Annotated in this window: 38 protein-coding genes (2 of these 38 cut by a window edge); 14 read left to right on the top strand and 24 right to left on the bottom strand. The window is 72.2% G+C overall.

What is annotated here, in order from left to right:
* On the bottom strand, nt 1-4,317 hold the 5' portion of the coding sequence (locus FDA94_RS17250; protein ID WP_137248090.1) for an RHS repeat-associated core domain-containing protein. It extends 1,782 nt beyond the left edge of the window; 4,317 of the gene's 6,099 nt are visible here — the first part of the coding sequence; the start codon lies at nt 4,315-4,317; its stop codon lies off the left edge, out of view.
* Entirely contained in the window at nt 4,314-6,929 is a 2,616-nt protein-coding gene (locus FDA94_RS17245; RefSeq protein WP_137248089.1) for a LamG domain-containing protein, read from the bottom strand. Before FDA94_RS17245 ends, FDA94_RS17250 begins: the two co-directional genes overlap by 4 nt.
* A 264-nt stretch (nt 6,930-7,193) precedes the next feature.
* On the opposite strand from FDA94_RS17245, the gene FDA94_RS17240 reads away from it, so the two are divergent.
* Nucleotides 7,194-10,238: an AfsR/SARP family transcriptional regulator gene (locus FDA94_RS17240; protein ID WP_137248088.1), complete on the top strand. Its 3,045-nt coding sequence runs from the start codon at nt 7,194-7,196 to the stop codon at nt 10,236-10,238.
* A gap of 48 nt (nt 10,239-10,286) precedes the next feature.
* On the opposite strand, the gene FDA94_RS39250 is transcribed toward FDA94_RS17240, so the two are convergent.
* The 4 genes from FDA94_RS39250 to FDA94_RS17225 all read right to left on the bottom strand — a co-directional run bounded on the left by FDA94_RS39250 (nt 10,287) and on the right by FDA94_RS17225 (nt 11,785).
* Nucleotides 10,287-10,442, bottom strand: coding sequence for a hypothetical protein (locus tag FDA94_RS39250; protein WP_170990989.1), 156 nt, complete (start codon nt 10,440-10,442; stop codon nt 10,287-10,289).
* Nucleotides 10,443-10,486: 44 nt separating this feature from the next.
* Nucleotides 10,487-10,684 (bottom strand): hypothetical protein, encoded by a 198-nt coding sequence (locus FDA94_RS17235; RefSeq protein ID WP_137248087.1) that lies wholly within the window; start codon nt 10,682-10,684, stop codon nt 10,487-10,489.
* Nucleotides 10,681-10,917 (bottom strand): hypothetical protein, encoded by a 237-nt coding sequence (locus tag FDA94_RS17230; protein WP_137248086.1) that lies wholly within the window; start codon nt 10,915-10,917, stop codon nt 10,681-10,683. The genes FDA94_RS17235 and FDA94_RS17230 overlap by 4 nt, the downstream gene beginning before the upstream one ends.
* Before the next feature lie 67 nt (nt 10,918-10,984).
* A complete protein-coding gene (locus FDA94_RS17225; protein ID WP_137248085.1) occupies nt 10,985-11,785 on the bottom strand; it encodes a DUF6119 family protein in 801 nt (266 codons plus the stop codon).
* Nucleotides 11,786-11,899: 114 nt separating this feature from the next.
* Here FDA94_RS17225 and FDA94_RS17220 point away from each other — a divergent pair, with 114 nt between their 5' ends.
* The 4 genes from FDA94_RS17220 to FDA94_RS17205 are packed head-to-tail and all read left to right on the top strand — an operon-like array spanning nt 11,900 to nt 16,474.
* Entirely contained in the window at nt 11,900-12,649 is a 750-nt protein-coding gene (locus FDA94_RS17220; RefSeq protein WP_246059980.1) for a hypothetical protein, read from the top strand.
* Nucleotides 12,646-13,731, top strand: a complete 1,086-nt coding sequence (locus FDA94_RS17215; RefSeq protein ID WP_137248083.1) for a hypothetical protein — start codon at nt 12,646-12,648, stop codon at nt 13,729-13,731. The genes FDA94_RS17220 and FDA94_RS17215 overlap by 4 nt, the downstream gene beginning before the upstream one ends.
* On the top strand, nt 13,728-15,185 hold the full coding sequence (locus tag FDA94_RS17210; RefSeq protein ID WP_137248082.1) for a hypothetical protein: 1,458 nt from the start codon (nt 13,728-13,730) through the stop codon (nt 15,183-15,185). Before FDA94_RS17215 ends, FDA94_RS17210 begins: the two co-directional genes overlap by 4 nt.
* Nucleotides 15,182-16,474, top strand: a complete 1,293-nt coding sequence (locus tag FDA94_RS17205; protein ID WP_137248081.1) for an AAA domain-containing protein — start codon at nt 15,182-15,184, stop codon at nt 16,472-16,474. Before FDA94_RS17210 ends, FDA94_RS17205 begins: the two co-directional genes overlap by 4 nt.
* Here the strand turns inward: FDA94_RS17205 and FDA94_RS17200 are convergent.
* Genes FDA94_RS17200 through FDA94_RS17190 form a run of 3 tightly spaced genes read right to left on the bottom strand, consistent with a single transcriptional unit; the run spans nt 16,462 to nt 20,523 of the window.
* Nucleotides 16,462-17,337, bottom strand: a complete 876-nt coding sequence (locus tag FDA94_RS17200) for an FAD binding domain-containing protein (RefSeq protein ID WP_137248080.1) — start codon at nt 17,335-17,337, stop codon at nt 16,462-16,464. The genes FDA94_RS17205 and FDA94_RS17200 overlap by 13 nt on opposite strands.
* Nucleotides 17,334-19,904: a molybdopterin-dependent oxidoreductase gene (locus FDA94_RS17195; RefSeq protein WP_137248079.1), complete on the bottom strand. Its 2,571-nt coding sequence runs from the start codon at nt 19,902-19,904 to the stop codon at nt 17,334-17,336. The genes FDA94_RS17200 and FDA94_RS17195 overlap by 4 nt, the downstream gene beginning before the upstream one ends.
* 37 nt (nt 19,905-19,941) lie before the next feature.
* The gene (locus FDA94_RS17190; RefSeq protein WP_137248078.1) at nt 19,942-20,523 is read right to left on the bottom strand and encodes a TetR/AcrR family transcriptional regulator; all 582 of its coding nucleotides are present in this window, start codon (nt 20,521-20,523) and stop codon (nt 19,942-19,944) included.
* Between the two features lie 29 nt (nt 20,524-20,552).
* Here FDA94_RS17190 and nfi point away from each other — a divergent pair, with 29 nt between their 5' ends.
* Nucleotides 20,553-21,197 carry a deoxyribonuclease V gene (nfi, locus tag FDA94_RS17185; RefSeq protein ID WP_137248143.1) on the top strand — a complete coding sequence of 215 codons (645 nt, stop codon included), beginning with the start codon at nt 20,553-20,555 and terminating at the stop codon, nt 21,195-21,197.
* On the opposite strand, the gene FDA94_RS17180 is transcribed toward nfi, so the two are convergent.
* Both FDA94_RS17180 and FDA94_RS17175 read right to left on the bottom strand, forming a co-directional pair.
* On the bottom strand, nt 21,166-21,597 hold the full coding sequence (locus FDA94_RS17180) for a hypothetical protein (protein WP_137248077.1): 432 nt from the start codon (nt 21,595-21,597) through the stop codon (nt 21,166-21,168). The two genes, nfi and FDA94_RS17180, sit on opposite strands and share 32 nt — an antisense overlap.
* Nucleotides 21,585-22,466: an SDR family NAD(P)-dependent oxidoreductase gene (locus tag FDA94_RS17175; RefSeq protein ID WP_137248076.1), complete on the bottom strand. Its 882-nt coding sequence runs from the start codon at nt 22,464-22,466 to the stop codon at nt 21,585-21,587. Before FDA94_RS17175 ends, FDA94_RS17180 begins: the two co-directional genes overlap by 13 nt.
* A gap of 87 nt (nt 22,467-22,553) precedes the next feature.
* Between FDA94_RS17175 and FDA94_RS17170 the strand changes: the two genes are divergently transcribed.
* Entirely contained in the window at nt 22,554-23,183 is a 630-nt protein-coding gene (locus FDA94_RS17170; RefSeq protein ID WP_137248075.1) for a TetR/AcrR family transcriptional regulator, read from the top strand.
* On the opposite strand, the gene FDA94_RS17165 is transcribed toward FDA94_RS17170, so the two are convergent.
* Nucleotides 23,156-23,884 (bottom strand): aminoglycoside 3'-phosphotransferase, encoded by a 729-nt coding sequence (locus tag FDA94_RS17165; protein WP_137248074.1) that lies wholly within the window; start codon nt 23,882-23,884, stop codon nt 23,156-23,158. The genes FDA94_RS17170 and FDA94_RS17165 overlap by 28 nt on opposite strands.
* Nucleotides 23,885-23,995: 111 nt before the next feature.
* On the opposite strand from FDA94_RS17165, the gene FDA94_RS17160 reads away from it, so the two are divergent.
* Nucleotides 23,996-25,876, top strand: a complete 1,881-nt coding sequence (locus FDA94_RS17160; protein ID WP_137248073.1) for a S41 family peptidase — start codon at nt 23,996-23,998, stop codon at nt 25,874-25,876.
* On the opposite strand, the gene FDA94_RS17155 is transcribed toward FDA94_RS17160, so the two are convergent.
* From FDA94_RS17155 to FDA94_RS17145, 3 genes are read right to left on the bottom strand one after another with little or no spacing between them, the layout of a single operon-like run.
* Entirely contained in the window at nt 25,873-27,102 is a 1,230-nt protein-coding gene (locus tag FDA94_RS17155) for an adenylosuccinate synthetase (protein WP_137248072.1), read from the bottom strand. The two genes, FDA94_RS17160 and FDA94_RS17155, sit on opposite strands and share 4 nt — an antisense overlap.
* A gap of 17 nt (nt 27,103-27,119) precedes the next feature.
* Nucleotides 27,120-27,950, bottom strand: coding sequence for a hypothetical protein (locus FDA94_RS17150; protein WP_137248071.1), 831 nt, complete (start codon nt 27,948-27,950; stop codon nt 27,120-27,122).
* Nucleotides 27,951-27,992: 42 nt separating this feature from the next.
* Nucleotides 27,993-28,745: an NUDIX hydrolase gene (locus tag FDA94_RS17145; RefSeq protein ID WP_137248070.1), complete on the bottom strand. Its 753-nt coding sequence runs from the start codon at nt 28,743-28,745 to the stop codon at nt 27,993-27,995.
* A gap of 210 nt (nt 28,746-28,955) precedes the next feature.
* Between FDA94_RS17145 and FDA94_RS17140 the strand changes: the two genes are divergently transcribed.
* The 3 genes from FDA94_RS17140 (at nt 28,956) to FDA94_RS17130 (ending at nt 34,272) form a co-directional block, all read left to right on the top strand.
* Nucleotides 28,956-32,018: a glycoside hydrolase family 48 protein gene (locus tag FDA94_RS17140; protein WP_137248069.1), complete on the top strand. Its 3,063-nt coding sequence runs from the start codon at nt 28,956-28,958 to the stop codon at nt 32,016-32,018.
* A 115-nt stretch (nt 32,019-32,133) separates the two neighbouring features.
* Nucleotides 32,134-33,483: a condensation domain-containing protein gene (locus FDA94_RS17135; RefSeq protein WP_137248068.1), complete on the top strand. Its 1,350-nt coding sequence runs from the start codon at nt 32,134-32,136 to the stop codon at nt 33,481-33,483.
* Nucleotides 33,484-33,651: 168 nt separating this feature from the next.
* Complete coding sequence (locus FDA94_RS17130; protein WP_170990988.1) at nt 33,652-34,272, top strand: HNH endonuclease family protein; 621 nt, start codon at nt 33,652-33,654, stop codon at nt 34,270-34,272.
* Here the strand turns inward: FDA94_RS17130 and FDA94_RS17125 are convergent.
* Entirely contained in the window at nt 34,263-39,596 is a 5,334-nt protein-coding gene (locus FDA94_RS17125; RefSeq protein ID WP_137248066.1) for a non-ribosomal peptide synthetase/MFS transporter, read from the bottom strand. The two genes, FDA94_RS17130 and FDA94_RS17125, sit on opposite strands and share 10 nt — an antisense overlap.
* Nucleotides 39,593-45,988, bottom strand: a complete 6,396-nt coding sequence (locus tag FDA94_RS17120) for a non-ribosomal peptide synthetase (RefSeq protein ID WP_137248065.1) — start codon at nt 45,986-45,988, stop codon at nt 39,593-39,595. The genes FDA94_RS17125 and FDA94_RS17120 overlap by 4 nt, the downstream gene beginning before the upstream one ends.
* Nucleotides 45,989-46,005: 17 nt before the next feature.
* Between FDA94_RS17120 and FDA94_RS17115 the strand changes: the two genes are divergently transcribed.
* Nucleotides 46,006-47,382, top strand: coding sequence for a condensation domain-containing protein (locus FDA94_RS17115; RefSeq protein WP_137248064.1), 1,377 nt, complete (start codon nt 46,006-46,008; stop codon nt 47,380-47,382).
* Nucleotides 47,383-47,628: 246 nt separating this feature from the next.
* On the opposite strand, the gene gndA is transcribed toward FDA94_RS17115, so the two are convergent.
* Together gndA and FDA94_RS17105 are read right to left on the bottom strand one after the other, a co-directional pair.
* Nucleotides 47,629-49,068 carry an NADP-dependent phosphogluconate dehydrogenase gene (gene gndA, locus FDA94_RS17110; RefSeq protein WP_137248063.1) on the bottom strand — a complete coding sequence of 480 codons (1,440 nt, stop codon included), beginning with the start codon at nt 49,066-49,068 and terminating at the stop codon, nt 47,629-47,631.
* A gap of 26 nt (nt 49,069-49,094) precedes the next feature.
* Entirely contained in the window at nt 49,095-50,315 is a 1,221-nt protein-coding gene (locus FDA94_RS17105) for a TIGR03118 family protein (protein ID WP_137248062.1), read from the bottom strand.
* A 211-nt stretch (nt 50,316-50,526) separates the two neighbouring features.
* On the opposite strand from FDA94_RS17105, the gene FDA94_RS17100 reads away from it, so the two are divergent.
* Nucleotides 50,527-51,423 (top strand): glycoside hydrolase family protein, encoded by an 897-nt coding sequence (locus FDA94_RS17100; protein WP_246059979.1) that lies wholly within the window; start codon nt 50,527-50,529, stop codon nt 51,421-51,423.
* 117 nt (nt 51,424-51,540) lie between these two features.
* On the opposite strand, the gene FDA94_RS17095 is transcribed toward FDA94_RS17100, so the two are convergent.
* Nucleotides 51,541-52,494 (bottom strand): sulfotransferase family protein, encoded by a 954-nt coding sequence (locus tag FDA94_RS17095; RefSeq protein WP_137248060.1) that lies wholly within the window; start codon nt 52,492-52,494, stop codon nt 51,541-51,543.
* 196 nt (nt 52,495-52,690) lie between these two features.
* Here FDA94_RS17095 and FDA94_RS17090 point away from each other — a divergent pair, with 196 nt between their 5' ends.
* A complete protein-coding gene (locus FDA94_RS17090; protein ID WP_137248059.1) occupies nt 52,691-53,263 on the top strand; it encodes an SH3 domain-containing protein in 573 nt (190 codons plus the stop codon).
* Here the strand turns inward: FDA94_RS17090 and FDA94_RS17085 are convergent.
* The 4 genes from FDA94_RS17085 to FDA94_RS17070 form a co-directional block, all read right to left on the bottom strand.
* Nucleotides 53,260-54,387, bottom strand: coding sequence for a YibE/F family protein (locus FDA94_RS17085; protein ID WP_137248058.1), 1,128 nt, complete (start codon nt 54,385-54,387; stop codon nt 53,260-53,262). The two genes, FDA94_RS17090 and FDA94_RS17085, sit on opposite strands and share 4 nt — an antisense overlap.
* Before the next feature lie 16 nt (nt 54,388-54,403).
* A complete protein-coding gene (locus FDA94_RS17080; RefSeq protein WP_137248057.1) occupies nt 54,404-55,522 on the bottom strand; it encodes a monooxygenase in 1,119 nt (372 codons plus the stop codon).
* 314 nt (nt 55,523-55,836) lie between these two features.
* On the bottom strand, nt 55,837-56,679 hold the full coding sequence (locus FDA94_RS17075) for a hypothetical protein (RefSeq protein ID WP_137248056.1): 843 nt from the start codon (nt 56,677-56,679) through the stop codon (nt 55,837-55,839).
* Between the two features lie 89 nt (nt 56,680-56,768).
* Nucleotides 56,769-57,671 carry the 3' portion of an MDR family MFS transporter gene (locus FDA94_RS17070; RefSeq protein WP_137248055.1) on the bottom strand. Its footprint extends 678 nt past the window's final position, so 903 of the gene's 1,581 nt are visible here — the last part of the coding sequence; its start codon lies off the right edge, out of view — the gene reads right to left on this strand; the stop codon is at nt 56,769-56,771.

The raw sequence follows: 57,671 nt of genomic DNA, 5'->3' as shown, positions 1-57,671 counted from the left end.
CTGCCAGACCCGCTTGTCGTCCTGACCGAGGATGCGCTGGATGCGCCCGCCGATCTGGTTGTAGACGGTGTCGTTGACGTAGATCTGCACGCCGCTCTTGATGTACGACTGCTTGCCGACCGCGTTGTAGCCGTACTCGAGCTTCTCCTCGGGCAGGTTGCCGACGGCCGGCAGGGTCAGCGAGGCGGGCTGGCCGTCCTGCTTGTAGGTGGTCTTGTACTCGTACGTCCGGGCCAGCGCGCCCGTCTCGGAGGGCAGGGTGACCGTCATGCCGGTGGCGTAGCCGCCGGTGTCGTAGCCGCTGATCAGGGTCGAGTACTTGGCGGCGCCGTTGTACCTGATCGAGCCGGCGGGCTTGCCGAGGCCGCCGGGGGCGGTGTCGTACAGCCACTCGGAGCGCAGCGGGCCGGTCGCCGAGTCCTCCCGCAGCGCGGTCTTGCGGCCCAGCGGGTCGTAGGTGTACGCGAGGACCTCTCCCCGCGCGTCCTTGACGCTGGTGAGCTGCCCGGTCGTGTCGAAGGTCTGCTCGCTGACGCCCTTGTCGGGGTCCTCCAGCTTGATCTTGTTGCCGCGCACGTCGTAGGTGTTGCGCCAGACGTTCCCGGCCTGGTCGGTGATGGTCGCCAGGTCGCCCTTGTCGGTGTAGGTGTACAGGGTCCGGTCGTAGGTGGCCGCCGTGAACGAGTGGAACTGGCGCAGTTCGACGGTCCGGCCCCTGGCGTCCTGGACGGTCTCGGTCTTGGTCCCGCCGATCGGCGGGGTGACGACCGTGCCCGTCCCGGTGTACGCCGTCGTGGTCGCCCACTTGGTCACGCCGTAGGCCTTGAACTCGGCCTTGGTGACCCGGCCCGCGCCGTCGTAGGTGTTGGCGGTGACCGAGGGGATCGCCTTGGTCGGCACCGCGATGGCCTCACCCGGCCCGGCGGTGTCGTGGTAGTAGGGCTCGGAGGTCCACTCGACCAGGCCGCGCGAGTCGTAGACGGTGTCGGCGATGACCCGGCCGCCGCCGACCGCCTGGCTCTGCGCCTGACGCTGGCGCAGCAGCGCGTCGAACAGCACGGTCGAGGTCTGGTAGCGCCCGGTGCCGTCGGGGAGCAGCTTCTTCGTGGTGGTGACCGACGGCGCGGTGTTGCGCACCTTGTAGGCGTACAGGAGGTTGGCGTCCTGGCTCCTGGTGCGGCCCGGCAGCCACACCTTGGTCAGCCGGCCCGCGCCGTCGTACTCGAGCTCGGTCTTGCGCCCGCCCGCGTCGGTGATGGTGGTCGGCACCTGCCAGGCCGCCTCCATCAGCGAGGAGGCCGTGTGGTCGAGCGCGTTGGTCGTCTTCACCTCGGTGACCGGACCGGCCTTGTCCGGGATGTACTGGGTCTTGGTCGTCCGGTTCAGGGAGTCGGTGGCCGAGGTCGCGCGCCCGTTGGCGTCGTAGGTGGTGGTGGTGACCGCGAACCACTGCGGGGTGGCGCCGCTCCAGCCCTTGAGCTCCTCCTCCTTGACCACCAGGCCGCGGGTCGGCGCGGTGCCGAGCGGCTTGGTCGCGTCGTCGTAGTAGTTGCGCTCCTGCATGATCACGTCGCCGGGGACGGCGGGGGTGACGGAGCAGGCGACGCCGTACTGGTCGGTCTGGAGCACCTTGTCCTTGATCCACAGGGTGCCGTTGTGGACGTAGGACGTCTTGGTGCACTGGTCGTCGGCCGCCGTGGACTCGTCGCCGAGGTCGCTGACCTCGGTCGGCAGGTTCTCGGCGTTGACCTTGGTCAGCACCTTCGACCACTGGGTCCGGCCGTCGGCGAGCCGGGTGCGGGTCAGCTGCACCGGCGTGTGCACCATGTACGCCTTGAGCGCCCCCGACGCGCCGGTCTGGGTGAAGCCGGGCTCGGTGAGCTTGCCGCTGATCCACTGGCCGCCGACGCCGTCGAAGGTGGTCTGCTCGCGCAGCTGGCCCTGGTAGGCGTCGTGGTCCTCGATGCGCTTGGAGTGGGCGTCGCCGGTGCCGTCGAGGCTGTCCTTCACCCAGACGTCGCGGACCTTGTCGTCGGGCTGCTTGTCGCCGTCCATGCCGCGGAAGTAGCGGTACTCGGTGACCGACTGCGGCCCGGTCTCCAGGCCGACCCTGACCCGGACGTGGCCGTAGCCGCGCCACTGGCCCCAGGTGCGCTTCTTCTCCTCGACGAGCTCGCTGTCGTCGTACTTCCACATCGGGGTGTCGAGGTAGTCGTAGTTGGTCTGCTCGTGGGTGAAGCCGCCGCCGTTGTCGTACAGGTCGATGCGCTTGACCACGTACTTGTTGAACCAGTCGAGGGTCGGATCGGTGCCGTCCTGCGTCGCCCACTGCGGGAAGCAGCGCTTGCCGTTGGAGTGGACCGAGGGCAGGGAGCTGCGGGTGCAGTCGCTCGGCAGGTAGGTGACGCCGATCTGGGCGCCGGTCTCGGTGGTGATCGAGACGATCCGGAAGCGGTTGAGCGCGGTCCGGCCGTCGTCGGCGCCGTCGACCCGGTTGGGGAACGGGTCGGCGCCGGGCGAGAACGTGACGGCGGGGTCGGTGACCGTCGCGCCGCCCTTGATGCCCGAACCCGCGTGGGTGATCGAGTCGAGCCACATGGGCACGCCCTCGTTCTGGCTGACCCCCGCGTTGAGCCACGAGTGCTTCAGCGTCCACGACTCCACGGTGCGGAAGCCGCTGCCGTCGCGCACCTGGGCGCGCACCACGGCCAGCCGCTTCTGCGTCCAGAACGTGGGCGACATCTGCTCGGTGCACTTGTCGCGGCAGTACTGGTCCCACGGCACGTCCGGCCACGACGCCGCGACCGCCTTGCCGCCCGAGTCGAAGCAGGTCGCGCCGGCCAGGCAGCGGTCGGCCACCTCGAACGCGATCCGCGAGGAGGCGGTCGACTGGTCGGTGCGGGTGCCGTAGTCGATCGTGGTCAGGTAGCCGCCGCGATCGTAGGTCTGGCGCTTGTCGGCGTCGAACTCGCGGCCGTAGGCGCCGGTCTCCTTGCCGTAGTTCAGCGTCATCGTGTTGCCGTGCGGGTCGACCACGTAGTCGAGGTTCCAGCGCCAGGCCTGGGTCTCGCGGCTGCCGGCGAAGTCGCCGGACTCGTAGCCGGGGTCGCCGGGGTGGTTGCCGTACACCTGGGTGGTCCAGGCCGAGTCGGTGCGGCGCCCGAAGAAGTACTGGGTGCCGTCGATCGTGGTGACCTTCCAGTGCTCACCGTTGTAGACGCCGTTGGAGGCGTCCGGGAGCAGCTCGACGCGGGAGCCGTCGTCGCCGGTGCCCTTCCACTTGCCGCCGCCCAGGTCGATCAGCTCCGTCGAGCTGCCGTTCAGGCTCATGGTGGCGTTGGGCTTCCACCAGCACTGGTCGCCGGTCTTCTTGTCCTTGTTGTTCGGGTCCTTGCCGCCGACCGCCTTGGTGTCGTCGAGACAGCTCTTGTACGTCCGCTCGATGAAGCCGGTCCACATGTCCCAGCCGTCGCCGACCCACGACCCCTGCCCGTTCTGGCCCGAGGTCTTGCCGTCGACCGCCTGCGACGAGTACGAGAAGGCCAGCGAGGGCGACGGGCCCCCGACGGCGGGCGGGCTCTTGATCGGGTACTTCCACGAGAACGCGCCGGTCTGCTGCGACACCTGCCACGTCGAGGCCGGGGTCAGCGACGTCGCCTTGTAGTCGCCGTTCGGCCCCGCCGGGGCGGCCGCGGCCGCCAGCAGCTGGGGCGCGCCGCCGGCCGGGAGGGCGACGTCGGCCGTGAGGGTCTGCGTCGCGGCGTCGTTCCTGGCGTCCACGGGGACGGCGGCGTCCAGGCCGCAGCCCTTCGCGCCGGGGGTGGTCAGAGCGCAGGCCGGGAGCTGGACGAGCCGCAGGCGGCTGGCCCAGTCGCCGCCGTAGGCGCCGGCGAATTGGGAGTAGTCGAGGTTGACGCCGACCGTGCCGGTCGACTTCTGGCCGTCGCTGCGGGCCACCGACATCATGACGCCGCTGATCCCGGCGGTCTCGGCGGCGGCGCGGCCGTACACCCGGACCCCGACCCGCCCCACCGAGGAGGCCGCGGCGACCGTGACCGCCTGGCCCGAGACGGCCCGCGCGCCGGGGGTGATCTGGGCGGCGGTGTCGGCCGGCCAGACGATGGTCGAGGGTCCCTTGACCCGGGGCGGCTGGGCCGTCTCGGCGACGGTGCGCCGCGTGTTGTCCTCGACGGGGACGGGGGTGACGTCGACCGGGACCGGGGGCTCCCAGTCGGCGAGGGCGTTGGCCGTCCCCCCGCTGACGATTCCGGCCCCCGACAGTACGAGGGCGATCAGTAACGCGGCCGGTTTCCTCATCCCTTGGCTCCGTCCGTGACGATCTCACTCTGGGTCAGTGCCTTCTGGTAGGCGCCCACCCTGTCGACGGCGCCGGTCCAGTACTGCGTGAGGGCGCCGGCGTCCTTGGCGCGGCCGACCGACCAGCCCTGGGTCGCCGACCACGTCGAGGTGAAGGGCACCTGGTCGGCCTCCTCCCAGTTCAGGCCGTTGACGTAGATCCGCAGGCGGGTGCCGTCGTAGACGCCGGCCAGGTGGGTCCAGCCGGTGCCGACCGACTCGGTGGAGCAGGCCTTGGTCTCGGCGCCGCCGTCGGCGGCGTACATGGAGAAGCACCAGCCCTCGGAGCGGTAGCCGAGGCGGAAGCCCGAGCCGGTCGCGCCGTGGGAGGAGACGGCCGTGATCGGGCCGCTCACGGTGGTGGAGTTCAGCTTCACCAGGGCGGTCACGGTGAAGGGCGTCTTGGTGTCGACGACCGGCTGGGTGGACGCCCACGCCGACGCGCCGTCGAGATTGAGGGCGTAGCCGCCGCTCCTGCCGGCGGTGCGGGCGGCCGGACCGGCCTTGCTGTCGAGCGTGGTCCCGGCGGGGTCGGAGGCGGCGGTGGTGCCGGACGCCTCGTTGAATCCCCACCCGATGGCCTTGGCCGGGACCGGGCGGACCAGGAACTCGTAGGTGAACGGGCTGCCCGCGACGTTGCCGGCCGCGTCGGCGGCGCGGGCGGTGAGCAGGTTGACGCCGTCGCGGTCGGGGGTCAGCGAGCCGGTCCAGACGTCGCCGGTGGTGTTCACCCAGCCCTTGTTCACGCCGTTGAGGGTCAGCTCGAAGCGGTTGGCCCCGGACGCGCCGATCGCGAACGTGCCCGCCTGGCCGGCGGCGCCGTTCCAGGTGCCGTCGCTCGCGGGCGGGTACTCCGCCGAGGTCACGCTCACGTTGGTGGGCGCGGTGGTGTCGACGGTGAAGTCGAACCAGCCGCCCCAGCCGCCGCAGACGTAGGCGTCACAGCCCCGGACCCGCCAGGAGTAGGCCCCTTCGGGCAGCGCCGGGGTGACCTTCCACGGCGCGGCCTGACCCGAGGTGCGGTTGGAGACGGCCGAGCCCGAGGCGGCCTTGCGGCTGCTGCGGGCGCGGTCGTACACCTCGAACTCGACCCGGGACAGGGTGCCGCCGTTGGGGTCGGCGGCGACCGCCGACAGCGTGGGCGTGCCCGAGCGGACCCAGGCGCAGGAGATGCCGCAGTCGGTGGTGATCTTCAGCGAGGTCGGCGTCGTCGGGGTGTGGTTGTACGTGATGATCAGCGCCACCGAGCCGGGGATGAAGTTGCTCCACCCCATGTGGTCGCCCTCGTCCGAGGAGATGAGCGCGAAGGTGGTCTGCGAGGCGCGGGCGTTGGCCTGGCTCTGCATCCGGCCTTCCAGCACCCTGGCGCTGCCGTCGTCGTACACCTTCTTCTGGTCGCCCGAGGGGCAGCTCGACTCGTTGGCGTCGAACTTCTCGGTGCCGATGGTCTGCACGTTGCCGCTGCTGGTGCTGTTCCAGGTCGCGGTGTTCATCGCGGAGATGTTGTTGCGGAACAGCAGGTTGGTGTTGGCGCCCGCGCAGTTGGCGACGTGGTCGGCGGTCACCGCGAACTCGGCGGCCTGGATCGTCGCGCCGGCCAGCTGGGCGGTGTCGAACCGCATGTAGGCCCGCCACTTGCACGAGGTGTTCCACTGGCGGCCGACCCGCAGCTCGCTGCGGTAGCTGGTGTAGAAGCTGGTGCCGGGCGAGCAGCTGTTGGTGTGGGTCCAGTTGCCGCCCATGCTGGGCTTGCTGAACGCCGGGTCGATGTAGATCGGGAAGGTCGCGCCGGGGTCGGTCAGCAGGGCCTGGTCGGGCACCACGACGAGCTCGTGCGCGCTCACCTCGACGTCCATCTCGGCGGTGCGGCCGGGCGCGCTGTCGGCGCCCTCGTCTCCGGCGCCGTCGGCGTCCCACATGAGCGCCGAGCCCGACGCGAAGAGAACGTTCCCGGCCGCGTCGACGACCTCCAGGGCCGACTCGTTCTCCCGGATCGACGCCCCGCCGGACGCCTCCACCGGGAACCCGATCCGGGCGAGTTCGGAGTTGGCGGCCGCCTCAGGCGTGTTCACCACGAGGAACTGCGAGAAGCCGTCGGGTTCGGCCCGCAACTGCAGGTCGACCCCGGGCAGCACATCGGCGTAGGTCGCGGTGTCCCCGTTGAGCGTGGGCGCGGGAAGGTTCCACGGCGACTTGATCCGGACGGAGGCGGCGCCCTCGGTGAGGGTCACCATCGGGTCGGCGCCGCCGGTGGAGAAGCGCACGTCGGCGGAGGTCGCGACCGGGGTCACCCCGCCGACCAGGCGCAGGTTGGTGTCGACGTCGGTCCAGACGCCGTTCTTGACGACCTGGGTCGGGAAGAGGGAGGTGACGGCCTCCATCGTGCCGTCGGGCTGGGCGAAGACCTGGCTGGTCTCGGTGCGCTCCGAGAGCACCTCGACCTCGGTGCCGCACTGGGCGGCCATCCCGGCGGCTCCGTCGGGGTTGTCGGCGGCCGAGACGCACGTCGGTGCGGTGGGGATCGGAACGGGGACGGCCGACGCCGGGGCGGGCGTGGCCACGAGGGTCGTCACTACGGCGGAAAGGGAGAGAAGGACGGCTAACGAGGCCGTCCGCGATCGGGACACCACGATGTCTCCTCAGGTATGGCTGGGGCTGAGGCACACCATGAGGCACGGGCGTATTTTTGCCGTATAGGCGACGTGAGAGGCGTATATACCCTTGTGGAGTTTCGTGGGATATAGGGCTCTTGACCCGATCCGATAATGGATAAGGCACATATAACGATCGACCGGTAAGGTGCATCTCACTCCCGGAGATCACCCCCGAAGGTGGCGATGAGGCTTCGCGTTCTCGGTCCCCTCGACATCACGATCGACGGCGCGCAGGTGCCGCTGCGGTCGGAGAAGCAACGGCTGCTGCTGGCCGTGCTGATCGGCAACGCCAACGCTCCCACGGCGGGTTCCCGCCTGATCGGGGCGCTGTGGGAGGAACCGCCGGCCTCGGCGCACGAGAACCTCCGCCTGTACGTCTACCACCTGCGCAAGGCCCTGGGAGACCGCGACCGGGTGGTCCGCCACCCCTCCGGCTACGCCCTGGCGGTCGGCCCCGGCGAGCTCGACGCGGCCGACTTCGAGGCCCTCACGGCCGAGGGCGCGCGGGCGATGAACGGGGGCGACCCCGCCACCGGGCGGCGGCTGCTGGCCAGGGCCCTGGAGATGTGGCGCGGACCGGCGTACGGCAACCTCGCCGACCACCCCGCGATCTGGCCCGCCGCAACCCGCCTGGAAGAGGCGCGGTTACGGGCGGCCGAATTGCGGATCACCGCCGACCTGGCGCTGGGCCGCCACGAGGACCTCATCGGCGAACTCACCGGCCTGGTCGCCGAGCACCCGACCCGCGAACGGCTGCGCGCCCACCTGATGCTCGCCCTCCACCGGGCCGGGCGGCGAGCCGAGGCGCTGGAGACCTTCCGCGAGGGACGGCGCGTCCTCATCGGCGAGCTCGGGCTCGAACCCGGCGCCGAACTGCGGGCGCTGCACGAGGAGATCCTGCGCGGCGACTCCGGCGTGCCCGCGCCGCGCCCGGCCGAGCCCAAGACCGGGCCGACCCTGTTCCCCACGCCCGCGCAGCTCCCCCACGACGTCGCCGACTTCGTCGGCCGGGCCGAGGAGCTCGGCGAGCTCGACCGGCTGCTCGACCTGCGGCAGAGCCAGGGCGTGCCGGCCTTCCTCGGGCTCACCGGCATGGGCGGCGTCGGCAAGACGGGCCTTGCGGTCCACTGGGCCCACCGGGTCTCCGGCCGCTTCGCCGACGGCCAGCTCTACGTCGACCTGCGCGGCTACGCCGAGGACGCCGAACCGCTGGCGCCCCGGCAGGTGGTCGACCGGTTCCTGCGGGCGCTCGGCGTGCCGGGCAGCCGGATCCCCGACGACGTCGACGAGCGGGCCGGGCTGCTGCGCAGCGTGCTGTCGCGGCGGCGGGTGCTGCTCGTGCTCGACAACGCCCGCGACGCCGGCCAGGTCAGGCCGCTGCTGCCCGGCTCCCCCGGGTGCGCGGTCATGGTGACCAGCCGCGACGGGCTCGACGGGCTGGTGGCGCAGGAACGCGCCGACATCCTCCAGGTCGGCACCCTCGGCGACCTGGAGGGCGTGGCCGTGCTCGCGGGCCTCGCCGGTGGCGCGGTCGACCGGGCCGACCCCGAACTGGCCCGGCTGAGCGAGCTGTGCGGCGGGCTGCCGCTGGCGCTGCGCATCGCCGGGGCCCGGCTGGCCGGGCGCAGCCGCCTCACCGCGGGCGTCCTGGCCGGGCACCTGGCCGACGAGCGGAACCGGCTCAGCGAGCTCAGCCACGGCGGGGTGCGGGTGCGGGCCAACTTCGGGCTCAGCTACCGCGACCTCGACCCGGCGGCGGCGACGCTGTTCCGGCGGCTGAGCCTGCTCGGCGTGCCCGACTTCGGCGAATGGGCCGGCGGACCGCTGCTCGGCATCGGCCGCGAGCCCCTCGGGGAGCTGTTCGAGCAGCTCGTCGCGGCGCAGCTGCTCGAAGTGGTGGCGCAGGAGGGCGCGGGCGGGGTGCGTTACCGCTTCCACGACCTGGTCCGCCTGTTCGCCCGCGAACGCGCGCTGGAGGAGGACGACGACGCCGCCCGCGCCGCCGCGATGGGCCGCTCGCTCAACCTCTGGCTGTCGCTGGCGCAGGAGGCCCACCGGCGCGAGTACGGCGGCGACTTCGCCGTGCTGCGCGGGAGCACGCCGCGCCGGGCGCCCGATCCGGCGCTGGCCGACGCGCTGCTGGGCGAGCCGATCGAGTGGCTGGCCGCCGAGCGGGCCGGCCTCGTGTCGGCCGTCTCGCAGGCCGCCGACCTGGGGCTGGCCTCGCTCGCCTGGGAGCTCGCGATGACGTGCGTGACGCTGTTCGAGGCGCGCAGCCTGTTCGACGACTGGCGGTCCACCCACGAGGTCGCGCTCGCCGCCGCCCGCGCCGCGGGCGACGCGCTCGGAGAGGCCGCGATGGTGTACGGACTGGGCAGCCTGGCCCTGTTCCGGCAGGAGTACGCGACGGCGGCCGAACTGCTCGAAGACTCCTCGGCCCGGTTCGAGGCGCTCGGCGCCGACCACGGCGTGGGGCTGGCGCTGCGCAACCTGGCCCTGCTCGACCGCATCACCGGCACCCCCGAGCGGGCCCACCACCGCTACAAGGAGGCGGCCGACCTGCTCAGCGAGGCCGGCGACCGGGCGGCCCAGGCCCACTCGGGCATCGGGATGGCCCAGATCCGGCTGGAGGAGGGCGTCTTCGCCGAGGCCGAGACGCTGCTGCGCGACGCGCTGCGCACCTTCGAGGACATCGGCAACCGGCGCGGCCAGGCGCAGGCGCTGTTCCGGCTCGGCGACGCCTACCTCCGGCAGGAGCGCCCCGAACCGGCGCGCGACGCGTTCGCGGCGGCGCTGCCGCTGGTGCGCGCCATCGGCGACCTCGTCGGCGAGGCCTACCTGCTGCGCGGCCTCGGGCAGGCGCAGCTCGCCTCCGGCGAACGGCGCGCGGCCGAGACCTCGATGAAGGCCGCCGTCGCCGCCGCGCAACGGGTCGGCGACCAGTTCGCCGAGGCCAGCGCGTCTCTCGGACTCGGCTCCCTCTTCGAGTCCGGCGATGACCTCGGCGCCGCGGTGCCCCCTCTCGAACGAGCGGTGACGTTGTTCGCCGAGATGGACAACACGACCTGGCGGGCCCGCGCAATGGACGCCCTCGCCGTCACCCTCCGCAGGATGGGTGACGAGGAGGCCGCGCGGGCCCTGTGGGAGACGGCCCACTCCCTGCTGCTCGGCCTCGACTCCCCCGAGGCCGCGAAGCTGGCGGCGAGGCTCACGCCCCGCCCCGAGTAGGCCGTCTCTCCCGGTGGCCACCCACCGTCCGGTGGCCGCCGGAGACCTCTAGGCGCACTCGCCGTTGCCCCAGTGCATGTTCTCCGGGCACAGGTCGACGATGACCTCGTTCCACGGCACCGCCGCGGCCGGCCCGGCGAGGCCGACGAGTGCGCCGATGGCCAGCGTGACGACGATCAGTCCGGCTTTCACACTCTTCTTCATGGTGATCCCCCGTCAGGATGGGACACCGTCCCGCGCACGCCGAGTCAGTCGCTGGGACGTTCGTTGCCCCAGTGCATGTTCGGGTCCGGCGGGACGACGCAGTCGTCGGAGTCGACAGCGTAGTCGCACGTCGGAGGCGGCAGCGGCCCCGGCGCCGCGAGGGCCGGCGCCCCGAACACCCCGAGCGCGCCCGCGGCCAGCGCGGCGACGACCACGGCCTTCTGACTGGTCTTCAGGTTCACTCGGCGCCCCCATGAGAGGTCTCGTCGATGTCGTTGCCGCAGTCGGGGTTGCCCCAGTGCATGTTGTCCCCGCACACAATGGGGTCGTAGTGGTACTTGGTCGGGTCGGTGGTGATCCCGACGATGATGATCCCGCCGACCGGCGTTTCCGCGGCGGCGGGCGCGCTGAGTGCCCCGAGAGCCCCGACCGTCAGCGCGACGGCGGTCAGGCCCGCTTTTGCTCTTTCTCTCATCTGGTCCCCCGTCAGAGGTGGGAGGCCAGACTGGCACGCCCGCGTATAGCAGGCGTATATCCGCTGCTTACGGACGGTGGATGACGACCTCGACGCCCACCCCCAGATCGCCGAGCGTCCGGGCGGCGTCCGCGAGCGACAGCCGGACCAGCGGGAACAGCCGCTCCGGCGGCACCGGGGTGACCGACAGGACGACGAAGACCACCCGCAAGGGGCGCGTCCCGCCCGCGAACCGGCTCCGGGCGGCCGTCGCGACGGCGGTCGCGACGTGGCCGAGGCCGGCGACGGTGGTCACGTACATCAGGTCGCCGCGCGCGGTGAGGAGGTCGCCGAGTTCGCCGCCGGGCAGGGCGAGCAGGTCGGGGCGGAGGTTCCCGGCGTTGGCCGCGTAGACGCGGGGCGACTCGCCCGGATGCCAGGCGGGCAGGCCGGGGTCGGCGCCGAAGAGGGGGCGGATCCGGGCCAGGGCGCCGGCCAACCGGTCGGGGTCGAGCTCGCGCCATTCGCCGTCGACCAGGGCCCAGCGGTCGTCCATGACCGCCTGCAGCCAGGCCGGCACGCGGGCTCCGCCGATGTCCTTGGATCCGGCGTACATGCGGATGATCCCGGACCGGAGCGCGGCCACCCTCTCGCCGGCGGGCTGGAGGAGGGCGCGCTGCAGCACGTAGGCGACGTCGACCGTGTCGCGGTAGCCCGACACGCTGCCGACCTTGACGCGGAAGCGGTCGGCCCGCGCGTGGGCGGCGCGGCAGGCGGACGGCACGACCACCGACCACCTCACGGCGTCGCCGTCGATCCGGGCGTCGATGCGGGCGTCGAGCCGGGCGTCGAGTTCGGCCCGGGGTAACAGGGGGCGGCAGCGGCTCATGGGTCGTCTCTCTTCTCGCGGGTGTCTTCAGTTGTGGAAATGTAATGCTGGAAATTACTGGAAGCAACTGGAATAGCTTGGCTTTCCATGGGGCCGCTGTTAAGGTGCGGAAACGTGGATCTGGACGGGCTGGAAGCACAGATGGGGAAGCTGAGGAAAGCCATCCGGCAGGCGACGTCGGCCGGGCGGCACGCCGAGGCGCGGGCGCTGCGGGCCCGGTTGCGGGAGACCGAGCGTCAGTGGGACGCCGAGGTCGAGCAGCCCGCCACCCAGCCTCCGCTGGTTCCGGTACGCGAACAGGTCCACCGGGCGCTGACCCTGCTCGGCGCCCCGACCGCCGCGAGGATGATCGTGGCGGTCGACGAGTCGTTCTTCGGCGGCCAGATGGCCAACACCCAGCTCACCAGCCTCCGGCGGGACGAAGAGAAGTCCTACCGGTCGGCGCCCGGCGCCCGGCCCTACTACCTGTGCGCCGCGCTCACCTCCGAACTGCTGTCACCGGCCCGGGGTTTACTGGCGCTCAGCACGTGGGGGCTGCCGCAGCGGATCATCGGGCCGCTGAGCCCGCGCACCGACTTCCTGACCTCGGCCGTCCGGCTCGCCCAGCACCTGATGCGGCTCGACGACGCCTCGCCGGGCGCGTTCCGGCTGCTGGGGCAGCTGGCGCAGAACATCCCGGGGGCCGGCGACGGCTTCGGACCGGCCGATCCGGCCAAGGTGATCGCCGCGGCGGGGGCGGAGCTGGCCGTACACCAGGAGAGGGATCAGATGGACAGGCGGGAGGCGGCCGCGCGGGCGGCAGATCGGCTGGGGCCGGTCGAGCAGCTCTTCGGGTCGGGCCTGAAGACGGTGAGGTCGGCGTGACCCGCCCAGAAAGCCGACTCGACGCCATCCGGGGGAACACCCCGGGGCAGGACCACAACGCCCGCAGCATCGCGGCCCTGGCGGCGAACCCGGCGTGCGACCGGCGGGCGATCCTCGACGCGGCGGCGATCGACAAGCCCCGGCTGATGCGGCGGCTGCGGTTCGACGACCGGTGGGGCCAGTCGCCGTTCGCGATCCAGCGCAACCAGCAGTTCACCGACCTGGTGAAGGCCAACGGCGCGGCCCACCTGCTGCGGCTGCTGCGCACGCTGCTCGACCTGCCGATCGAGGAGGCGGGCTACGTCAACCTCGAAGACGCCGGAGGCAACGAGGGCCACGCCGCGCGGCACGGGCACACCCGCCGGATCATCCGGCAGACCGCCGAGGGGCGGGGCCGGGCCACGATCCTCGACCGGCCGCTGCTGCGGCTCGACGTCGCGGGCGCCCAGGTCTACCTGGAGCCCGACGTCATCGCCTTCCAGCTCGGCGGGATGTTCCACATCGTGGCGATCAAGTCGTTCGCGATCGTCGACGACCAGGCCGACACCCCGAAGGTGTCGGCGGCGGCGCGCGAGGCGGCGGTCTACGTCCACGCGCTGCGCGACCTCGTCGGCCGCGACCTGGTCTCCCACGACGTGATCCTGGTCTGCCCGCGCGACTTCACCAACGAGCCGACGGCGACCACGGTCGACGTCCGCCACCAGCTCGTCACGCTCGCCCGTCAGCTCTCCCGGCTGACGAGGATCGACGCGATCCTCGACCGGCTGCCCGAGAACCTGAGCCTCGACCTCGACGCGCTGTCGCCGGCCCAGATCGAGGCCGCCGTGGCCGCCATCCCGGCGCGCTACGCGCCGCAGTGCCTGTCGGCCTGCGAGCTGTCGCACCTGTGCCGCCGGGAGGCCCACGACCTGGGCCATCTCGACGCGCTGGGCCGCGTCGTGCGCGACGACCTGGGCGGCATCGAGTCGGTGCAGACCGCGCTGCGGGTGGCGACGCCGGGCGAGCCGGTGGCCGACGACCAGGCCGAGATCGCCGAGCGGCTGCGCCACGTCGCGCGTCTCTACGACGAGGCGGTCGCGTGAGCCTGCTCCACTCCTACGTGAAGGTGCGGGCGCGGGAGCGGGGGCGGGCGCTGCCGCGCGCCACCGTGCGCCACGTCCACCTGGCCGAGGCGCCGATGGTGTTCGTGCCGCTCCGGCTGGCCGGCGAGGCCGCCGCGCCGCTGGGCGCGATGGTCGGCACCGACCCCGCCCGCCCGACGCTGCTCGTGGTGCCGCAGCCGCGCAACCGCGACCTGCGGTTCCAGTTCCTCGCCGACCTGGGCGCGGTGCTGCTGCCCTACGTCGACCGGATCTCCCGGCAGGTCGAGACGGTCGAGGCCAAGACGCCGTTCGAGCGGTGCCTCGACGCGCCGCAGATCGTCGTGCCGAGCCCCGGCGGGGTCGAGTTCACCGCCAAGCTCGGGCGTTCGTCGCGGTTCCGGCGGACGACCGGGCCCTACGCGGTCGACCCGGCGGTGCCGATGCTGGGCCGGTGGCTGACGTTCCTGGCCGAGCAGAGCGAGTTCGCCGGGTCGTCGCTGATGGTGGCGATGACCGACCTGCTGACCGCCCACTGGGTGACCGGGCAGAGCGCGGCCGAAGACGGCGACCTGGCCGCGCTGCTCGGCTGGATCGACCCGCCCGAGGGCCTGACCGGCCCCGAGGCGGCGGCGCTGGCCGACGACCCGCTGAACCCGCCCGCCGGGCCCGACACCCATCCCGAGTTCGACCGGCAGGAGCTCCAGAAGGCGATCGAGCACTACGACGCGACCGGTTCGACCGGACAGGTCGAGGAGGCGCTGCACGGTCAGCTCCGCCCGACGTGGGACCGCATGTGGCAGGCGATCGGGCTGCTCGCGGCGCTGAAGGAGTCGCCCGGCGCGACCGCGCGCTGGGAGCGCGACCGCGTCCACGTCGCCCTGCACCGCGCCTGGATCGACGGCGGCGGCCTGCCGCAGGGCAAGCGCGACAGCGCGGTCGCGGCGGCCAAGCGGCTGGCCCGGCTGGAGGCGGCGCAGCAGTCGTTCGAGGCGACCCGCGCCTTCGACGACCCCCTCGTGATGGCCGAATACCGGGCCGACGGGGTGGCGTTCGCGGGCGAGGTGGTGGCCGTCGACCTGACCCGGCGCATCGTGCCGCCGGGCGGCAAGCGCGAGGTCCCGCGTCCCCTGGTGACGATCGAGACCTCCGATCCGGTACGCCTGTCCAAGGGCAAGAAGGTGCGCTCGCCCTCCCGTCCGCGCCAGTCGGCGACGATCACGTCCCTGTCCGACCGGACGGTCACCGTGCAGATCGACGACGGCATGGGCCGGGGCGCGCAGCCCGCCGAAGGCAGCGTGCCCGGGGTCGGGACCGTGATCTGCTACACCGAGCTCGACCCCGGCGAGTCGCGCCGCGCGCCCCTGCCGCCGCGCGAGGAGACGCCGTGGACCCACGGCGGCCCGCCGCCCGAATACGTGCCGACCGACGACGACGCAGCGGAGCCCTGGGCATGACCCCCGCCGAGGCCGCCCGCGCGGCCACCGAGACGATCCTGGCCGACTACACCAGCGCCGCCTCCCCCGGCCTGGTGGTCGACTCGCCCCCCGGCGCCGGGAAGACCACGCTGGTCGTCGAGACCACCGCCGCCATCGCCGCCAAGGGCGAGCGGCTGATGATCGTGGCCCAGACCAACGAGCAGGTCGACGACCTGGTCGACCGGCTCGCGCGGCGCTCGCCCGAGCTGACGATCGGACGGCTGCACGCCGAGGGCTTCGACCCGCCCGAGCGGGTCCGCCGCCACGCCGCCGTCACCACCGGCAGCAAGATCGCCCAGGTGGACGCCTGCCAGGTCGTCACCGCCACCGCCGACAAGTGGGCCTACGTGGCCGACCGGAGCTGGAAGTGGGCGATCGTCGACGAGGCCTACCAGATGCGCTCCGACAAGCTCCTCGGGGTGGCGCGGCTGTTCGCCGACGGGCACGCCCTGTTCGTCGGCGACCCGGGCCAGCTCGACCCGTTCAGCGTGGTCGACAGCGAGCGGTGGACCGGCCTGAAGTGGGACCCGCTGCAGAGCGCCGTCGCGGTGACCCAGCGGCTCAACGGGCTGCGCACCCACCGGCTGCCGGTGTCGTGGCGGCTGCCCGCCAGCGCCGCGCCGATGGTGGCCGAGGCCTTCTACCCGGCGGGCGGCTTCACCGCCGGCACCGAGGAGGGGACCCGGCGGCTGGAGCTGACCGTGCCGGGGATGCGCTCGTCGTTCGACCGTACGGTCGAGATGGCCGCCGCCACCGGCTGGGCGCTCTACGAGCTGCCGAACCGGCACACCGTCCGCACCGACCCTGAGGCCGCGCAGGCCTGCGCCGAGATCGCCCGGCGGCTGGTCCAGCGCGGCGCGGTCGCCCACGACGAGCACGGCTCCCACCCCGTGACCCCCGACCGGATCGCGATCGGCTGCGCCCACAACGACCAGGTCGCCGCGGTGAAGCTGGCCGAGCCGCCCGAGGGCGTCACCGTCGACACGGCCAACCGGCTCCAGGGCCGTGAGTACGACGTCACGATCGTGCTCCACCCCCTGTCGGGGCGGCGCGACGCGACGGCGTTCCACCTGGAGTCGGGGCGGCTGTGCGTGCTGACCTCGCGGCACCGGCACGCCTGCGTCGTGGTGGCCCGCGCGGGCATCGCCGACCTGCTCGACCACCATCCGATGAGCCCACGGGTGCAGCTGAACGTGCCGATCAAGTTCCCCGACGGGTGGGCCGCGAACCATGCGGTTTTGGCCCACCTGGAGAACTACAGGGCCTGAGCCAGCACGTCGCCGATCAGCGTCGCGGTCAGCCCGATCTTGTACGCCGTCTCGGGGAACGCCGGCGTCCAGTCGAGGCGGGCCGCCCGCGCGAACAGCTCCTCCGACGGCGCGTTCCCGGTGAGCGCCGCCTCGACCTCGGGCAGCCGCAGCGGCACCGCCGCCACTCCCCCGACGGCCACCCCGGCCCGGACGACGACGCCGTCGCGCACCGTCAGGTGCGCGACCGCCTCGGCCAGCGGCCACTCGGCCGAGGCCCGACCGGCGGCGCGCTTGTATCCGGCGCGCTCGCCCTCGACCGGCGGCGGCAGGGTGACCGCCGTGAGCAGGTCGGACGCGTCGAGCAGGTGGTCGCGGGCGCCGTCGCCGTAGAGGCCGGCCACCGGCTTCGACGGCCGGTCTTCGATCTCGGCGACGGCGTCGTAGGTGAGCAGCGCCATCGCCACCGACGACGGGTGCGGCGCGACGCACGGCCCGAGGTCGAGCACGACGGCGCGCTCGCCCGGGTTGCCGCGCGCCGGGCAGCCCTCGCCGCCGGTCTTCAGGCACTCGTAGTGCTCGTTGCGGTAGTAGCGGCAGCGGGTGCGCTGGAGCAGCACCCCGCCGAGCGTGGCCGCGCGCCTGATCTGCGGCGTCGCCAGCGCCCCGGCCGTCAGCGCGAGCGCGGGATAGGCGGCGGTCAGGGCGGGGTCGGTCGCCAGGGTGTCGACGGTGACCATCGCCCCGATGCGGAAGCCGCCCTCCTCGGTGGTCTCGATCGACCGGAGGCCCCGGTCGTACAGATCGATGATCGGGCCGGTCGAGCGGCCCGACGCGCGGCGTTCCATCAAGTCGGTGCCGCCCGCGCGGTATTCGGCGGTCATCGGGACATCCCTTCGAGCAGCCGGTCGGGGCGGATGGGCAGGTCGAGCGCGCGGAAGCCGGTCGCGTTGAAGATCGCGTTGCCCACCGAGGCGGCGACCGAGACGGTGCACACCTCGCCGAGCCCGATGCCGCCGCCCGGGACGTGGTCCCAGCCGTCCTCGTGGAAGTGGATGGTCATCTCGGGGGTGTCCTTGACGCCCGGCAGGCGGTAGTCCTCCAGGTTCGCCGACAGGACCACGCCGGTGCGCGGGTCGGTGACCCGCTCCTCGTAGAGGGCGTAGCCGATGCCCTGCACGATGCCGCCCTCGCACTGGTTGCGCGCGGCCGCCCGGTTGTAGATCGCGCCGACGGCGACGCCGCCCCACACCCGTGTGACCCGCGTGTGGCCGAGCAGGGTGTCGACCTCGACTTCGGTGATGTGCACGGCCCCCGCCAGCCCCCGGCCGATCCGCAGATGGTCCATGGACACCGGGACCGCCGAACCGCGCCGGTCTTTGGGCCGTTCGCCGAGGACGGTCACGCCCTCGGCCTCGCCGACGGGCTTGCCGTCGAGGCGCGCGGCGAGTTTCCCGGCCGCGTCGCGGGCGGCCGGGCCGACCGAGGCGGTCGACCGGCTGCCACCGGCGACGGGACCGTGCGGCGCGTGGGAGTGGCCGACCTCGACGTCGATGGCGGCGTCCGGGAAGACCTCCCTGACGGCGTTGCGGATGACGGTTCTGACGCCGGTGCCGATGTCCTGGGTGGCGGTCCGGGCGACGATCCGGCCCTCGCGCACCGTGAGCTCGACCTTGGTGTCGAGGTCGGCGGTGTAGATCCAGTTGGCCGCGGCCGCCCCGACGCCGCGCCGGTAGCGGCCGGTCTGGGGCGTGGCGGGCCGGTCGCGCCACAGCGGGAGCTCTGCGGCGATCTCGTAGAGGGCGCGGCGGCGGCGGTTGCCGTCCCAGGTGCGCCGGAGTCTGAGCGGGTCGGCGCCGAGCCGGTGGGCGATCTCGTCGACGCCCTGTTCGACCGCCCACGCGAAGGGCGGTCCGCCCGGTCCGCGGAACGGGCTGGCCGGGGGCGCGTTGCCGACGACGTCGCGGTCGCGGAAGTGGCGGGGGCCCCGGCCGTACATGAGCAGGCCCAGGGTGGCGACCATGGAGCCGGTCGAGACCCCGCCGTGGCCCGAGACGTCGAGCGAGATCGCGGCCAGCCCGCCCGTCGGGGTGCCGAGCATCCGCAGCTCCGAGCGGGTGCCGGGGCGGTAGCCGGTGTCGGTGAGTTCCTCGGCGCGGGACATCGCGACCCTGACCGGGCGGCCGAGCTTCCGGGAGAGCTCGACGGCCGCGACGGCGTCGGCGCCGAGGCCGAGCTTCGACCCGAACCCGCCGCCGACGTGATGGGCGACGATGTCGACCTTCGGCGGGTTCCAGCGCTTGGCGGCGGCGGCCTTGAGGTGCGGGAGCGCCTGGGTGGAGGTGTAGAGCGTCAGCCCGTCGGCCCGCCAGTCGGCGACGGAGGCGTGCGGTTCGAGCGCGGTGTGCGACTGACCTGCGGTGGTGAACGTGGCGGCGAAGTAGCCGGGCGCGTTCCGCTCCTCGGCGGCGTCGAGCCGACGCCGGGCGGTGCGCCCCCGCCAGGCCGAGGCGTAGCCCGACCGGACGTTGCCCCGCCACCGGCCCGGGAACCCGGCGCCTTCGGCGCTGGAGGGCGCGTTCTTCTGGGCGGCGGCGTCGGGGAAGATCGCCGGGGCGTCGTCGCGCCGTGCCTCCTCGGGGTCGACGACGGAGGGCAGCGGTTCGTAGGAGACCGTGACGCTCTCGGCGAGTTCCCTTGCCTGGGCGGGCGTCTCGGCGGCCACCGCCGCGATCGGCTGACCGGCGTAACGGACGACGTCGCCGTCGAGAAGGCGGACGAAACCCTCGTGCGGCGTCTCCTCGGCCGGGTCCGATCGGAGGCTTTGCCCGCTCATTTCGGGAAACGTCACCGTGACGCGCGCATGGGGCAGCCGGGATCGCACGATCACGCCGTGGAGCATGCCCGGGAGGGTCACGTCGACCGTGTATTCGGCCGTTCCGGTGACCTTGGCGGGGGCCTCGACCCGGGCGGGCACCGGCTCGCGGTCGTCGAACTCGCCCGCGCAGGCCTTCTGGACGGCGGTGAGGATGTTCTCGTAGGCCCCGCACCGGCACAGGTGCCCGGTCAGCGCGTCGGCGACCTCCTCGCGGGAGGGCGTCCCCTCGCGGTCTTTGCGCCACCGGTCGTGGAAGACGACCGCCTCGGTCACGAAGCCCGGGGTGCAGAACCCGCACTGGAGCGCGTCGCACTCGACGAAGGCCCGCTGGACGGGATGGTCACCACCGACCCCCTCGACGGTGGTGACCTCGGTCCCGTCGAGATGGGCGGCCGGCAGCAGGCAGGACACCTTCGGCTCGCCGTCGACGAGGATCGTGCAGGCCCCGCACACCCCGGCGCCGCAGGAGACCTTGGTGCCGGTGGCCCCGAACGCCGTCCTGATCACGTCGGCGGCGGTGTCGTCGGGGCCGGGGTCGTGCTCGCGCGGACCGCCGTTGAACGTCAGGCGCATCGGGGGCTTCCCTTCGGCTCTTTTCCGGAGTGAATGTTCACTCCGCTTGCGATCGTATGTCAAGCAGCGCCCACGTGGCCGCCTGAGCCGCCGCCAGATCGTCGTCGGTCAGCCGCAGCCCCCCGCGGCGCGCCTTGATCAGCCCGACGAGCGCGCCGTAGACGAGCGCGACCAGCATGTGCGGGTCGCCGGACCTGATCTCCCCCGCCTTCTGCCCCTCGGTGACGAATTGGACCGCCGTCTCGTCGATGGACGTCGAGGCGGTCCGGCTGTCGACGTCGAGGTAGCTCTCGTGCTGCTGGAGTTCGAGGAAGGCGAACGCCGCCGGGTGTTCGGCCGCGAACCCGACGAAGGTCCGGAACATGGCCGCGAACGTGCTCGCGTAGGACGCCCCGGCCGACCGCTCGGCCGCGAGCCGCTCGCCCAGCCGCTGCTTCCAGAGCCGGTAGACGGCGTTCCCCAGCGCCTCCTTGCTGGGGAAGTACCGATAGAGGGTGCCCACCGACACCCCCGCCCGCTCGGCCACCACGGCCACCGGGGTGTCGCCATAGGTACGCTCGTCGAACACCGCGAGCGCTGCGTCGAGCAGCGCCGCACGCGTACCTCCCGCTCGTGTCATTCCGGCAGTCTACGGTGGGCTTCGTGGGGATGACCTGGGACGAACCGGCTACCGTCGCCGAAGCGGAGGCGATCCAGTCGCGGCTGCGCCCGCTGGCCGATCTGAGCTCCGAAGGACCTGCGGAGATCGGCCTCACGGCCGGCCTTGACGTGGGCTACGCGGAGGACGGCACGGTGACCGGAGCCGTCGTGGTGCTCGACGCCTCGCTGAACGTCGTCGACCGGGCGGTGGCCCGGGAGCGGGCCAGGTTCCCCTACGTGCCGGGCCTGTTCGCGTTCCGCGAGATCCCGCCCCTGCTGACGGCGCTCTCCCGCCTGTCGGTCACCCCTGGCCTGCTGGTCTGCGACGGCTACGGGGTGGCGCACCCCCGCCGCTTCGGGCTGGCGTGCCATCTGGGCGTGCTGACCGGGCTGCCGGCGATCGGGGTGGCGAAGACGGCGTTCGTCGGGACGCACGAGACCCCCGCCGACGAGCGCGGCTCGTGGACGCCGATCGTCCTCGACGGCGAGACGGTGGGCCGGGCCCTGCGCACCCGCACCGGCGTGAAGCCGGTGTACGTGTCGCAGGGACACCGGATGAGCCTGGACAACGCGTGCGCCCAGGTGCTGCGGCTGGCCCCGGAGTTCCGGCTGCCCGAGCCGATCAGGCTGGCCGACCGGCTCTCTCGTACCTGACCGACAGGTCGGGCTTCCAGACGCCCTCCTCCTGCGCGAGCTCCCACCCGCCGTCGATGACGTCGCCCTCGACGGTGGCGGTGAAGCGCTGGGCGAAGCCCGGCTGGTCGCGCCACATCCTCCAGACGCCGTCGCCGAAGACGCACTGGTAGACCCGGTGGACGCCCCGGCCGTCGGAGTAGAGCTGAGTGAACCGCCCGGTGTCGTCGTCGGGGCCGTAGACGCAGACGGCGGGGAACAGCTCGGGCATGCCCTGGTCGCCGGGGAAGACGTCGGTGCGCTGGACGACGAACCGGTCGTCGAGCCACGTGAACGTCGACCTGACCCGGCCGAGGACCCGGCCGTCGGGGAGCGCGGTCGTGACGGCCCACTCACCGATGAGAGGCTTCAATCGCTGCATGCCGCATGCGTAGCAGAAAACTCCAGCCATGGGGGCGCGGGCACGGCCTTCTCGGCGGCACGGCTGACCTCCTCCCAGGCCGCCCAGGTCTCCATCTTCTGCCGGGAGACGTCGAAGGCGAGGTCGTAGACGGCGCTGCCCAGCAGCAGGCGCAGCGGCGGGTCGTCGCTGTCGACGAGCCTCATGACGGCTTCGGCCGCGAGTTCCGGCAGGCTGTCGACGGACCCTTCGGCGAACCGCTTCTCCAGTTCGGCCCGCAGCGGCGCGTACACGTCGAGAGGCTCGGTCATGACCAGCCCGCTGGTGTAGAGGTCGGTCCAGTAGCCGCCGGGCTCGACGATGGTGACCCTGACGCCGAAGCTCTCGGCCTCGGCGGCCAGCGCCTCGCTCATCCCTTCGAGTGCGAACTTGCTCGCGCTGTACATCCCCGTGAGGGGGAAGCCGCCCAGCGCGCCGATGCTGGAGATCTGCAGGATGTGGCCGCTTCCCTGGGCGCGCAGGTGCGGGAGCACGGCCTGGCCGACCCAGAGGGGGCCGAAGAAGTTCGTCTCCATCTGGGCGCGGGCCTCGGCCTCGCCGAACTCCTCCAGCATGCCCATGGCGAGGTAGCCGGCGTTGTTGACGACGACGTCGAGGCGGCCCATCCGCCGCACCGCCTCGTCGACGGCGGCCCTGACGGCCGCGCGGTCGGTGACGTCCAGGGGAAGGGCGAGAAAGCGGTCGCCGTGCTCGGCGGCGAGCTCCTCCAGCGCGGCGAGGGTGCGGGCCGCCCCGACGACGCGGTCGCCCGCGGCGAGCGCGGCCTGCGCGAAGGCCCGGCCGAGGCCCCGGCTCGCTCCGGTGACGAACCACACGCGATCAACGGTCATTACGGTCTCCTGTCGTCTGCCGAGACGAACCGTCTCGGCTTGCCAAGACCGTACTACGAGACGGTCCGTCTCGTCTATGCTTCTGTCATGACGACGCAGCGAAAGGCGCCCGACGCGGCCCGGCGCAACGAGGCCGCCCGCCGGGCGATCCTCACCGCCGCACTCGACCTGGCCGGCGAGGTCGGCTACGCCCGGCTGAGCATCGAGGCCATCGCCACCAGAGCCGGGGCGGGCAAGCAGACGATCTACCGTTGGTGGCCGTCGAAGGGCGCGGTGCTGTTCGACGCCCTGCTGATGCTTTCCGAAGGGCAGGACGACCAGCCCGCCGACCTGCCCGACACCGGCGATCTCGAAGCCGACCTGAAGACCGTGCTCCGCGCCACCGTCGACGAGCTGAACGACCCGCGCTACAGCGAGCCGATGCGCGCCCTGGCGATCGAGATCCTCCTCGACCCGGCCCTGGCCGCCGACTTCGCCGAGCGCCTCGACGAACCGATGCGCGAACTCAAGCGCCGCCGCCTGCGCCGGGCCCAGCAGGCCGGGGACCTCGGTCCCGGCGTCGACCTCGACGTGGCCGTCGACCTGCTCTGGGGGCCGCTGAAGAACCGGTGGCTCCACCGCGAGGGCCCGCTGACGACCGAGTTCGCCGACACCGTGGTCGAGACCGCCCTCAACGGGCTGCGCCCGGGTCAGAGCAGCTCGTCCACCAGCCGGTAGTAGTGCAGCAGCTCCTCGTCGATGCGGTCGGCGAGGCCGTAGGCCGCGAGGAAGCTCTCCCACGCCACGCGGTCCCCGTCGAGTTCCCGGTGGACGAGCGCCAGGTCGCGGTGCCGGTCGGCCACGCCCAGCGCCGGGACGTCGATGACGACGGGCTCCCCCGGCGCGGGCAGCAGCACGTTGGCGGGGGTGACGTCGCCGTGCGCCACGACCAGGTCCTCCTCACGCGGCCGCCGGGCCAGCAGCCGGTCGAGAACCGCCTCCGGGGTCAGGCCGAGGTGGTCGTCGTCGAAGTCGTCCGGGTCGACCAGCCCGCCGCACACGTTCGCGGCGGCGCGGTCGAGCACGACCGGCAACCGGCCGTCGAACGGGCACCCGGCGACGGGCAGCTCGTGCAGCAGGCGCAGTGTCCGGCCCAGCACGGCGCCGACATCGGCGGGCGCGGCGGCCTCCAGCGACGGGGCGCCCACGTCGGCGAGCACGAGAACGGGGTCGTCGAAGGCGACCACCTCCGGCACGGCGACGCGTCCGCGCAGCCAGCGCAGCCGCAGGTGTTCGGCGCCCGCGAGCGGGCCGTGCTTGACGTAGAAGACCTTCTCGCCCGACGTCACCCGCAGGGCCGTGCCGCTGGCTCCCTCGTGATCGGACGACCATGAGGCGTCGGCGTCGATCAGTGCGCGAAGTCGCTCGGAGAGCCGCATAGATCACATTCTGCGCTACTCCGCTGAGTAGCCCCCTGCTCTCGCCTGGACCGTTCCGTGTGGCCATGGTGGACTTCCGACAATTCATCCGAAGGCCACCAGGAGCCCGATATGGACGTAAAGGCCGTCTTATCCGCCGCCGCCACGGATCCGCAGCCCGAGGCCGCCGCCCCGCAGCCCGTCTGGACCATCGTCCCCGGCACACTGGCCGACTTCCTGGCCACGGCCGGCACGCTCACGCTCGGCCAGCGGCGGCTCATCGTCCGGCAGGCGCTGCTGGTGTTCGAGCAGAACTTCGCCCACCTGCCGCTCAAGGTCGCCATGCACGGCGTCAACCCCGTCCAGCGGCTGCGGCTGCTCCAGTCGCGGCTCAGCCGGCAGGAGACGCCCGACCCCGAATGGGCCTTCCACTTCGAGCTCCAGTCGATCTTCCACTCCGTCCGCGACCTGCACACCGGCTACCAGCTGCCGAAGCCGTTCGCCGACGCGGCGGCGTTCCTGCCGTTCCGCATCGAGCAGGCCGGCGACCGCTACGTCGTCACGCAGGTCAACGCCGACCTGCTGCCCGTGGGCGGCGACCTCAGGGTCGGCGTCACGGTCACGCACTGGAACGGGGTGCCCATCGGCCGGGCCGCCACCGCGAACGGCGAACGCTACGCGGGCGGCAACCTGGCCGCCCGGCACGCGCGCGGGCTCGAGTCGCTGACCCAGCGGGCGCTCGCCGGGCACCTGCCGCCCGACGAGGAGTGGGTCGTCGTCTCGTACGTCGACCTCGACGGCAAGCCCCAGGAGCTGCGGATGCCGTGGCTGGTGCTGCGCCGGACCGTCCCGGCCGCCCCGGTCGGCGGCGACGCGCCGCGCGGCGTCGACATCGAGGGCGAGCAGCTGGCCTCGATCAGGAGCTTCCTGTTCGAGGGCGCGGGGCCGTCGAACTACACCGCGACCGGCATCTTCCTCTGGCGGGCGGTCGAGACGACGTCCGGCACGTTCGGGCACGTCCGGATCACCGGCTTCAGCCTCGGCGAGTTCACCTCGCAGGCCCAGTTCGTGGCCGCGCTGCAGGCGCACGTCGAGGCGTTCGCGCAGATCATCACGTCGCTGCCGGAGGACGGGCTGATCCTCGACATCCGGAGCAACCCGGGCGGCCACATCCTGGCCGGGGAGATCCTGCTCCAGTTCCTCACCCACCGTCGCATCCAGCCCGAGCCCGCCCAGATGGTGAGCTCGCCGCTGAACCTGCTACTGGCCTCGCACACCCCCGACTACGCCCGCTGGCGCCGGTCGCTGGAGCTGTCGGTCGAGACGGGCGCGGTCTACTCCGACGCCTTCCCGCTCAGCTCCGAGGAGATCGTCAACGCGTTCGGGCAGTTCTACCACGGCCCGGTCGTGCTGATCACCGACGCGCGCTGCTATTCGACGTCGGACATCTTCGCCGCCGGGTTCGCCGACCACGCGATCGGCACGATCATCGGCGTCGACGACAACACCGGCGCGGGCGGCGCCAACGTGGTGGGCCAGGCCGACCTGCTCGACGACCTGCGCGACGTGCCCGGCAGCCCCTACGAGCCGCTCCCGGCGGGCGCCGCGATCAGCGTCGCGATCAGGCGCACCCTGCGGGTGGGCGACGCGGCCGGGACCCCGCTGGAGGACCTCGGCGTGGTTCCGTCGGTACGCCACCGGCTCACCGTCGCCGACGTGCTGGAGGGCAACCCCGACCTGATGGAGACGGCCGGGCGCGAGCTGAAGCTGCTGCCGAAGCGGCGGCTGAAGGTGAGTGTCGTCCCGGGCGACGACGCGCTCGTCACCCACTTCGACACCCTCGGCCTCGACCGGATCGACGTGTACGTCGACGGACGCCCCCGTGGCTCAGTCGACGTCGTCCCCGGGGCCGGCAGCCTCACCCTGCCGGGCACCGGTGAACAGGTCAGGGCCGAGGGATTCCTCGGCGGGGAACTCGTGGCGGTCGCCACGGCCTTCCCCCAGGCCGGCTAGCGGCGGGCCGCGGCGGACCGGCGGACCTTCTTGTCGAGCCAGGTCGGTCCGCTGGACCGGATCGTGACCGGGGCGTCGAGTTCCTGGGCGACCAGCCCGGACCACGACTCGGGCGCGTCCGACAGGATCGGGCGGGCGGTGAGCAGGCGTTCGGACTCCTGCGCCCGGCGCTCCAGCCCGCCGCCGGGCACCAGGGTCAGGCCGTCGGCGTACTCTCGGCAGACCTTGAGCTCGGGGTGCTCGTCGGCCACGTCGAGGTGGGTCACCGCGATCTCGTCGACGCCGCCGCAGACGCGGGCGGCGTAGCGGAGCGCCACGAGGTCGAGGTGACCGGTGCGGAACGGGCCCTGCCACTCGCCGGTCACGTTGTGGCGTTCGGGCAGGTGGAGGGTGGGGTCTTCGGTCACGAACGGGCCGTTGCCGTGCCTGGTCATGTACGTCCGGACCACGCCCAGCCGCTTCGCGTCGTCCATGCCGGCCTCGCCGAGCAGCTCGAACGCGTTGGTGAAGGTGGTGGTCGACCACGTCGTGTAGGGGTGGAAGCCGTGCCACTCGTCGAGGAGCACGCCCTGGGCGCCCTCGAAGACGAGCGGCCCGCCCGAGGGCAGCCGGCCGGTGCGGACGGCCCCCGCGAACTGGCGGTAGGCCTCGGCCACGTCGTCGACCGACGGGAGCCTGATCGGCTGCCCGATCTCGGCGGAGGCCCAGTCACGCAGCCGCCGGAGCAGCGGCCGCAGCGCCCGGGGGTTGCCGCAGTCGGCGACCCGGATCGCCGCGCCGGGGTTCTCGATCGCGTACGACGCCGTCTCGCCGACGCCCATGCCGCACGAGCCGTGGCGGCGCTCGCCCCGGGAACGTTCCCGGAACTGGTTGACGCGCATGTGGAACGGCGTGGTGACCAGCGCCTCGGGGTCGACGGTCAGCAGGTCGAACGGCCGGTGGACGCCGAGCCAGCGCAGGTGGTGGGCCTCGCTGGCCAGCCGGATCGGGTCGACCATCATGAACTTCGACAGGAACGTGCGCACGCCCCAGAAGGTGCCCGCGCCGAACTGGGCGAAGGTGTGGTGACGGCCGTCGGGGGTGACGACGTTGTGGCCGGCCTGGCCACCGCCGTTGTAGCGGACGACGGCCCTGATGTTGTCGTGCCGGGAGCACAGGTAGTCGACGATGGTGCCCTTGCCCGCGTCGCCGTATCCGAGGTCGGCGACGATCACGTGGTCTTCCATGGTGGCATCCACTCTCGCTAGTGGGCCTTCTGGGACATGACGCGGTCGACCACGGTGAGCGCGATCGTGTCGCAGATCGACGAGATGTCGTCGAGCTCGATCACGCGGTCGCCGAGAAGCGTGCGCCACAGGCCGCTGACCTGCTGGTCGCCCGCGTGGGAGGTGCCGCCCGGGATGATCATGTTGATGTCCCAGGTGCGGGAGGCCTCTTTGACGACGGTCTCGGTGCGGACGTCCTTGACCATGGACTCGCCGAACAGCCTGGCCACCTCTGAGCCGGCCACCGACGGGTAGGGCATCTCGTCGCCGATGACGAAGGCGACCCCCTTCACGCCGCGCTTCTCGTGGCAGTCGAGCGCGGTGTGCCGGGCGAGGAAGTAGAGGGCCAGTTCGTAGCTCTCCTCCATGCCGCCGCCCCCGCCGCCCTCCAGGTAGATGTCGCGCAGGTCCTGGTCCATCCGGTTGTCCGACTCGAACTGGCCGATCTGGAGGGGAGCGCGGTCCCACTTCGCGTCGCCGACCGCGCCGAACATGATCTGGGCGTCGGGGACCAGCGCCGTGACGGTGGAGAGCAGGCTCGGCAGGCGTTCCTGCAGCTCGCGCGGGACGCGCTGCATCGAGCCGGTGACGTCGAAGAAGACCGCGACGGCGAGGCTCTCGGGGTGCTCCTGTGAGTCGCGGGCCTCGCGGACTCTGACGTGGTAGGGGTTGAGCTTGTCGTGCACCTCCCGGAGATGGCGGGGACGCCGCCTCATCTCCTCGGTGTGGCCGAAAGCAGGTAAGCCCTGCTCTTGGCGGTAGATCTGGGCGGCGTGGAACTCGTTGTCGGACCAGTGGCCCCATCCCATGTGCGGTGACTCCTCATCGGTGGCTTCGAGCTTTCGGTGGCTTCAGGTCGTCTCGGACGGGCGCAGTAAAGCCGGATGGAGCTGGGTCGCGCCGCCCCACCGGTAGAGCCGCGCACGGGGGCCCCCACGTTCTCCCCCGCGCTCGGTGGTGCGGCCGGTCTCCTCGACGTAGCCGTCGACCGACACCACCTTCCGGTGGAAGTTGCCGGGGTGCAGCTGCTCGCCCCACACGACCTCGTAGACGTTGCGCAGTTCGGAGATGGTGAACTCCGGCCCCACGAACGACGTGGCGAGCGAGCTGTACTCCAGCTTGTTGCGGGCCCGTTCGACGCCCTCGGCCAGGATCTCGGCGTGGTCGAAGGCGAGCTTCATGTTCCTGGTGGCAGCCAGGGACATCCACGCGGCGTTCTTGGCGTCGGTGCCGGCGACGGGCTCGGGCACCTGGGGTGCGAAGGCCAGGTAGGCCACCGTGAACACGCGCAGGGGGCGCGGGTCGCGGCCGGGCTTGCCGAAGGTCTTCAGCTGGTCCAGGTAGACACGGTCGAGGTCGGTCTGCTTGAGGCCGGTCTCCTCCTTCAGTTCCCGGGCGGCGGCCTCGGCCAGGTCCTCGTCAGGCTGGACGAAACCGCCCGGGAGCGCCCACTCGCCCTTGAACGGCGGCTCGCCGCGTTCGATGAGCAGGACATGGAGCTCCTTGTCGCGGATCGTCAGGATGACGAGGTCGACCGTCACCCCCACAGGCGGGTAGGCACGCGGCTCATAGGTCTTCAGCCATTCCGCTTCCGCCTCTTTCATCACACCGTCTTTCTCAAACTGAGTATTTCTGAGAATGAGCATAACCCCGTGTCCAGCCGAACACAAGGTGTGTTCCTGAACGTTTCACCACGCTCCGTACGCCATCCCACGTCGGCTGACCTCGTGTCGTCACGTTCCCGAAACACCCTGTACGCCGAACGGAAACGCGCCCACATTGAGATCCGCCCACCCCCTGGAGATGACCTGCTCATGAGACCCCCACCCAGACTCCGGCCGCGGTCGTGGCGGTTCCGCGCCACGGCCGTCTTCGCCGCGGTGGCGGCGGCCGTCGCGCTCGCCACCTTTCCCACCCTCCCCGCCAACGCCGCCATCGCGTGCCAGGTCACCTACGCCAAGCAGTGGGACAACGGCTCCGGCTTCGGCGCCAACATCTCCATCCAGAACCTCGGCGACGCCGTCAGCCCGTGGCGGCTGACCTACACCTGGCCGGGCAACCAGACCGTGCAGCAGGGCTGGAACGGCACCTGGTCGCAGTCGGGCGCGAACGTGACGGTCGTCGCGCCGTCGTGGGCGCAGAACCTGGCCTCCGGGGCGAACGTCGGGATCGGCTTCAACGGCCAGTACAGCGGCACCAACACCAACCCCACCTCGTTCTCGCTGAACGGGACGGTCTGCAACGGCCCGAACCCCTCGCCGTCGCCGTCCCCCTCGCCGACCCCGCAGGCACTGATCGTGTCGCCGACCACGGTGAGCGTGCCCGAGGGCGGCACGGCCACCTACTCGGTCCGGCTCCAGGCGCAGCCCACGTCGAACGTCACCGTGACCTCGACGGCCGGTTCGGGTGACACCAACCTGACCGTGAGCTCGGGCGCCGGCCTGACGTTCACCTCGTCGAACTGGGCCACCCCGCAGAACGTGACGCTGGCCGCCGCGCAGGACTCCGACAGCACCAACGGCTCCCGCACGATCGCGGTCGCCTCCAGCGGGCTGACCAGTGTGAGCGTCACCGCGAACGAGGCCGACGACGACCCGGGCACCACCCAGTCGCTGGTCGTCTCGCCGACCGCGCTGACGGTCCCCGAGGGCAACACCGCCATCTTCGGCGTACGGCTGGCGATCGCGCCCACCTCGAACGTCACCGTCACCACCACGGCCGCCTCCAGCGGCGACGCCGACCTGACCGCGACCGCCGGCACCTCGCTGACGTTCACCCCGTCGAACTACGCGACCGCGCAGAACGTGACCCTGAGCGCCGCGCAGGACTCCGACAGCACCAACGGCTCGCGCACGTTCACCGTGGCATCCTCCGGCCTGTCCTCGGTGGCGGTCACGGCGACCGAGGCCGACGACGAGAGCACCACCAACTCGTACATCACCGAGTTCCAGACGCAGTACAACAAGCTCAAGGCCAGCGCCTCGGGCTACCTGTCGCCGGAGGGCATCCCCTACCACTCGGTGGAGACGCTGCTCGTCGAGGCGCCCGACCACGGGCACGAGACCACGTCGGAGGCGTTCTCCTACCTGATCTGGCTGGAGGCGCAGTACGGCCGCGTCACCCGCAACTGGGCGCCGTTCAACGCCTCGTGGGCGCTGATGGAGCAGTACATCATCCCGTCGACGGCCGGGCAGCCGGGCGGGCAGACGGCGTACAACCCCAGTGACCCGGCCGACTACGCGCCCGAGTTCAACCAGCCGAACCAGTACCCGTCGCCGCTCTCGACGAGCGTCGTCGCGGGTCAGGACCCGCTGGCCAACGAGCTCCAGTCGACCTACGGCAACCGCACCATGTACGCCATGCACTGGCTGATCGACGTCGACGACGTCTACGGCTTCGGCACCGGCCGCAGCAGCAGCCTCAGCGAGTGCGGCGACAACACCAAGCGGGTCACCTACATCAACACCTACCAGCGCGGCCCGCAGGAGTCGGTCTTCGAGACCATCCCGCACCCGTCGTGCGAGACCCAGCGGTACGGCCAGACCGGCGGCGGCTTCCAGCCCCTGTTCATCCAGGGCACCGCGGCTCCGCAGTGGCGCTACACCAACGCCCCCGACGCCGACGCCCGCGCCGTCCAGGCCGCCTACTGGGCGCTGATCTGGGCGACCGAGCAGGGCAACCAGTCGCAGATCTCGGCCACCCTCACCAAGGCCGGCAAGCTCGGCGACTACCTGCGCTACGCGATGTACGACAAGTACTTCAAGAACCCCGGCTGCGCCTCCCCGACGTGCACCGCCGGCTCGGGCAAGAGCAGCTCGGCGTACCTGCTGAACTGGTACTTCGCCTGGGGCGGGGCCATGGACGGCACGTGGGCGTGGCGGATCGGCTCCAGCCACAACCACGGCGGCTACCAGAACCCGCTGGCGGCCTGGGTGCTCAGCTCGAACGGCCCGGCCGCGCTGCGCCCGCAGTCGCCGACGGCCGCGACCGACTGGACCACCTCGCTCACCCGCCAGGTGCAGTTCTACAAGTGGCTCCAGTCCGCCGAGGGCGGCATCGCGGGCGGCGCGACCAACTCGTGGGACGGCGCCTACGCCGCCCGGCCGAGCAACCTGCCGCAGTTCTTCGGCCAGACCTACGACGTCGACCCCGTCTACCACGACCCGCCCTCCAACCAGTGGTTCGGCTTCCAGGCCTGGGGCATGCAGCGCCTCGCGGAGCTCTACTACGTGACCGGCAACACGATGGCCAAGTCGGTGCTCGACAAGTGGGTCCCGTGGGTCATCTCGAACACGACCCTGGGCAGCGGCGCGACCTTCGCCATCCCGAACGAGATGGACTGGTCGGGCGCCCCGTCGGCGAGCTTCAACAGCACGTCCGGCACCCCGGCCGACAACCCCGGCCTGCACGTGTCCATCCGCAACACCGGCACCGACGTCGGCGTCGCCGCCTCCCTGGCCCGCACGCTGATCTGGTACGCCGCCAAGGAGAACGGCTCGACCCTGGGCACCCAGGCGAAGGCCACGGCCAAGGGGCTGATCGACCGCCTGCTGCTGTCGAAGACCAGCAAGGGCATCGCGATCCCCGAGCCGCGCGCCGACTACCAGCGCTTCGACGACGTCTACAACGCGTCGACGGGCCAGGGGGTCTACATCCCCTCGGGCTACAGCGGCGTCATGCCCAACGGCGACACGATCGTCCCGGGCAAGTCGTTCCTCGGCATCCGGTCCTTCTACCTGCAGGACCCGGAATGGCCCAAGGTCCAGGCATACCTGGACGGCGGCGCCGTGCCGACGTTCACCTACCACCGGTTCTGGGCCCAGGCGGACATCGCCATGGCCCTGGCCGACTACGGCACGCTGTTCCCGGCGGGCTGACAAGCGAGACGCGGACGGCCGAAGGCCGGCCGTGGCTCGCGCTCTGAATCCGCCTCAAAAGAAACGCCTGGCGCGGGTCCCCACGGGGCCCGCGCCGGGTTCTCTGGAGTACGCCGTGAAAGCACAGTTCGCGGGGGGCCGCGAAGGAAGGGCGCGGCTGGCCTGGGGGCAGCGCGCCATCTGGGACGCGATCCAGCAGGCCGGGCCCGCCAACGCCCACTTCTTCAACATCGGCCGGCTGATCCCCTTCGCCCGGGGTCGCGGGCCCTTCCCGCTGGACGACGTCGTCGCGGCGGTGGCCGCGATGGTCCTCCGGCACGAGGCCCTCAGGGCCAGGACCTACGTCGACGAGGACGGCGAGCCCTTCCAGGTCGTCCACGGCGAGGGCGCGCTGCCGATCCGGCTGGCCGAGTGCGCCGACGACGAGGCCGACGAGGTCGCCGAGGTGCTGCTGGCCGAGCTGGCCCGCACGGCCTTCGAGCCGGGCGACGAGTGGCCGGCCCGGTTCGGCCTGGTCGTGGTGGAGGGCCGGGTCAGGCACGTGGCGTTCGCGCTGTGCCATCTGGCCGCCGACGACTACGCCGCCGACCTGGTGGCCCGCGAGCTGCGCAACCTGCTGCTGCGCGGCGGGTTCCCCGTACAGCCGTCGCAGCAGCTGCTCGACCTGGTGACCGAGGAGGAGTCGGGCGTCGGCCGCTACCGCTCGGAGGCCGCGCTGGCCCACTGGGAGAAGGGCTACCGGCGCATCCCGCCCGCCATGTTCCCCGCGGTGGTCGCCCCGCCGGCGGAGCCCCGCTGGAGCCGGGCCGTCCTGAAGTCGCACGCCCTGGAGGACGCGGTCGCGGTCGTGGCCACCCGCCACCACGTCAGCACCGCCACGGTGCTGATGACCGCGGTGACCACGCTGCTCGGCACGCTGCAGGGCCACGACGTCTGCGCGATCACCCCGATCGTGCACAACCGCTACCGCCCCGCCACCCGCAACCTGGTGGCCACGCTCACCCAGCTCGGCCTGTTCACCCTGCGCAACGACCCCCTCGCGCCGCTGGCCAAGACCCTGGAGCAGTCCCACTCCGACGCGATGCGCTCCTACCGCCACGCCCAGTACGACCAGCGCGCCTGGGACGCGATGGTGGAGAAGGTGAGCGCCGACCGGAACGTGCGCGTCTACCCGTCGTGCTGCTTCAACGACGTCCGGCCCGTCGAGCAGCGGACGGCCACGCAGGTGTCGACCGACGGCCCGTGCCCGGCCCAGGTGGAGTGGCTGCCCGGCGTGGCGCACTTCAACTGCGACTTCTGCTTCGTGGTCACCCGCCAGGCCGGGACGCTGGCGATCGCCCTGACGGCCGACACGTGCCGGTTCCCGCGCGACCGGATGGTGACGCTGATGCGCGGGGTGGAGGAGCTCGTGGTCGAGTCGGCGTACCGGGACACCCGGCCGGTGGATCTCCGCGTGCTTACGTGAGGCGGATGGCGGGTGGCCGGGCGGTGAACTGCGGTTTCTGTCCGGCTTGTCCCCAGCGCGTTCCCACGAAGACGGGCGTCGCCGGTAGTCAAAGCCTGATATTTCACGATTTTGTCAGCGATGTGAGAGTCCTCCTTGACAAGGTTCACAACCCCTCAAGGAGTTCCCGTGCGGCGTGCCCTGTCCTTAGGCGTGGCCTCGATCGCCACCCTCGTCCTGCTCGCCACCCCCGCCTCCGCCACCCCTCCCGGCATCCCGTCCTACTCCACCGCCGTCAGCCAGCTCAACGCCCTGACGGTCGCCAACGAGGCCAACGCCGGGTCGTACGACCGCGACCTGTTCCCGCACTGGAGCACCGTCTCCGGGGCGTGCAACACCCGGGAGCAGGTGCTCAAGCGCGACGGCAGCGGCGTCGTCGTGAACTCCTCGTGCGCCGCGACCTCCGGCAGCTGGTACTCGCCCTACGACGGCGCCACCTGGACGGCCGCCTCCGACGTCGACATCGACCACATGGTCCCGCTGTCGGAGGCGTGGAAGTCGGGCGCGAACGCCTGGACCACCAGCCGCCGTGAGCAGTTCGCCAACGACCTGTCGAGCCCGCAGCTCTGGGCCGTGACCGACAACGTCAACCAGGGCAAGGGCGACAAGGACCCGGCGGCGTGGAAGCCGTCCAGGACCGCCTTCTACTGCACCTACGCCAAGTCGTGGATCGCCGTGAAGTACAAGTACTCCCTGAAGCTCCAGTCGGCGGAGAAGACGGCCCTGAACTCGATGCTCGGCTACTGCTGATCTCTGGCCGCGAGGGGGCCGGTCCGTCCGGCCCCCTTCAGCATCTCCTGGCCGATGAGGTCGTCGGGGAGCGCGTCGGGGATCCGGTCGTCGAAGTGCCAGAGCACCTTGATGAACCGGGCCACCAGCACGGCCGTCGCCATGACGAGCGCGAACAGCACGTACATGAGCGCGATCCCGCGTCCCTCCCCGGTGCCGATGACGAGCCCGACCGACCCGGCCAGCAGGCCGCCCTCGGCCATGAGCGGCTCGAACAGGGCGGTGCCGTAGGGGGCGACCAGGCCGTAGCCGATCGGCAGGGTGGAGAAGGCGACCAGCTGGTTGAGCGCGAAGACCCGGCCGTGGAACCGCTGCGGGACCTTGACCTGGATGATCGTGTTGTAGATGCCGTTCAGGACGGTCAGCGAGAAGAACATCCCGAACACGCCGGCGGCGATCACGACCAGGTTCTCCTGCGCCCCCACCACGACCGCGCCCGCCGACAGCGCCACCGTCGACCAGAGCTGGCCCCGCAGGCGGCGCCGTCGCGGGCCGCCCCAGATGGTCATGAGCAGGCCGCCGACGAACACGCCCAGGCCGCCGGCGAAGGTGACCCGGCCGACGTCCTGGAGGTCGCCGAAGCTCAGCACCAGCGGCGAGACCAGCAGGAACAGCGGCGACATGAACAGGTTCACCACGGCGAAGAAGAGCAGCATGCTGCGGATGCCGCGGTTGCCCCAGGTGAACTTCAGGCCGTTGACCAGCTCGGTGAGCAGCGGCTCGCGCCGCCGCCAGCCCATCGTCTTCGGGAACCTGACCAGCAGCACGGTGACGATGGCGACCGTGTAGCTGACCACGTCGATGACGAGGATGCCGCCGAGCCCGACGACCGACATGAGCCCGGCCGCCGCCAGCGGCGGCACGAGGTTGGCCAGGCCGCCGACCATGCCCATGAGCCCGTTGGCGTGCCCGAGGAACCGTTTCGGCACGATCTGCGGGATCGCGGCGGCGTAGGCGACGCGCTGGAAGGTGAGCGCCAGCGACAGCAGCACCAGCAGCGGGTAGACGTGCCAGACCATCAGGTTCCCGGTCCACACGAGCACGCCGAGGGCGAGCTGGGTGCCGCCCGCCGCGACGTCGCTGGCCAGGATGACCTTCCGCCGGTCGAACCGGTCGACCACGGTGCCCGCGAGCGGCGCGGCGAGCATGCCGGGCACCAGCGCCAGCACCGAGAACAGCGCGAAGTTCACCAGCGAGCCGGTGGTCATGTAGATCCACAGCGGCAGCGCGAACTCGGTCAGCGCCGACCCGGTGATGGAGACGAGCTGCCCGGCGGCCAGCGCGGCGAAGCGCCGCATGCTCGGCTTCGGCCCGACGTGGACGTCGGGACGCGGCTCCCCGTCGCCCGCCGCGCCGAGGGTCGACAGGCCCTCCAGCCACCAGGTCTCCTCGCCCGTCCGCTTCTCGAGGGTCTCGGTCGCGCCGGCCTCGATGGCCCGGTGGGTGTGGGTGACGATCGTGGCCAGCTCTTCGTTGCGGTACTTCACGAAGTAGTGGGCGGCCTCGTCGAGCACGACGCAGGCGGTGGTCTCGGCCACGCAGTGCCATTCGCGGAAGCGCTCCTGGTAGTACTCCATCGCGGGGTCGCGCTCCCCCACCACCGCGATGACCGGGGCCGACAGCGGCGGCAGCTCCTTCTCGAAGACCTCGGTGAAGTACTCCTCGGCCTCCCGGGTGCCGGTCCTGCGGTTGGCCACGATGAGCTTGAGCTCCTCGTGGTCGAACTCGGTGACGTCCAGGCCGGCGGCCGACAGCGCGTTGATGCGGCCCTGGTCGCCGCCCAGCTCCTCCAGCCAGGTGCCGATCCGGGAGAACGGGCCCTTCGGGCGGGCGAACGGGAAGGCGCCGCCCAGGTAGACGGCCTCGGGGGCGCGTCCGGCGGCCTCCAGGTGGCGGGCCGCCTCGATGCTGATCATGCCGCCGAGGCCGCAGTGGCCGTACAGGACGATCGGGCCGTTGACCTTGGCGAGGATCTCGTCGGCGTACTCCTTGGCGACCTCGTTCATGGGGCGGGGCTCTTCGCCGAGTTCGTTGCCCGGTACGGCCAGGGAGAACAGCGCCCAGTCGTCGGGCAGGGCGTCGGCCAGCGGTTTGTAGATGATGGCGCTGCCGCCGCCGTAGGGGGCGCAGACGACCGTGGCGCGGGCCGGTCGCGAGGGGGTCAGGCGGTGCAGCAGGCCGCCCGCCGCCTTCTCCGTCGACGGGTCGAGGAGGCGGGCCAGGTCGCGCACGGTCGGGTGCTTGAACAGGTCGAGCAGGGTCGCGACGTGCCCGGCCTTGCGCAGCCGGGCCACGACCTGCATCGCCAGCAGCGAGTGGCCGCCGAGGTCGAAGAAGTCGTCGGTGACGCTGACCCGCTCCAGGCCCAGCACGGCGGCCCAGATCCCGGCGACGAGTTCCTCCAGCTCGGTCTCCGGGTCGGTGAACTCGGCCGCCGGCTCGACCACCGCCGCCGGGTCGGGCAGCGCGGCCCGATCGACCTTGCCGTGCGACTTCAGCGGGAGGCGGTCGAGCCAGACGTACCGGGCCGGGACCATGTAGTCGGGCAGGCGGTCCTTCAGCCAGGCGCGCAGCGCGGCGGTGTCGCCGACCCCGGCCAGGTAGGCCACGAGGCGCTGGTCGCGGAGTTCGACCACCGCCTGGGCGATGCCCTCATAGCCGCCGAGGAGGGTCTCGATCTCGCCGAGCTCCACGCGGTAGCCGCGCACCTTGACCTGGAGGTCGCGGCGGCCGAGGAACTGCAGCTCGCCCGACTCCAGCCATCTCCCCAGGTCGCCGGTCTTGTAGAGGCGGGCTCCCGGGGGGCCGTACCGATCGGGGACGAACTTCTCGGCGGTCAGCGCCGGACGCCCGAGGTAGCCGCGGGCCAGCCGTGCGCCGCCGAGGTGGATCTCCCCCGGCATGCCGATGGGTACCGGCCGGCCGTCGGCGTCGAGCAGCCGCACCGTCGCGCCCGGCAGCGGCCGGCCGATGGGCAGCAGGCCCTTCTCCGCCGCGCCGACCTCGTGGGTCGTCACGCCGACGGTGGCCTCGGTGGGGCCGTAGTGGTTGACGACCCGGACGTGCCGGGCCAGCCCGGCCGCCCATTCGGCCGGGGCCGCCTCGCCGCCCAGGATGAGGAGCTTGCGGGGCAGCAGCTCCGCCGGGTCGGCCTCGGCGAGGAGGGCGGCCAGGTGGGAGGGGGTGATCTTGAGGTAGTCGGGCGGATAGAGCCGGAAATATCCGGCCAGGTCGGGCGCGGCCGTCTTCGGCGGCAGCAGGTGCAGGCAGCCGCCCGTCATCAGCGACAGGTAGAAGACCGTGATGCCGAAGTCGAAGGCGAGCGACTGGAGCAGCGCGAACTCCGAGCCGGGCTCGACCGCGAACCGCTCCCGCACCCCCGACAGGTAGACCAGCACCTCCCGGTGCTGCACCGCGACGCCCTTCGGCCGCCCGGTCGTCCCGGAGGTGTAGATCACGTAGGCCAGATCGTCGGGCGTCACCGAGGTCGGCGGCGCGGTGTCGGCTCCCCCGCCGTCGAGGAAGATCCCGGTGACCCCGTCGGGCTGCAGCTCGGGGGTGGTCACCGCGAGGGCGATCCCGGCGTCCTCGATCATGTACGCCGTCCGCGCCGCCGGCAGCTCGGGATCGACCGGCACGTAGGCCGCCCCCGACTTCAGCACGCCCAGGATCGCCACGGCGATGTCGGCCGACTGCTCCAGGCAGACCGCGACCCGGTCGCCGGGGCGCACCCCGTGCTCCACGAGCCGCCGGGCCAGGTGGTTGGCCTGCCGGTCGAGCTCCCGGTAGGTGAGGGTGTCGTCGCCGAACACCACGGCCGGGGCGTCGGACACGGTGACGACCTCGTGCAGCAGCGTCGCGTCCGTCGGCCGCGGGGCCGTCGACTCGCCGAACGCCAGCACCCTGGCCGCCTCGCCCGCGGGCAGCAGGTCGAGGGTGGAGATCGGCGCGGTCGGGTCGGCCACGATCGAGCGGAGCAGGGTGGTGAACGACTCGGCCAGCCGTTCGACCGTCGAGGCGTGGAACAGGTCGGTGCAGTAGATGAACGAGGCGCCCATCCCGGCGGGCCCCTCGTAGAGGTAGAGCGCCAGGTCGAACCGGGCGGCGGTCACCTCGGCCGAGAAGCCGGTGACCTTGATCGCGTCGGCGCCCGCCGGCCCGGTGTGGTAGTTCTGCAGCGCGAACAGCACCTGGAAGATGGGCGTCCGGCTGACGTCGCGTTCGACGTTGAGCTCGTTGACGAGCTGGTCGAACGGGAGCTCCTGGTGCGAGAAGGCGTCGAGCGCGCCGTCCTTCACGCGGTCGAGCAGGTCGGTGAAGGCCGGGTCGCCGTCGAGGTCGGCCCGCATGGCGAGGGTGTTGACGAACATGCCGACCAGCCCGTCGAGCTCGGGCTGGCCGCGCCCGCTGACGGGGGTGCCGACGGCGAAGTCGTCCTGCCCCGACCAGCGGCCGAGGAGCACCTGCAGCGCCGCCAGGAAGGTCATGTACGGCGTCGCCCCGCGCGCGTTCCCCATCTCGGTCAGCGCGGCGACGAGGTCCGCGTCGAGCCGGAACCCGTGTCCGGCCCCCTTGGCGCTCTGCTCCGGCGGCCGGGGCAGGTCGGCGGGCAGGTCGAGCGGCGGCAGGTGGGCCAGCCGGTCGCGCCAGTAGTCGACGTCGGCCTGGAAGACCCGGCCCCGCTGCCAGAGGGCGTAGTCGCCGTACTGCACCGGCAGCGGCGGCAGCTCCCTCCCGGCGAGCACGGTCAGGATGTCGCCCAGCAGCACGTCGCCCGACCAGCCGTCGGTGACGGCGTGGTGGGCGGCGAGCTGGAGCACGTGCCGGCCCTCGGAGATCCGCACGAGCGTGGCCCGCAGCAGCGGCCCGGTGGCCAGGTCGAACGGGCGGGCCAGGTCGGCCGAGATCAGCCGCCGGGCCTCCTCGGCGTCGGCGGCCTCGCACACGGTCAAATCGACGGCGGCCTCGTCGTCGATGACGAGTTCGGGCAGGCCGTCGTCGCTGGTGGTGAACCGGGTGCGCAGCGTCTCGTGCCGGGCGGTGACCAGGGTCAGCGCGTCGCGCAGGGCGTCGGCGGAGAGGTCGCCCTCCAGCCAGACCGCGAACGGGACGGTGTAGGCGGTGGTGCCGGGACGGTACTGCTCCAGGAACCACAGCCGTTCCTGCGCGTGCGACAGCGGCGGGACCACCCCCGGTTCGCGGGGGACGATGACGGCCTTGGCGGTGCGGCGGCGGAGCCGCTGCTGGAGGAGGGCCCGCTTGGCGGCGGAGATGTCCTGGGTCATGACTCCTCCAGCAGGGCGAGCGCCTCTTCGTCGGACAGGTCGCCGAGCTCGGCCAGCAGCAGGTCCTCGACCGCCTGGCCGAGGGTCTCGACGGTGGTGTGCGTGAACAGGGTCCTGATCGGGACCGTGATGCCGACCGTGCTCTCCATGCGGGCCGCGACCCGCACGGCGAGCAGCGAGTGCCCGCCGAGCTGGAAGAAGTCGTCGAACGCGCCGATCCCCTCGACGCCCAGCAGCTCACTCCAGACGTCGGCGACCAGCGCCTCGGCGTCGGACCGGGGCGCGACGAACGTCTCCTGCCGTCGGGGTTCTGGATCCGGCAGCGCGAGCCGGTCGAGCTTGCCGTTCGGGGTCAGCGGCAGCGCGTCGAGCGGGACGAACACGTTCGGCACGTAGCCGGCGGGCAGCCGCTCGACCAGCCGCTCCCTGAGGCCGTCGGCGTTCCCGACGACGTACGCGACCAGCACGTCGCCCTTGACCGCGACGGCGGCCCTGGCGACGCCGTCGAGGGACTCCAGCACCGATTCGACCTCGCCGAGCTCGATCCGGTGCCCGCGCAGCTTGACCTGGTCGTCGTTGCGGCCCAGGAACTCCAGCGTGCCGTCCCAGTTCCACCGGACCAGGTCACCCGTGCGGTAGACCCCGCCGACGAACCGCTCGGCCGTCAGCTCGGGCCGCCGCAGGTAGCCGTCGGCCACCCCGAGCCCGCCGATGACGAGCTCCCCGGGCGCCCGCGGCGGCACCGGGTTCAGCCCGGCGTCCACGACCGCGACGGTCGTGTTGCCGATGGGCCGCCCGATGGATGTCTCCCCCGGGTCGTCGGGGACCTCCCACGCGGTCGACCAGATGGTGGTCTCGGTCGGCCCGTAGACGTTCACCAGCCTGCCGGTCCTGGCCTTCAACTCCCGCGCCAGCCCGGACGTCAGCGCCTCTCCGCCGACGAGCGCGGTGACCCGCGGGATGTCCCCTTCGAGCAGCACCCGCCAGCCGGAGGGCGTGGCCTGGACGTGGGTGACCGCGCTTTCGGTGATGAGGCGGCCGAGCGCCGGCCCGTCGAGCGCGATGCCGGGATCGGCGACGACGATCCGGCCGCCCGTGACGAGCGGCAGGTAGAGCTCAAGCCCGGAGATGTCGAAGGACAGCGAGGTGAGCGCCAGCCAGACGTCGTCGGGAGACGAACCGAGCAGCTCCCGCATCGAGACGAGGAAGTTGAGCAGCGCCCGATGCGGAACCACCACCCCCTTCGGCTTGCCGGTGGAACCGGAGGTGTAGAGGACATAAGCCGGATCGTCAGGCGACGGCCCGCCCGCTGTCTCTGGATCTGGCACCGTGGAAACGGTTGGCGCGGCGACATGCCCGCCATCGTTCGCGCCGCCCGAGATTTCGGGACGTGGAGAGGAAGCGGATCCCGGGATGTCGAGGCGGATGACGGGCAGCTCCCCGCTCCCCCACGGTTCGCGATCCGCGAGGAGGGCCTTGGGCCGGGCGTCCTCCACGACGAAGGCGATGCGGGCCTCGGGATAGGCCGGGTCGAGGGGCAGGTAGGCCGCGCCCGCCTTCATCACCGCGAGCATGCCCGTCAGCGCCCGCACGGAGCGTTCGGCGAGGATGGCGACGACGTCGCCACGGCCCACGCCGAGTCCGGTCAGCCGTGCCGCCAGTGCGTCGGCCGCCGACAGCAGGTCGCGGTAGGTGAGGTCGTCCACGGCGATGCGGTCGCTCGGGGTGATCAGGTCCAGGAGGGTGCCCTCGGGGAGGGGGAGGTCGGGTCCGCGGCCCCATTCCGCCAGGGCCGCGTCGTCCTCCGGGGTGCGCATCGTGAGGGCCGACAGCGGGGTGGTGGGGTCGGCCGCGATCTCGTACAGGCAGGACAGGAGGCGGGCGGCGAAGCGGTCGACCGTCGAGGTGTCGAAGAGGGCCAGGTCGTAGTCGAAGACGAGGTTCAGGCCATCGGCGACCGGCCAGACCGTGAGGGTCAGGTCGAAGGCCGTTTTGATGGCGCCGGCGTCGTAGGGCTCGTGGCGCAGGCCGCCGAAGGTCTCGGGGAGGTTCCCCTCCGAGGTGTGGCTGTGCAGGATCAGCATGGTCTGGAAGAGGGCCGACTGGCCGAGGTCGCGGCGGACGCCCAGCACCGACTTGAGCCGTTCGACCGGGACGTCCTGGTGGGCCAGGGCGTCGACGAGGGTGGCCCACGTGCGGCGGAGCAGGTCGTCGAAGCCGGGGTCGCCGCTCAGGTCGGCCCGCAGGACCAGGGTGTGCGCCAGGTAGCCGATCACCGACTCCAGTTCGACGCGTTCGCGGGCGGCCGTCGGGGAGCCGACCGCGAAGTCGTGCTGGCCGGTGTGCCGCGACAGCACCGCCTGGTAGGCGGCGAGCAGGACCATGAACAGCGTCGTGCCGCTGTCGCGGCCGATCGCCTCCAGCCGCGCGACCAGGTCGGCGGGGGCCTGGACGCTCAGCTCCGCGCCGATCCTCGCGCCGTCGAGGGGGCGCGGGCGGTCGAGGGGGAGTTCCAGGGCCGGTACGCCGGCCAGTTTGTCCTTCCAGTGCGCCAGCGCCGCCGCGCCCTCGTCGAGGGCCTCCCGCCGGAGCTGCCACAGCGACACGTCGCCGGCCTGGACCGGGAGCGGGGGGAGGTCGGCGCCGTCGTACAGTGCGGCTTCGTACAGGGCGGCGAGTTCGGTGATCATCACGTTGACCGAGTAGCCGTCGGCGACGATGTGGTGCATCGCGACGCAGAGCACGTGGTCGTCGGGGCTGATCTGCACCAGCGTCGCCCTGACGGGGGGAGCCGCCGCCAGGTCGAACGGGGTGTTGACGAGTTCGGCGCAGAAGTCGGCGACGGCGTCCTCGGGCAGGGCGATCCACTCGATCGTGCCGCCGCCGGGCGGGTCGATGACCAGCGTCGGGCGGCCGTCGTCGGCCGGGAAGCGGGTGCGCAGCGACTCGTGCCGGTCGACCAGGGCGCGGTAGGCGTCGGCCAGCCGGGCCAGGTCGAGGGGGCCGTGGAGACGGCGGGCCAGGTACATGTTGCTGGAGGCGTCGCCGGGGTCGAAGTGGTCCATGAACCACAGGCGTTCCTGTGCCGCCGACAGCGGCACGGGGGTGCCGGGCTCGCGGGGTTCCAGCGGGACGACGCCGGGGTCGGCGCCGATGGCGGCGGCCAGTCCGGCGACGGTCGGGTGGGCGAACAGGGCCCGCACCGGGACCGGCACGCCGAACGCCTTCGACAGCAGGGCCGCCGCCCGGGGAGCGAGCAGGGACCGGCCGCCGAGGGCGAAGAAGTCGTCGTCGGCACCGACGTCGCCGACGCCGACGACCTCGCCGAAGACGCGGGCGATGCGGCGTTCGGCGGGGGTCTCGGGGGCCCGGTGGGTGCGGGTCACCGGGACGGCCTCGACCCTCGGCGGGGTCGCAAGGCCCTCCGCCCGCCAGGCCGCCCCGCCGAGGGTGACGCCGGGGAACAGCAGGTCGGACAGGGGCCGGTCGGGGGTCTCCACGACGGCCGCAAGCAGCGCGGCGAACCGGGCGGCCAGCGCCTCGACGCGGGCCGCGTCGAACAGGGCCGAGTCGTAGGTGAGGTCGAGGGCCAGGGTGTCGCCGGAGCGCCAGGCGTCGACCGCGAGGTCGTAGCGGGCCGGGACGTGGTCGAGCGGGAACGCCTCGCCGAGCGTTTCGGGCAGGGTGTCGAGGTTGAGCACGGTCTGGAAGAGCGGCGCCTGGCCGAGGTCGCGGCCGAGGTCGAGTTCGGCGAGCAGGCGTTCGACCGGCACCTCCTCGTCGGCCATCGCGGCCAGCACGGTCGCCCGCGCCCGCGCCAGCAGCCCGGCGAACGTCGGGTCGCCCGACAGGTCGGCGCGCAGGACCAGCACGTTGCCGAGGCGGCCGAACACCGGCTCCAGCTCGACCCGGCCGCGCCCGGCGGTCGGGGCGCCGACGGCGAAGTCGTGCAGGCCGGTCTCCGCCGACAGGACCGCCTGGTAGGCGGCCAGCAGCACGGTGAACAGGGTGGTGCCCTGGCTCTGGGCGAGGGCTTCGAGCGGGGGGATCGCGAGCTGGGTGCGTACGACGGCGCCTCTTCGCGCCGCGACGGCGGGGCGGGGACGGTCGGCGGGCACGTTGAGCACCGGCAGCCCGTCGAGCCGCTCGCGCCAGCGGGCCAGCGCGTCGGCGCCGAGCCCGGCCGCCTCCCGGCCGCGCTGCCAGGCCACGACGTCGCCGTGCTGGATCAGCACCGGCTCGCGGTCGGCGGCGAGGTCCTCGGCCAGGACGTCGAGCGACCATTCGTCCCCGGCGATGCCGTGGAAGACCACGCACAGCACGTGCTCGCCGCCGACCCGCACCAGCGCGGCCCGCACCGGCGGCGCGGCGGCCAGGTCGAAGGGGGCGTTGACCCGCGCCGACAGCAGCGCCCTGGCCTCCTCCTCGGTCTCGGCGCTCAGCCGTTCGAGCGGGAGCGGGAAGCGGTCTTCGACGACCGCGACCGGTCGCCCGTCGGCGTCGGGGAAGCGGGTGCGCAGGGCCTCGTGCCGGTCGACGGCCCTGTGGAGGGCGCGTTCGAGCGCGTCGGGGTCGACCGGGCCGCGCAGGCGGCGGGTCAGATGCAGGTTCCACGACGCGTCGCCGGGGTCGAAGCGGTGCAGGAACCAGAGCCGTTCCTGCGCGGGCGACAGCAGCACCGGCGACCCGGCGGGCCGGGGCTCCAGCGGCACTGACACGGTGTCGAGCCCGTCGAGCACCGCCGCCAGCGCCTCGACCGTCGGCGCCCCGAACAGCTCCCGGACGGGGATCTCCACCCCCAGCCGCCGGGTCAGCCGCGCGGTGACCTTGGTGGCCAGCAGGGAGTGCCCGCCGACGGCGAAGAAGTCGGCCTCCGCGCCGACCCGGTCGAGCCCGAGCACCTCGGCGAACGCCTCGGCGACGACGCGTTCGGTCGCGGTGCGTGGAACGATCTCGCCCGCGCTCTTCGCGGGCGCCGGGAGGGCCAGCCGGTCGACCTTGCCGTTGGGGGTGAGCGGCAGCGCGTCGAGCGAGATCACGATCGACGGGATCATGTACGCGGGCAAACGCTCTCTCAGCGCGGTCAAAAGAGCGGCGTGGGCCGCCGCACCGACCACGTAGGCGACCAGGACCTCGTCGTGGACCGCCACCACCGCCTGGCCGACGCCGTCGAGCTCCTCCAGCACGGTCTCGATCTCGCCCAGCTCGATGCGGTGGCCGCGCAGTTTCACCTGCGTGTCGGCCCGGCCGAGGAAGTCGAGGCCGCCGTCGGCGCGGCGGCGGACCAGGTCGCCGGTCTTGTAGAGGCGCTCTCCCCCGGCGGTCGGCACGAACCGCTCGGCGGTCAGCGCGGGCCGGTTGAGGTAGCCGTCGGCAACGCCGAGCCCGCCGATGTGCAGCTCGCCCTCCTCCACCGGCCGCCCGTCGTCGTCGAGGACGTGGACGGTCGTGTTCAGGATCGGGGTGCCGATGCTGACGTGCGAGGGGTTCTTCGGCACCTCCCACGCGGTCGACCAGATGGTCGTCTCGGTCGGGCCGTAGACGTTGACCAGCCGGGCGCAGCGGTCGGCGAGCCGCCGGGCCAGCCCGAGCGGCAGGGCCTCGCCGCCGACCAGGCCGGTGACGTTCCCGGCGAACCCGGCGTCGAGCAGGACCCGCCAGCCCGACGGGGTCGCCTGGACGTGCGTGACGCCCTCGCGCTCGACGAGGTCGCGCAGCCGCGCGCCGTCGCGGGCGGTCTCTGCGTCGGCGATCACCATCCGGCCGCCGGTGACCAGGGGCAGGTAGAGCTCCAGGCCGGAGATGTCGAACGACAGCGACGTGAGGGCCAGCCAGACGTCGTCGGGTCCGGCGCCGAGGAGCTCGCGCATGCCGGTCAGGAAGTTGAGCAGGGCCCGGTGGGAGATGACGACGCCCTTGGGGCGGCCGGTCGAGCCGGAGGTGTAGAGCACGTAGGCGCGGGCGTCCCGTCGTCCGCCGGCGTCACCGGTCGCGCCGTCGACGTCGAGCACCGGCCCCCGGAAGGCCGGGAGGCTGTCGCGGAGATGCGGCCTGGTCAAGGCGGCCGCAGCCCCGGAGTCCTCCAGAACCATCGCGATCCGGGCGGCGGGGTAGCCCGGATCGAGGGGTAAGTAGGCCGCTCCGGCTTTCAGGACGCCGAGTAACGCCGCGACCATCTCGGCCGATCTGTCGACGTAGAGGGCGACGAGGTCACCGGGCCCGACTCCGGCGTCGGCGAGGCGGCGGGCCACTCCGCGGGCGGCGGCGTCAAGGTCGCCGTAGGTCAGCGTGCGGTCCCCGCACACCACCGCGACCCGGCCGGGCGACGCTTCCGCGTGGGCCTCGAAGAGGTCCAGGAAGGCCGGGACGTTCGTCAGGGTGGTTTCGATCATGCAGCCATCTCCCAGGGATGAAACAGGACTTCTCCGCGATCAAGGACTTCGGCGACAATCGCGGGATGACAGTGCCCGAACAGGCCGACAAGCGCCGCGCTCTCGTCGCCAAGCTGCTGGCGCGCAAGGCCGCCCCGCAGGGGGTCACCCCGGTTCCGCGGGACGGCGGCCCGCTCCCGTGCTCCCACGAGCAGCGCCGCATCTGGCTGGCCCAGCAGTCCGACCCGGCCGCCGCGCCCAACGTGACGCTGGGCGTGGCCCTTTCCGGGCCGCTCGATCTCCTGCGGCTGGCCGAGGCGTTCGCCGCGCTGGTCAGGCGGCACGAGGTGTTCCGGACGACGTACACGGAGGCCCCGGAGCAGGTCGTCCACGGCGCGCTGCCCGCGCCCCTGGAGTACCTCGACGTCACCGACATGCCCGACCCCGAGGGAGCGGCCCTCGACCTGGCCCTCGCGCGGAGCGGCGAGCGCTTCCCGGTCGGGCAGGGCCCGCTGCTGCGGCTGACGGTGTTCCGGGCAGGCCCCGCCGAGCACCGGCTGTTCCTGGTCTGCCACCACATCGCCGCCGACGGCGGCTCGCTGGGCGTCGTCGCCGACGACCTCGCCGCGCTCTACTCGGGCCTGCCCCGGCCGGAGCTTCCGATCCAGTACGCCGACTACGCGGCCTGGTCGACCCAGCGCGCGGAGACGAGGATCGCCGACCGGCTCCCCTACTGGCGCGACCTGCTGAGCGGCGCCCCGGGCCCGCTCTTCGAGAGCTCCGCCGCCCACGTCAGGGGAGGCCGGGCCGGGACGACCGCCGCGATCAGGATCGGCCGGGAGACCGTCGACCGGCTGCGGCGGCTCGGAGACGGCCCGACGACGCCGTTCGTGGCGCTCTGCGCGGCCTATCTGACGCTGCTGCAGCGGATGACCGGCCGGCGGGACCTGGTGACCGGGATCGTCTCGGCCTCGCGCACCCGCCGGGAGCTCGAACCGGTCGTCGGCACGTTCGTGAACATGCTGCCGCTGCGCGTCGCGCTGCCCGCAGGGCTGGGGTTCCCCGCGCTGCTCACCAAGGTCAGGGAGGCCGCGGCGGGGGCGCTGGCCAACGAGATCCCCTTCGACACCCTGGTCTCGCGGGCGGGCGTGGCCCGGATCCCGGGTGTGCATCCGGTGTTCCAGACCTCGTTCATCCACCGGGACGACCCGAAGCCCCCGCCCACCTGGCAGGGCCTGGAGGCCCGCGTCTGGGACCACGAGGTCGACGACGCCGCGCTCGACCTGATGCTGACCGCGACCCCTCGGGGCGACGAGTACGAGCTCGCCTTCACGGGCAAGCTTGACCGATTCTCCGCAGGTCAGGTCAAGGAGCTGCCGGTCGTCTTCCGGGAGTTGCTGGAAGAACTTCGATGACGGGCCCGGCACCCGCGCATTGGATCACGCCGGGCATGGGCGGCGGTAGCGCCGTCTCACTTACCGGCACAGTCTTCAGAGCCTGAATGACGTGAGGGCGTGCGGGGGCCGGTGGGAATGGCGCACCGGCCCCCACGCCGTCGCCCGGATCACGGTGACGCGGGCGCGCGCCGCCCGTGGGTCACGCCGCGGTCCGGGACGGGGGTGCGGGGGCCGGCGGTCAGGACACCGGCGCCCCGCATGGTCCTACTTCTCCTGGTGCTCGGCGCGGTCGCCGCTCCAGTCGGTGTGGTAGACGCCTTCGCGGTCCACACGGTGGTAGGTGTGGGCGCCGAAGAAGTCGCGCAGGCCCTGGATCAGGGCCGCCGGCAGGCGGTCGCGGCGCAGGCCGTCGTAGTAGGCCAGCGCCGAGGAGAACCCGGGCGTCGGGACCCCGATCGAGGCGGCCGTGGAGACGACCCGGCGCCAGGCGCCCTGCGCCTCGGCCAGCGCCTCGCTGAAGGACGGCGAGGCCAGCAGCGTCGGCAGCCCCGGGTCCTTGGCGTAGGCGTCGCGGATCCGGTCGAGGAACCGGGCCCGGATGATGCAGCCGCCCCGCCAGATCGTCGCCATGTCACCGAGGTTGATGTTCCAGCCGAACTCCTTGGAGGCGGCGGCCATCTGGTCGAAGCCCTGGGCGTACGCCACGATCTTCGAGGCGAGCAGGGCCTGCCGGACGTCGTCGACCAGCGAGTAGTTCGGCGCCGAACCGATCGGGCCCTCAAGGTCGCGGGCGGCCTGGCGGCGGGTGACGTCACCCGAGAGGCCGCGCGCGAACACCGCCTCGGCGATGCCGGTGACCGGCACGCCGAGTTCGAGGGCGTTCTGGACGGTCCACCGGCCGGTGCCCTTCTGCTCGGCGCGGTCGGCGACGACGTCCACGAACGGACGGCCCGTCTTGGCGTCGACGTGGCCGAGCACCTCGGCGGTGATCTCGATCAGGTAGGACTCGAGGTCGCCCCGGTTCCACTCGGTGAAGATCTCCGCCAGCTCGCCCGGGGAGCGGCCGAGCGCCTGCCGGAGCAGGTCGTAGGCCTCCGCGATGAGCTGCATGTCGGAGTATTCGATGCCGTTGTGGACCATCTTCACGAAGTGGCCCGCGCCGTCGGCGCCGACGTGGGTGCAGCAGGGCACCCCGTCGACCTTGGCCGAGATGTCCTCCAGGATCGGCCCGAGGGACTTGTAGGCCTCGGGCGAGCCGCCCGGCATGATGCTGGGCCCGTTGAGCGCGCCCTCCTCACCACCGGAGATGCCGGTGCCGACGAACAGGATCCCGCGCTCCTTCAGCGCCGCCTCACGCCGCCGGGTGTCGGTGAAAAGGGCGTTCCCACCGTCGACGATCATGTCGCCGGGTTCCATGTGGGCCGCCAGGTCCTCGATCACGGCGTCGGTCGACGGACCGGCCTTCACCATGATGATCGCCTTACGGGGTTTCGTGAGCGACGCCACGAACTCCGCCGTCGTGCCCGTCGCGACGAACGCGCCCTCTCCGGCGTGGTTCTCGACGAGCTCCTGGGTCTTGCTCTCGGTGCGGTTGTGCACCGCGACGACGTATCCGTGGTGGGCCAGGTTCCTCGCGAGGTTCCGGCCCATTACCGCCAGGCCAGTGACCCCGATGTCGGCCGTGCCCAAAACGTTCTTGTCCATGCGCCGCTCCTATCCTTCCGGGCAGCTCAGTAACCGTACATGCCGCCCGCTGACGACGTCGGCGTGGTGGCCGCCGACGGCTTGGGCGTCGCCGACGCGGACGCCGACGGCGCCGGCGTCGACAACGCGCCGGGCAGCGGCCCGGCGTCAGACGGCCTCAGCACGCCCAGGAGGCCGTGCTGCGCCTTGTCGATACCCGCCGCGAACCATACAGAGTTCTCTCCGCCGTTCGTCGCAGTGCCCGGCTCCAGATCCCACAGACCCTCGAGCTGGATCGCCTGCCCGTTGGCCTGCCGCAGCGGGCCGAGGTAGCGACCGGTGCGGGCGTTGTAGGCGTTGACCAGCCCATCTCCGAAGTTACCCACCAGAACGGCCCCGGCCAAGGCGCCGAATCCGCGCGGCGCCCGGATCATCGCCCACGGCGCGTTCAGCGCGCCGCGGTTGGCGAAGCGGCCGAGGAAGCGCCCGTTGGCGGAGAAGCGGGAGACGAACCCGTTGCCCTGGCCGGGCACGGCCTTGCCGGTGGCGGCGTCGCGCTTGGCGTACGCGACCATGATCACGTTACCGACGACCTCGACGTTGAACGGCGCGTAGTCGGCGGGCATGCGCGGGTCGCGGAACTGCGAGCGGGACAGCCGCACCCGGTCGAACTCCGAGTCGTACACGTGGATCTTGCCGTGCGAGAATGAGGGGGCCAGCAGGAAGGCGCCCCGGTTGGTGTTCATCACCGCCAGGCCCTTGTAGTCGGCGTTCTTCGTGAACGCCGCGATGACCGCGTTCTTGGGGTTGACCTCGGCGTTCCATGCCGTGATCGCCCCCGAGGGGCTGGCGAAGATGAAGGTCGCGGGCTTGTCCTTGATCAGGAACTCTTCCTGCGACGTGTTGACGACCTGTCCGGTCGGCGTGCCGCCCGGAATGGCGACCTCGGTCTGCTCCTTCTTGGCGTTGCCGGAGTAGACGGTCGCGACACCGGTGCCGGCGCCCGAGACCCACAACGTCTTACCCATCGCCAGCCCCCAGGGGTTGACCAGCTTGGGGTCGGTGACGGGGGCCTTGCCTGGCACGTCGGAAACCAGGTTGACCTGGGCGAACCTGTTCGACCTGCCGGCCGACCCGGTAGCCTTGGCAGCGGGCTTGGCGACGGCGGCCGGTTTGGCCTGCGGGGCCGTCTGGGCGCTGGCGGGAATGCTCAGGGGGGTGCTCAGAACGAGCGTCCCGGCGGTGAGCACGGCGACGCGTGAACGCATCTGGTGGTCTCCTTCGAGGGGCCTTCTCGGTTCATGACCTAAGGTGCGGAGGTTCGCGAAGCTCCCTTACGGGCGGAGATACGCGGCCCCTCCCGAGAGGGTTCAGAGGAATATCACCGGCCTATAAACCTAGTAAAAGGGTAGGGTTTGTCGAGTTAACAAGCAGGCAAAGCCGCTTTGACCCCTCCACCTCGCTGTCTATCGTCGACGTGTGATCCTTGGAGACTCCGGAATGTTCCTCCCCCAGCCTCAGCGCTCCGTCGTGGCGATCCCCCCGCCGGGAGACGGCCCCGGCTTCTGGGCCGGCGCACCGAGCGCCGTGGTGACGCCCGACGGCACGATCTACCTGGCCTACCGGTTGCGGCGCCCGATCGGCGAAGGCCGCGGCTACGCGATCCAGATCGCCCGCTCCGACGACGGCGAGCGCTACGAGCCGGTGCTGACGATCACCAAAGACCAGATGCGGACCGAGTCGCTGGAGCGCCCGACGCTCGTGCTGACCCAGGAGGGCGCCTGGCGTCTCTACCTGAGCTGCGCGACCTACGGCACCAAGCACTGGCGGGTGGAGCTCCTGGAGGCCGACCGCCCCGAGGACTTCGACCCGGCGACCGCCCGCGTGGTGCTGCCCGGCGACCTCAAGACCGGCGTGAAAGACCCGGTGATCGTCCACCACGGCGGCCAGTGGCACCTGTGGGCGTCCTGCCACCCGCTGGAGGTCGCCGAAGAGGCCGACCAGATGGTCACCGACTACGCCACCAGCCCCGACGGGCGCGACTGGTCGTGGCACGGCACCGCCCTCGACCGCCGCCCCGGCGCCTGGGACTCGCGCGGCGTGCGCATCTCGGCGGTCCGCTTCACCGACGACGGGGTGCTGGCCTACTACGACGGCCGGGCCAGCGCGGCCGAGAACTACGAGGAGCGCACCGGCGTGGCCACCGGCCCCGACCCCTCGACCCTGACGGCGGTGGGCGTCCACCCGCACGCCCAGTCACCCCACGGCGGCCTGCGCTACCTCGACATCCTCGACCTGCCGGGCGGCGGTCAGCGCATCTTCTACGAGTGGACCCGCCCCGACGGCGCCCACGACCTCCGCACCGAACTGGTCTAGCGAGAACCCGCGTCACGGCCCTCGTCGGGCGCGGGTCGTCTTTTTTCCGTTACGGCTCCGCCCACCCCGGCACCGACGCCCGCCCCCGCCGGCCGCCGCACCCGGCGCCGGCCACCGCTACCGCGGGCGTCCGTTACGGGCCTGGCCCTGGCCGTCGGGGCGGTGGCCGACCTGGCCGCCCGAGCGGTCGCGGGGCCGGATCCAGTCGGAGAAGTCCTCCCCCGTGACCTCTTCGAGCAGCTTGATGTCCTCGGTGAAGTACGGGATGAGCTCCTGCCGCTGCTCCCACGTCAGGGGCCGCCGGGCCTTGCCGTCGCGCTGGAGCACCCGTGCGAGCGGCGCGGTCAGCACCTGGCCGCCCAGCCGGTCGCCCACCCGCACCACCTGCGACAGCACCTGGTGCAGGACCGTCTCCTGGGGGTGCACGGTCACGTTCTCGCGGGGGACCTCGGAGATCAGCCCGGTACGCACGCCGAGGTGCCCGCAGATGCGGTCGAGGGTCTCCGCCGGGCGGTCGAGCAGGTCCCGGTAGCGGAAGACGAGCACCTGCTCCTCGGTGAACAGGTCGTAGAGGTCGCGCAGCTGCTCGCCGTACTTGCCCAGGCCGACGTAGTGCCAAAAGGGGGCCCAGCCGGCCCTGATCCGCTCGGGCTCCCGGGCGCAGGCCTCGACGACGTCGCCGACGGGCTCCAGCCCGGCCGACCACAGGTGGGTCCAGTTCGAGTGGGCCCGCTCGACCGGGTCGCGGACGACCACGATGAGCCGGGCCTCGGGGATGAGCGCCTTGATGCGCCGGTGGGCCTCGCGGTCGTACAGGTAGAACGGGGTCGACTCGCCGTTCAGGTATCCCGGCCGGAACAGGGCCTCGTAGCGGTCGCGGCGCCAGACGTGCTCGCGGTAGGTCTCCGCGTCGCCGGGGCCGCCCTTCTCGGGCGGCGGCCCGTCCGAGAGGAAGAACTTCGGCTCCTTCACCGCGGCCAGATGCAGGTCCGGGTGGGCGTTGAGCGCGGCGTGCAGGGCGGTCGTGGCGGCCTTCGGGGCCCCGATGACCAGGAAGCCGGGCAGAGTCACACTAACCTCCACTTTTCCTACAAACTTAGTATGGAATTGGTCCTCCTTCAACGTCCCGGCCCTTCCCACGCTACGTGGGGATCACCGGCGGTTGGCAACCAGATCTGCGCCAAGGTATTCACAATAAGTAATCAAGCGATTACTCTTGGTAGTAACAGCAGGTCAAAAGCCTGCCTGGTACGTAAGGAGTGAGATCATGGATCTCGTCAAGCCCGCCGTCCTCGCCGCAGCGACCGTGTTCTGCCTGGCCCTCCCGGCCGGCGCGAGCACCGCGCTCCCCGCAGCCGCGTCCTCCGCCGTGGCCGTGACCGCCGCCCCCTCCACCGTCCACGCCGGGCAGACCGTCCGGCTCCGCACCAAGGCGTGCCCCAACCGGCCCGGTTACGCCTACTCGCCGGCCTGGGGGCGCAGCGTCACGCTGCTGCCCAACGGGGTGCGGGCCACCGGGACGGCCACCGTCTGGTCGGGCACGAAGCCGGGCACCTACTCGGTCTCCGTCGCCTGCCAGGGCCAGACCTATCCGACCGCGTTCGGCTACCTGACGGTCGTGGCGGCCGGGACCTCGGTGAAGTACCGGGTCCAGCACGTCCGCAAGGGCAGCCACCTCAACGTCCGGTCGGGACCGGGCCTGGGCCATCGGGTGGTCGGCAAGCTGAAGTGGAAGGCGACCGTCCAGGGTTCCCCGGTCCGTGAGAAGGGCTGGGTCAAGGTGACCACGAAGAACGGCACGACCGGCTGGTCGTACGGCTACTACCTGCGCCGCGCCTAGCCGGTCACCAGATCGTGGGCCCGTTCGGGTACGTCCCCGGCCGAACGGGCCCGCCTCCTGCAGGTCAGCGCGGCCAGCGCCGTCGTGATCGGCACCGCCGCGACCAGCCCGATCGTGCCCACCATGCTCCGGACCAGCTCCTGGGCCACCACCGGCCCGGCCAGCACCTCGCCCAGGGGCTCGTTCCCGACGCTGATGAGCAGCAGCAGCGGGAGCGAGGCTCCGGCGTACGCGAGCACGATCGTGTTGATGACCGAGGCGATGTGCGCCCGCCCGACCCGGGTGGCGGCCCGGTAGAGCTGCCGGGCCGTGTATCCCGGGTTGGCGTGGGCGAGTTCGGCGACCGTGGCGGCCTGGGTGACCGTGACGTCGTCGAGGACGCCGAGCGAGCCGATGATGATGCCGGCCAGCAGCAGGCCCTGGGTGTTGATCTGGTGGCTCGTCCCGAGGAGCCAGCTGCTGTCGTCGCTCACCCCGGTCAGGTGGGTCCAGTCGATGGCCAGCAGCGACAGCAGGCCCGTGAGGGCCAGGCTGACCAGGGTGCCGATCACGGCGACCGAGGTGGGCACGCTGACGCCGTGGGTGACGTACAGGACGATCAACATGATCGCCGCCGCGCCGACGACGGCGACCAGCAACGGCGGCTGCCCGGCCAGGATGGCCGGGAGCACGAACGTGAGCAGCAGCCCGAACGTGATCGCGAGCCCGATCAGGGCGGTGATCCCCTTCCACCGCCCGAAGGCGATCACCGCCAGCGCGAACGCCGCCCCGAACAGCCACAGCGGCGACGAGCGGTCGTGGTCGGAGACGGCGTAGGTGCCGTCCTGCAGGTCGAGCACGACCACCTTGTCGCCCTCGGCGAACGTCGCCGACCCGGGCGCGGTCGGCAGCATGGCGGTGACCTGGTGGAACACCGAGAACTCGACGATCGCCTTCTCGCCGGACACCGAGGTGATCACCCCGGTCGTCTCGGGCAGCTGCGGCTCCTGCGTCTTCTTCACCGCACCCGGCCACAAGAGCACGAGCGCGACGAGCGTCGCGGCCGCCAGCGGCAGGATCACGGCCAGCACGGCCAGGACGGTAGTGCGGTCGGCGGGCGCGGCCGGCCCGTGCGAGTGCCCCATGGCGAGGAACAGTAGCTCAGGCCGACATGATCGCGACCCCCAGGCACATCTCGTCGGCGGTCCCCTCGCCCCACACCACGTAGCGGGCCGGCTCCTTCTCCAGTTGCGGCAGCATGCTCCGCAGCTTGGCGTCGTGGGTGCAGGTCACCCGCACCACGTCGCCCTTGCCCACCTTCACCGGCGTGGGCAGCGGGCGGAGCGCCTGGTCGTCGAAGTTGTACTCGGGGACGTCGAGCAGGGTCCGCGCGTCAGGCTTGCCGGGGTTGAGCTCGACCTTGATCGACCGTCCGAGCAGGTGCATGTGCCCGGCCAGGGCGTGCAGGAGCCCTTCCTGCGGTACGGGGATGTCGCAGTGCTGGGTGGGTCCCGGTTTCGCCGGTCCGCACATCTCGGTCAGGAAGCCCGGCGTCCGGGCCGACTCTTCGCCGAAGCGGCGGCCGATGTCCTCGACGGCGGCCTTCCGGTCGCAGAGCGGCCCCGACTCCTCGGGGGTGCAGGGCAGTTCGACGGGCCCGGCGAACAGGGCGGTGCCGAGGGGCTGGAGCTGCTTGTCGCTGACCCGCAGCCGGATGGCCGACTGGTCGGCCCCGGCGCCCGCCCGGGTGTTGTAGTGGACCTGCATGACGAGCTGGCTGCCCGGCGGGATCGGGTGGCCGTACTTCGGGTCGAGCAGCGTCTCACGGTCGCCGGGCGCCCAGTGGGCCACCCACCCGGCCTGCCTGACGCCCGCGTCGGCGAAACAGGTCCAGCCCTGGCCGGGGGCGGCGGCGTCCATCTTCTTGGCCTCGGCGACCTGTTCCGGGGCCAGCCGGAAGAAGATCGCGTGGTGCACGATGGCCAGGTTGAGCGGCTGGAACTGCGCCCCGGTCAGGAAGCCGGTGCCCTGCGTGCCGGGGTCGATGAGGAAGCACCGGTAGTCGTCGGACCCGCCGTTGGGTCCTTGGGGGGTGTACGGCTCCGGCATCGTCAGCGTGACGAACCGCTCGCCGTCGCGCAGCGGCAGCGCCGGGGCCTTGGAGGCCGCGTGACCGTGCTTGGGTGTGGCGGCGGGCGGCGCCGCCGTCTCCTGCGTTCCACAGGCCGCCGTCACCACTAAGACCAAGAGCGCGGCCAGACTTCCCCGAAGTCGATTCATGCCTTCAACGCTCACGCACGGGGAGCCGCGCCGCCATCATCCTTCGGGAGGTGCGCATCGTCCGTTCGGATGGGCCGTCATGTCGACTCCCGGATGACGAGTTCGGCCGGCGGCACGATCGAGGCGAGCGGGCCGCCTCGAAGTCGTCGTAACCGGCCACCGCGACGTCCGAGCCCGATGTGGTCGCCGTCTTCGCCGCCAACGGCCTGATGGCCGCCGGCGCGCTCCAGACGCTGCGCCGGGCCGGTCGGTGGGCGGCTGGCAGACCTGGCAGACGATCCCGGCCGACGCGGCGCCGTCGGCCGGGATGCCCGTCATCCGCCCTGGGACAGCGCCTTCAGCCGGGGGAACTCGCCGGTTCCGTCGAGGCTGCCGTTGTGGACGGGCGGGCGGCAGCCCACCCGTACCGTCACTCCCACTCCAGGACCCTCCGAGTAGCGGAACTGGAGGTGGTAGGTCTCCGTCGACGTGCCGGTGCACGACCCCCGGCCCGGCCGGGCCGGGATCGCGTTCAGGTCGTCGGCGAGCGCGAGGGCCACGTCACGGCCGTGATCGCGCTGCGAGTCCTCCCCGCAGACCAGCACCCCGACGGGCCGGCCGGGCACCATGTCGAACTCCTGGCCGCGACGCCCGAGCGACCGATGGCAGGGGTCCTCACGCTGGGGAGTGGTCCACTTCCCGGTCCGGTACGCGACGGTCATCTCCTCACCCAGGTAGGCGTCGGTCGTGAACGACCCGTTCGCGGTGTCCGTGCAGCTGTTGACCTCGTCTCCCGTGGTGAGCCAGACGCGTTCCCCGCCCGCGTAGTCGACCCGCACCAGATAGTTGGTCTCGGGCCCGCCCGCCAGGGTGCAGGCGCCGGAGCCCGTTCCGGCGGGGAGGCGGTTCAGGTCACTCGCCATCCGAGTCGTCTGGTCTGCGGTCAGTCTCCGCTGCCCGCCCAGCGCCTCGCCGTCGGTCATGTTGTCCCCGGGATAGGCGCACATCAGCGCCCCGGCGGGGGTGCCCGGAACCAGCATGTCGGCCGCCCCGTCGACGGTCGTCTCCTCGGGCGCCTTCCCGGTCCACGTCTCTGGGCAGGGCGCGGGGGCGGTGAGAGGAGCGGACGTACAGGCCGCGATCAGGAGGAGGATCGCCCATGGCATCGAACGCTTCATGATCACATGACGCCCGGCGCCGGCCGGAGGTTCAACGCACAAGGGTACGGCCCCCGCCTGGGCGGGGGCCGTACCGGAGAGAAGGGGTTCTACAGAGCCGCCACCGGCTCCTCCTTGCTGAGCTCCTCGGGGCCGCCCCGCAGCGGGATCTCCTTGATGAAGGCCGCCAGGATCGGCACCGCGACCGCGAAGACGATCGCCCAGACGAACACGCCGCTGATCGCGCCGGCCAGCGACTCGAGGAAGCCGGTCTTGATCTGCGGGGGAAGCTGGGCGAGGGCCGCCGGGCTCATCTGGCCGCCCGAGGCCACCATGTCGGCCGACTGCGCGCCGAACCTCTCGCGCAGGCCGTCGGCCAGGTGGTTGTTGAACACCGCGCCGAACAGGGCCACGCCGAACGAGCCGCCGATCGAGCGGAAGAAGGTCGAGGCGCTGGAGGCGACGCCCAGGTCCTTCTGCTCCACGCTGTTCTGCGCGATCAGCATGGTGGTCTGCATCAGGAAGCCCATGCCGAGGCCGAGGACGGCGATGAACACGCCGGTCTGCCACAGCGGGGTGCTGACGTCCATCAGCGTGAGCAGGCCCATCCCGATGGCCATGATGACGCCGCCGATGACCGGGAACGCCTTGTACTTGCCGGTCGCGGTGATGCGCTTGCCGACGTAGAGCGAGACGACCATCGAGGCCGCCATCATCGGCAGCAGCAGCAGGCCGGAGTTGGTCGCGGACGCCCCCTGCACGAGCTGCTGGAACAGCGGCAGGAAGGAGATCGCGCCGAACATGGCGAAGCCGAGCAGGAAGCCGATCCACGAGATCAGGTTGAAGTTGCGGTCCTTGAAGACGTGCAGGGGCATGATCGGCTCGGGTGCGCGCCGCTCGACCGGGATGAACGCCGCGAACGACACGGCGGCCAGCACGCCCAGCCCGATGATCTGCCACGATCCCCATGGGTAGCCATGACTCTGGCCCCCCCACGAGGTGATCAGGACCAA

Origin of the sequence: Herbidospora galbida, from assembly GCF_005233835.1 — a bacterium.
In the GTDB taxonomy this organism is placed as follows: domain Bacteria; phylum Actinomycetota; class Actinomycetes; order Streptosporangiales; family Streptosporangiaceae; genus Herbidospora; species Herbidospora galbida.
This window is presented reverse-complemented; position numbering and strand designations above follow the sequence as displayed.

Coding starts and splice junctions, on each gene's coding strand:
- FDA94_RS17240 (WP_137248088.1), top strand. CDS start 7,194: ATGAGGCTTCGCGTTCTCGGTCCCCTCGACATCACGATCGACGGCGCG.
- FDA94_RS39250 (WP_170990989.1), bottom strand. CDS start 10,442: ATGAAGAAGAGTGTGAAAGCCGGACTGATCGTCGTCACGCTGGCCATC.
- FDA94_RS17230 (WP_137248086.1), bottom strand. CDS start 10,917: ATGAGAGAAAGAGCAAAAGCGGGCCTGACCGCCGTCGCGCTGACGGTC.
- FDA94_RS17225 (WP_137248085.1), bottom strand. CDS start 11,785: ATGAGCCGCTGCCGCCCCCTGTTACCCCGGGCCGAACTCGACGCCCGG.
- FDA94_RS17205 (WP_137248081.1), top strand. CDS start 15,182: ATGACCCCCGCCGAGGCCGCCCGCGCGGCCACCGAGACGATCCTGGCC.
- FDA94_RS17200 (WP_137248080.1), bottom strand. CDS start 17,337: ATGACCGCCGAATACCGCGCGGGCGGCACCGACTTGATGGAACGCCGC.
- FDA94_RS17195 (WP_137248079.1), bottom strand. CDS start 19,904: ATGCGCCTGACGTTCAACGGCGGTCCGCGCGAGCACGACCCCGGCCCC.
- FDA94_RS17190 (WP_137248078.1), bottom strand. CDS start 20,523: ATGACACGAGCGGGAGGTACGCGTGCGGCGCTGCTCGACGCAGCGCTC.
- nfi (WP_137248143.1), top strand. CDS start 20,553: ATGACCTGGGACGAACCGGCTACCGTCGCCGAAGCGGAGGCGATCCAG.
- FDA94_RS17180 (WP_137248077.1), bottom strand. CDS start 21,597: ATGCAGCGATTGAAGCCTCTCATCGGTGAGTGGGCCGTCACGACCGCG.
- FDA94_RS17175 (WP_137248076.1), bottom strand. CDS start 22,466: ATGACCGTTGATCGCGTGTGGTTCGTCACCGGAGCGAGCCGGGGCCTC.
- FDA94_RS17170 (WP_137248075.1), top strand. CDS start 22,554: ATGACGACGCAGCGAAAGGCGCCCGACGCGGCCCGGCGCAACGAGGCC.
- FDA94_RS17165 (WP_137248074.1), bottom strand. CDS start 23,884: ATGCGGCTCTCCGAGCGACTTCGCGCACTGATCGACGCCGACGCCTCA.
- FDA94_RS17160 (WP_137248073.1), top strand. CDS start 23,996: ATGGACGTAAAGGCCGTCTTATCCGCCGCCGCCACGGATCCGCAGCCC.
- FDA94_RS17155 (WP_137248072.1), bottom strand. CDS start 27,102: ATGGAAGACCACGTGATCGTCGCCGACCTCGGATACGGCGACGCGGGC.
- FDA94_RS17150 (WP_137248071.1), bottom strand. CDS start 27,950: ATGGGATGGGGCCACTGGTCCGACAACGAGTTCCACGCCGCCCAGATC.
- FDA94_RS17145 (WP_137248070.1), bottom strand. CDS start 28,745: ATGAAAGAGGCGGAAGCGGAATGGCTGAAGACCTATGAGCCGCGTGCC.
- FDA94_RS17140 (WP_137248069.1), top strand. CDS start 28,956: ATGAGACCCCCACCCAGACTCCGGCCGCGGTCGTGGCGGTTCCGCGCC.
- FDA94_RS17125 (WP_137248066.1), bottom strand. CDS start 39,596: ATGACCCAGGACATCTCCGCCGCCAAGCGGGCCCTCCTCCAGCAGCGG.
- FDA94_RS17120 (WP_137248065.1), bottom strand. CDS start 45,988: ATGATCGAAACCACCCTGACGAACGTCCCGGCCTTCCTGGACCTCTTC.
- FDA94_RS17115 (WP_137248064.1), top strand. CDS start 46,006: ATGAAACAGGACTTCTCCGCGATCAAGGACTTCGGCGACAATCGCGGG.
- gndA (WP_137248063.1), bottom strand. CDS start 49,068: ATGGACAAGAACGTTTTGGGCACGGCCGACATCGGGGTCACTGGCCTG.
- FDA94_RS17105 (WP_137248062.1), bottom strand. CDS start 50,315: ATGCGTTCACGCGTCGCCGTGCTCACCGCCGGGACGCTCGTTCTGAGC.
- FDA94_RS17090 (WP_137248059.1), top strand. CDS start 52,691: ATGGATCTCGTCAAGCCCGCCGTCCTCGCCGCAGCGACCGTGTTCTGC.
- FDA94_RS17085 (WP_137248058.1), bottom strand. CDS start 54,387: ATGGGGCACTCGCACGGGCCGGCCGCGCCCGCCGACCGCACTACCGTC.
- FDA94_RS17080 (WP_137248057.1), bottom strand. CDS start 55,522: ATGAATCGACTTCGGGGAAGTCTGGCCGCGCTCTTGGTCTTAGTGGTG.
- FDA94_RS17075 (WP_137248056.1), bottom strand. CDS start 56,679: ATGAAGCGTTCGATGCCATGGGCGATCCTCCTCCTGATCGCGGCCTGT.